Genomic DNA, 57,671 nt, shown 5'->3' with positions numbered 1-57,671 from the left:
ACATCGTAGACCGCGCATGGGAGGGGTTCTGCGACGTGATCCCCGCCGACCAAAGCGATACCTACGACGTACCCGGCGCGTTCGAGATGCCGCTCAGGGCGCAGCAACTGGCAAAGACAGGTAAATACGATGCCATTATCTGCGCCGCCTTCGTCGTGGACGGCGGCATCTACCGCCACGATTTTGTCGCGGCGACGGTCGTGGACGGCCTGATGCGCGTCGGGCTGGATACCGGCGTGCCGGTCCTGTCCGTCTCGCTCACGCCGCACCAGTATCAGGAAACGGACCATCATAACGCCATCTACCGCGCGCATTTCGTCGAGAAAGGCCGCGAGGCCGCGCGCGCAGCGCTGATGATCACGAAAGGCACCTAACCCAGATAGGCCTTCAGCTCCGGCGGCGGGTTGTCCATCAGGGCCGCCGCCGGTCGCGGCGCGGCGGCCCGACCGCCCTCAACAAAAATCACCTCGTCGGCGATGCGCCGCACGTCCTCGGGTGCGTGCGTGACCATCACCAAGGCGGCCCCCGTTTCAGCCACTAATGTCTGCACAAGGTCCAGCATCTCGCGCCGCAACGCCGGGCCCAGCGCCGCGAAAGGTTCGTCCAGCAACAGCAAGGGCCGCGCCTGTACCAGCACCCGCGCGAGCGCCACGCGGCTTTGCTGCCCTCCCGATAGATTGCCCGGGCGCGCATCGGCGAAACCCGACAAACCAACCCGCGCCAATGCCTCCGCGACCCGTGCGCGGTCTTTCGCGTCCAGCCGCAGACCGGGCCGGATGCCAAGGCCCACGTTCTGCCGTACGCTCAGATGCGGAAACAGATTGTTATCCTGAAACAGCATCGTCATCGGGCGCGCACCGGGGGCCGCATCGGTAATGTCGCGCCCCTCCCACACCAGCCGTCCGGCGCTGAGTGGGACAAAACCGCTCAGCGCGTTCAGCAGGGTCGACTTACCGGCCCCCGACGGACCGATGACAGCATATTTGCACCCCGGTTGCAGCGAGAAATCAGCTTTCAGCGTGAAGTCACCCAGCGCAATCACCGCGTCTTCAAATGTCAGCACGCCAGCGCCCTCCCTTGTCGCAAATCCAGAAGATGCCGAGGCTCAGCGCCAGCAGCAAAAGCGCCGCACCCGCCGCCGCCTCCATCCGGTAGGCGCCCATCAGGCGGTACATCTGCAACGGCAACGTCACTGCATCGGGGTCCGCAAACAGCGCGATCACCCCCAGATCGCCCATCGACAGCGCGCCGGTCAGACCGGCGGCAAACCCGATCTGCACGCGCAGCCGCGGCAGGATCAACAACCGCCACATCGGCCACCCGGTCAGACCCAGTGTGGCGCTCAACCGGCCATAGGTATCAAGCGTGTCGCGCATCCTTGGCACCAGAATGCGCAGCGCGAACGGCAGCGCCATCATCGCGTTGACCAGCACTGTCACGACCAGCGCAAAATCGAACGGATCAGCATAAGGGTTGATCAGAATGAACCAGCCGGTGCCGATCATCAAGGGAGAGGCCGACAAGCCAAGCAAGCCGACCGCTTCGACCCCGCCACCCTCGCGCCCCGCGATCCAACCCGCCATCGGCAACGCGAGGGCCAGCATCACGACAATGCTCGTCCCCGCCACAGCAACCGAGATGCCCGCCGCGTGATAGACGGATGCAGGCATCTGCGGCAGTCCCACGGCACCGCGCAAAACGACAGCCGTCAGCGGCAGCAGCAAAAACGCCGCCGCCACCACAATCGCCACCGCGTCGATGGCCCGTTGCGCGCCGCCGCGCGCGTCCCACCGGCGCAGTGGTCGGTCCAGACCGCCGCCCACCGCAATTGCGGGCACGAACTGCAAAGCGACAATCGCCATGCCCCCCGCCAGCACCAGCTGCAAGATCGACAGAAGCGCCGCGCGGCCCAGATCGAAATCAAAGCGGAAGGCCTGATAGATCGCCAGCTCAATGGTCGTGGCGCGTGGCCCGCCGCCCAGCGTCAGCGCCACGGCAAAGCTGGTCAGACAGATCACGAAAACCAGCGCCAATGCGCCCGGCACAACCTGCATCAGCATCGGCCACTCCACGGCCCGGAACATCGCGCGCGGGGTCAGGCGCAATTGCGCGGCCAAACGAAACCGCTCGGACGGGATGGATTGCCAGCCCTGCAACAACAGCCGCGTGGCAAGCGGCAGGTTGAAAAACACATGCGCCAGCACAACGCCGTGAAAGCCATAGATCGACATCAGCGGCAGCCCCGCCGTATCCAGCGCCAGATTGGCCCAGCCGCTGCGCCCGAATACGGTCAGTAAACCAAGCACGGCAACGATCACCGGAAGGATGAACGGCGCGCCCAACAGCGTCACAAGCGCCGCGCGCCCGACGAACCGCCGCCGCGCCAGCGCACGCGCGACCGGTACGGCCAGCACGACCGACAGCACCGCCGACCACAACGCCTGCACCACGGTAAACCGGATCGCCAGCCAATCGCTGCGCACCAGTCCGGCCCCTGCATCCGCACGGCTGAGCACCGCGCCCAGCGCGGCGAGGATCAGCACCAGCACCAGAAGGGTGGCACCAATCCCCGATTTGCGGCTTATCGCGACAGCGCGTCGAGCCATTCGGCCAATGCTGCGTCGCGGATCGCCGGCACCTCGTCACTGGGTGTCAGCAAAGCCTTTTCCGGAACTGTCAGTGTCTCGAACCCCTTGGGCAGGCCGTCCGCCGGTGTCACGGCGGGATACATCCAGTTGGTTGTGGGCAGGATCGTCTGCGCCGCATCCGATACCATGAACTGCATGAACCGGTCAGCGAGTGCAGGCTGGTCCGTCGCCGCCAGCTTGCCCAGCACTTCGATCTGCATGTAGTGGCCTTCGTCGAACGCCGCAGCCGCCTTGCTGTCATCTTCCTCCGCGATCAGATGGTAGGCGGGCGAGGTGGTATAGCTCAGCACCATGTCGGCCTCGCCTTCCAGAAACAGGCCGTAAGCTTCGGACCAGCCCTTGGTGACGGTTACGACATTATCGGACAGCCCCTGCCAGACTGCCGGGGCATCGTCACCGTAGGCGGCCTTGACCCACATCAGCAGCCCAAGTCCGGGCGTGGAAGATCGCGGATCCTGAATCACGATTTTCAGATCGCTTTCGGCCAGCGCCCGGAAATTCGCGGGCGGGGTCAGATCCGTGTCGTGCACGAATGCGAAATAGCCCCAGTCGTAGGGCGCGAACACCGTGTCGGTCCAGTCGATCGGCAGGGTATAGGCCGCGTCGACCTGCGTATCGGTGAACAGGTCGGTTTCCTTCGCCGCGGCGATCAGGCTTGTATCAAGCCCCATCACCACATCAGCATCCGTACGCGCGCCTTCCAGCTTGAGCCGGGCCAGCAATGCCGCGCCGTCGCCCATCCCCACGAGATCGAGATCGCAGGCGCAAATCTTCTCGAACGCCTTTTCAATCGCGGGGCCAGGCCCCCATTCGGACACGAAACTGTCGTAGGTATAGACGGTAAGCTCGGGCGTCTCCGCCAGTGCCGCCGTGGCAGCCAGTGTTGCAGTCGCAAACGTGAGATACTTCATAGCATCCTCCAAATTGCGGCGTCGAGAGGCGTTTGGATGGATGTCCAGACCTTCCCTCCGCCGGTGTTAACCGGTTCAGGTTCAACGGGTCCGTACTGTCGTACATCTCAGCCAAAGGCCCCCCGAGGTGCCTCAACAGGTAGGACGCGCGCACGCCCTTGGCAAGGCAAAACCCCTTGAGGCGCGCCACCGCCCCCGATATGGCAGTGAGTAAAGGAGTGCCGCCCGATGTCGATCAACAGCTTTGGCCATCTTTTCCGCGTGACCACCTGGGGCGAAAGCCACGGTCCGGCTCTTGGTGCGACGGTCGACGGATGCCCTCCGGGCGTCGCCATCGACGAAAGCATGATTCAGCACTGGCTCGACAAGCGCAAACCCGGCCAGAACAAATACACCACCCAACGGCGCGAGGCAGACGCGGTGCGCATTCTGTCGGGCACCTTCGAAGGGGTCACGACCGGCACGCCGATCCAGCTGATGATCGAGAACACCGATCAACGCTCAAAGGACTACGGCGACATCAAGGACAAGTTCCGCCCCGGCCATGCCGACATCACCTATTTCCAGAAATACGGCGTGCGCGACTATCGCGGCGGCGGACGGTCCTCGGCGCGCGAAACGGCGGCACGGGTCGCGGCGGGTGGGCTGGCGCGCGAAGCGATCAAGGCCATCGCACCGGATCTGCAAATCACCGGCTACATGGTGCAGATGGGCCCGAACAAGATCGACCGCGACGCCTTCGACTGGGACCAGATCGGGGAGAATCCGTTCTGGGTGCCCGACGCACAGGCCGCGACCGACTGGGCGGCCTATCTCGACGGTCTGCGCAAATCCGGCTCGTCGGTGGGCGCCATCATCGAAGTCACCGCGCGCGGTGTGCCGGCAGGCATCGGCGCGCCGGTCTATGGCAAGCTCGACACCGATCTGGCCGCCGCGATGATGAGCATCAACGCCGTCAAAGGCGTGGAGATCGGCGAAGGCATGTCGGCGGCGATGCTGACGGGCGAATTGAACGCGGATGAGATCTTCATGGGGCCGGACGGGCCGGAGTATTCATCGAACCACGCGGGCGGTATCCTTGGAGGGATCAGCACCGGGCAGGACATCGTGGTCCGCTTTGCGGTCAAGCCCACGTCGAGCATCCTGACCACCCGTCAGACCATCACCAAATCCGGCGAGGAAACCGAGATCATCACCAAGGGCCGCCACGACCCTTGTGTCGGCATCCGTGCGGTGCCGGTGGGCGAGGCGATGATGGCCTGCGTGATCCTTGACCATCTGCTGCTGCACCGGGGCCAGATCGGCACCAACCGCGGGATCATAGGACCGAACGCATGAGACGCTCATGAAGGTCGAGGATTTCTCCGCCCGGCCAGCGCTGGGCGTTGCGCTCAAGGTGATGGCGATTCTGCTCTTTACCTGCATGTCCGCGATCATCAAATCGACGGCCGACGAAGTACCGCCCGGGGAGGCGGTGTTCTTCCGCTCTTTCTTTGCGATCCCCGTGATCCTGATCTGGCTGGTTCAGCGCGGCCAACTTGGCGTCGGGCTGAAGGCGAAAAATCCGATGGGCCACGTCTGGCGCGGGCTGTTCGGCACCACGGCGATGGGATTGACTTTCGCCGGTCTGGGCCTTTTGCCGCTGCCCGAGGTGACGGCCATTGGCTTTGCCACACCGATCTTCACCGTTCTGCTTGCCGCCCTGATGTTGGGCGAACGTATTCGCGTGTTCCGCGTCAGTGCGGTTGCCATCGGGTTGATCGGGGTCATCATCATCCTTTGGCCCCGCTTTGGCGGCGCGCGGATGGACCAGATGGCGACGATCGGCGCGCTCATGATTCTGGGCGCCACCCTGGTGCGCAGCCTCGTGCAGATCCATCTGCGCCAGCTTGTGCAGAACGAACACACCGCCGCGATCGTGTTCTATTTTTCGGTCACGGCTTCAGTCCTGGCGCTGCTCACGGCACCCTTCGGATGGGTCATGCCCACCGCCGGAACGCTGGGGCTGCTGATCGCTGCCGGGCTGATCGGCGGCGTGGCGCAAATTCTGGTCACATCGTCCTACCGCTTCGGCGCGGTTTCGATGCTGGCACCGTATGACTACACCTCGATGCTTTTCGCGATCATCCTGGGCTATTTCATATTCGACGAACTGCCCACGGCGCTGATGCTGGCGGGATCGGGGCTTGTCATTGTTGCGGGAATTCTGGTGATCTGGCGTGAACGGCAGCTCGGCGTCGAACGCGGTAAGGTGCGTGCGGTAAGCGAGCCGAAATCGTAAACCGAAATCAGGGGCAAACGCCTCGGAAAGGGAGACTTCAGATGTCCGACAACGGCAAGACCCACAAGGAACAGATGCAAAAACTGCAGACCAGCCAGCGCGAAAAGGTCGCGGAGCTGCGTGACCCAGACAAGGGCCTCGTCCTTGTCCATACCGGAGCGGGCAAAGGCAAGTCATCGAGCGCCTTTGGTGTCATCATCCGTGCACTGGGCTGGAAACAGCGTGTTGGGGTCGTGCAGTTCATCAAGGGCAACTGGATCACCGGCGAACGGCAGTTCTTTGACCGTCTGGGCGGGGTGATATGGCACACGATGGGCGAAGGTTTTACTTGGGACACTCAGGATAAAGAACGCGATATCGCTGCGGCGCAGGCGGCTTTCGCCAAAGCCCGTGACATGATGGAAAGCGGTGAATTCGATCTGGTCGTGCTGGACGAGATCAACATCGCAATGCGCTATGACTATCTGTCCGCCGCCGAAGTGATCGCGGGACTGGACGCGCGCGACACCCGAACCGGCGTTATCCTGACCGGGCGTGATGCCAAACCGGAGCTTTGCGCCTACGCCGATCTCGTCACCGAGATGACAGAGGTAAAACATCCGTTTCACACCGGCATCAAGGCCCAGCGCGGCGTCGATTTCTGAAGGCAAAACCATTATGGACCAAAAAGTTGCTTTGATCACCGGCGCGGCGCGCGGCATCGGCCTTGCCACGGCGCGACTGTTTCTCGACGAAGGCTGGCTTGTTGCGATGCTCGACCGCGACGGGCCCGAGTTGACGAAGGCGCAGGCGGCGCTGGGCCAGGGCACAAGCGCGTTTGAATTCGACGTATCGGATCCGGCGCAGGTGCAAGACTCCATCGAACAAGTGCTCGCCCACTTCGGTCGCATCGACGCCCTGGTCAACAATGCCGGTGTCGCGGATTTCGGTCCTATCGAGCAAACGGACTATGACCGCTGGCGCACTGTTATGGCGACGAACATCGACGGTGTTTTCCTCATGTCCCAGGCCGCAACGCCCGCGTTGAAGCAGACCAGGGGTGCGCTTGTGAACATCGCGTCCATCTCGGGGCTGCGCGCCTCGACGCTGCGCGTTGCCTACGGCACATCCAAGGCCGCAGTCATTCATCTGACCAAGCAACAAGCGGCGGAACTGGGCGAATTCGGCATCCGCGCCAACTGCGTCTGCCCCGGCCCCGTCCGTACGAAACTTGCCATGGCAGTCCACTCGCAGGACATCATCGACGCCTATCACGATGCGATCCCGCTCAATCGCTACGGCTCGGAACGCGAAATCGCCGAGGTGATCGTTTTCCTGTGCTCGGATCGGGCCAGCTATGTCACCGGACAGGTCATCGCATCCGACGGCGGCTTTGAAAGCACCGGCGTGGGCCTTCCCGCCCTGCGCGGCTAGAAACGGAAAAGCAGTCCTGAAGTTTTTCCGGCATCCACCGGAGGCGTGCTAGCCTGTCCTTCCTGACAGGGCGAATCGCCGCGAACAAGAGCGCCGCCCTCAACCCGTGGAGGAACCTCATGACACTCAAACATCTCTCAGTACTTTGCCTTAGCCTGGCACTTGGCGCGGGAGCGGCCAGCGCGCAGGACTGCGCACACTCCGAGCAATGGGGCGCGGACGACACGCTCGGCTCCGCCAACCTGGTGACGCCGGAGCGGACGCTGGAGGCGGTCAAGCTGATCAAACAAGGGAAATCCATGCCGCTGGGCATCGCCATCGGCCCCAACACGCCGGCCTTCCCGCCCCGGTCGCTCGACTTGCAGATCGTACAGCCGAACCAGCAAGGCGGCCAGAAACTCTCGGGCTTCGGCTACGAAGGCAACTACAACGACGATATCCTTCATACCTGGATCGGCATCGGCTCGCAGCTTGACGGGTTGGGCCACCTTGGCGAAAACGGCCACTATTACAATTGCCTCGACGAGAAGGAGATCAGCGCCATTGCCGGTCTGACCAAGCTGGGCACCCATGCCGTACCGCCGCTCGTCGGCCGTGCGGTGATCCTCGACATGGCGAAACACGCGGGCGTCGAGGTGATGGCCGCGGGACAGGGCTTTGGCTCGGAAGAGATCAAGGCGGCGGCGGAAGCGCAGGGCGTCACCATGGGCGAGGGCGATATCATCCTGTTCCACACCGGCTGGACCGAAGGCATGCTTGAGAGCGAGCCGATGGCCTGGGGCGGTACAGAGCCGGGCCTGAACAACGAAGGCGCGGAATATATCGCCTCGCTCAACCCGATGGCGGTGGGCGCCGACACCTGGGGTCTGGAGCCGATTCCCACCCCCGAAGGTGACAAGGTGTTTTATGGCCACGTCACGCTGTTGAAAAAGAACGGAATCTACATTCTGGAGACGATGAACGTCGGCCCGTTGCTGCGCGAGGGCGTGTCCGAGTTCATGTTCGTTCTGGGTCAGCCGCGCATCGTCGGTACCGTACAGGCGATGATCAATCCGGTCGCGCTGTACTGAACCAATGGCGGCGGGGCTGATCCCGCCGCCGACACATCAGGCGCGCACCAGCTTTTCGTAACTTTCCGCGATGTCGCGGGTCAGCGCACCGACCTCGAACTTGAAATCGCCGATCTGGCCCACCGGCGTCACTTCGGCGGCGGTGCCGGTCAGCCAGCACTGCTCGAATCCTTCAAGCTCTTCGGGCATGATATGGCGCTCGTGCACCGTGATACCACGTTCGCGCAACATACCGATGACCGTCTGCCGCGTGATCCCGTTGAGAAAGCAATCGGGATCGGGCGTGTGCACCTCGCCGTCTTTCACGAAGAATATGTTCGCGCCCGTCGCCTCGGCGACATAGCCGCGATAGTCATACATCATCGCGTCCGAACACCCCTTCTGCTCTGCCGCGTGTTTCGACATGGTACAGATCATGTAAAGGCCCGCCGCCTTGGCGTGGCTCGGAATCGTTTCGGGCGAGGGACGCTTCCACTTGGAAATGTCGAGTTTCGCGCCTTTCATCTTGGCGTCACCGTAATACGCGCCCCATTCCCACGCGGCGACGGCCATGCGCACCGGGTTGCGCGCCGACGCAACACCCATGTCCTCGCCCACACCGCGCCACGCGATCGCGCGGACATAGGCATCGTCCAGACCGGACGCCGCCAGCACTTCGTTCTTGGCGGCTTCAATCTCATCCACCGTGTAAGGCACCTGAAAATCAATCATCTCGGCGGAGCGGCGCAGGCGCTCCGAATGTTCACGGCTTTTGAAAATCTTGCCGTTGTAGGCACGCTCGCCCTCGAACACCGACGACGCATAATGCATCGCGTGCGTCATTACATGCACGTTCGCGTCCCGCCAGGGGATCATCTTGCCATCCATCCAGATGTGCCCGTCACGGTCATCGTATCCGCCCGCCATGCTGTATCCTTTCCAGATCATTCAATTGTTTACGATTGTTGCGTAATCCCTCCCGCCGGGAGACATAAAATTACACAAAAGCTGGTTTTGACTAGCCTTTCGGCCTTGGAGTGTCAACAACACTGACATAAAGTGATACCGCCCGACAGTGGGACCCGACAGACGCGCTCGATATAGCAGGAGAATACGATGGACAGGCGGACACCGGCACTCAAAAGCGGCGAAGCCCTGCTGTTTCTGACCGACGAGCAACTGCGCCAAGGCATAGAGGCGATGTTCTTTGCCTATCGCGGGTTTACCGCCGATCCTGACAGGATCCTGGCCGATCTCGCCTACGGTCGCGCGCACCACCGGGCGATCCATTTCATCAACCGCGCACCCGGCACGACCGTCAACAACCTGCTCAATCTGCTGGGCGTTACAAAGCAATCTCTCAACCGTGTCTTGCGCACGTTGGTCGCGGATGGTCTGGTACAAAGCACGGTAGGCCGCCAGGACAAGCGGGAGCGGCACCTCAACCTGACGCAGGCGGGACATGAATTGGAACAGACCCTCTCAGATGCCCAACGCGCGAGAATGCGCGCCGCCTACCGCGAAGCAGGACCCGAAGCCGTCGCCGGATTCCGCACCGTGCTGGAGGCCATGATGGATAATGAAATGCGTGCCAGCTACGCGCGGTTGAAAGACATCGGCCCATGACCCTGCCAGACACGCATCTCCTGGTCGTTGACGACGACGAGCGTATCCGCACCCTGCTGCAGAAATTCCTCATCCGGCACGGCTTTCTCGTCACGACCGCACGCGATGCCGCACACGCGCGGCGCATTCTGGAAGGGCTGGAGTTCGACCTGATCGTTCTGGATGTGATGATGCCGGGCGAAGATGGCCTCAGCCTCACCCGTCATTTGCGCGCCACCATCGAAACGCCGGTTCTGCTGCTTACCGCAAAGGGCGAGACGGACAACCGGATCGAAGGGCTGGAAGCGGGCGCCGATGATTACCTTGCAAAACCATTCGAGCCGAAAGAACTGCTGTTGCGGATCAACGCCATCTTGCGGCGGATTCCCGAGCAGGTCGTGGAAGACGCTGCTCCGAAGGTGCTCACGCTGGGGGCGATCCGCTATGACATAGAGCGCGGCGAGATGTGGCAGGGAGAAGAACTGGTGCGGCTGACGGCGACGGAAATCCAACTGATGAAGATTTTCGCCGCCCACGTGGGCGAGGCCTTGAGCCGCACAAAGTTGGTCGAAGAGCTGGGCCGCGACCGGGGACAGGCACAGGAACGCGCTGTCGATGTTCAGATCACGCGGCTGCGTCGCAAGATCGAGGACAATCCCAAACAGCCCAGCTATCTGCAAACGGTGCGCGGCGCTGGCTATATGCTTGCCCCCGACTGATTCCGGTTTGCTTCCGGACCGATTCCCGAAAACGCAACAATCCCGAAAACGCAACAATCAGACGGGCGGCACCACTGGTCGCCGCGAACGAAGGGCGTTAGTGTCGGCCTGTATCTGATTTGAGGGCCGTTTTATGACCGACACACCCGTAGACGACATGAGCTTTGAAGCGGCGATGGCCGAGTTGGAAAAAGTGCTGGGCCAGCTTGAACGCGGCGATGTGGCGCTCGAGGAAAGCATCGCCCTGTACGAACGCGGCGCCGCCCTGAAGGCGCGCTGCGAGGCCAAGCTGAAAGAGGCCGAGGAAAAGGTCGCGGCGATCACGCTGGACGCCGATGGCAATCCCCAGGGGCTGAAACCGGTCGAAGGACTGTAGGGTGGGCAACTTCGCGCGCGCGCTGGCAGATGCCCGCGTGATCGCATCCACGCAAATCGCGGAGGCGCTTGAAGGCACCCAAGGCCCCGTGCGCGAGGCAATGTTGTATGCAACCCGCGGCGGCAAAGGGCTGCGCGCCTTTCTGGTGTTGGAATCCGCGCGTTTGCACGGTGTCGAGACCGACGATGCCGCCCCTGCGGCGGGGGCGATCGAAGCATTGCACGCCTATTCGCTGGTCCATGACGATCTGCCCTGTATGGACGACGACGACACGCGGCGCGGCCAGCCCACGGTGCACCGTAAATGGGACGAGGCCACTGCCGTTCTGGCGGGTGACGCGCTCCAGACGCTGGCGTTCACGCTGGTTGCAGACGCCGGTGTGCCTGATGCCGCGCGGCTGACGCTGGTTCAAACGCTCGCCACCGCGGCGGGCGTACGCGGCATGGTCGGCGGTCAGGCGCTTGATATCGCGGCGGAAACAGCGGCGGCGCCTCTTACGCTCGACCAGATCACGCGGCTGCAGGCAGGCAAGACAGGTGCGCTTGTCGAATGGTCGGCGATGGCGGGGCCGCGCATGGCGCGCAACGACACGAATGCGCTGGGCCGATACGCACGCGCTCTTGGCCTCGCGTTCCAGATCGCCGACGACATTCTGGACATTGAGGGTTGCGCCGCGACCGTGGGCAAAGCCGTGGGCAAGGATGCAGATGCAGGCAAGGCGACTTTTGTGTCCCTTCTTGGGCTGTCGGGCGCAAAGACCCGCGCGCGCGCGCTGGTTGACGAGGCCTGCGATGCGCTATCTGTTTATGGCAGCGATGCCGAGACCTTGCGCGCAGCGGCCGAGTTTGTCATTGCGCGCAAGAACTAGGGACGAACGCATGACCGATACACCCGCCACCCCGCTTCTGGACCGCATCCAGCGCCCCGCCGATATGAAACGGCTCTCCGACCGCGAGCTTGTCCAGCTTGCCGGGGAAGTGCGCGCCGAAACGATCTCGGCGGTCTCCGTCACCGGCGGACATCTGGGCGCCGGTCTGGGTGTGGTCGAGCTGACGGTGGCCCTGCACGCAATTTTCGACACGCCAAAAGACAAGATCATCTGGGACGTGGGCCACCAATGCTATCCCCACAAGATCCTGACCGAACGCCGCGACCGGATTCGCACCCTGCGGATGAAAGACGGGCTGAGCGGATTTACCAAGCGCAGCGAGTCGCCCTATGACCCCTTCGGCGCGGCGCACAGTTCCACCTCGATCTCCGCAGCTTTGGGCTTTGCCGTGGCGCGCGATCTGGGCGGCGTGGTGCCCGAGGGGCTCGGCGACGCAATCGCGGTGATCGGTGACGGCTCCATGTCGGCGGGTATGGCCTATGAGGCGATGAACAACGCGGGCCACCTCAAGAAACGGATGATCGTCATCCTCAACGACAACGAAATGAGCATCGCCCCACCCGTCGGCGCAATGTCCGCCTACCTCAGTCGGCTGTACGCCGAAGAACCGTTTCAGGACCTGAAACTGGCGGCCAAGGGAGCGGTCAGTCTGCTGCCCTACCCGTTCCGCGAAGGGGCCAAACGCGCGAAGGACATGCTCAAGGGCATGGCCATCGGCGGAACGCTGTTTGAGCAGTTGGGATTTTCCTACCTCGGCCCGATAGACGGGCACGACATGGACCAGTTGCTGCCGGTTTTGCGCATGGTAAAGGCCCGCGCGACCGGACCGATCCTGGTCCATGTGCTCACCAAAAAGGGCAAGGGCTATGGCCCCGCCGAAAAGGCGCGCGACCGCGGACATGCCACCGCGAAATTCAACGTGATCACCGGCGAGCAAAAGAAAGCACCGTCGAACGCGCCGAGCTATACCCGCGTGTTCGCCGATGCGCTGCTGAGTGAGGCGGCGTCGGACGACAAGATCTGCGCTGTGACCGCCGCGATGCCCGACGGCACCGGCCTGAACCTTTTCGCCGAACGCTACCCCTCGCGGTGCTTCGACGTCGGCATCGCCGAACAGCACGGCGTAACCTTCTCCGCCGCCCTTGCCGCCGGCGGGATGAAACCGTTTTGCGCGATATATTCGACGTTTCTGCAACGCGGCTACGATCAGGTCGTGCATGACGTCGCGATCCAGCGGTTGCCGGTGCGTTTCGCCATCGACCGTGCAGGGCTGGTCGGCGCCGACGGCGCGACCCATGCGGGTGCCTTCGATATCGCCTATCTCGCCAATCTGCCCGGTTTCGTTGTGATGGCCGCCGCCGATGAGGCGGAGCTGAAACACATGGTCGCGACTGCCGCCGCGCATGATGCGGGCCCTATCGCCTTTCGCTTTCCACGCGGCGAGGGGCGCGGTGTCGAGATGCCGGAACGGGGCAAACCGCTGGACATCGGCAAGGGCCGCATGATCCGTACCGGTAGCCGCGTGGCGCTCTTGTCATTCGGCACCCGCCTTGATGAGGTTGAAAAAGCCGCCGAAGCTTTGGCCGCACGTGGAATCGACCCGACAATCGCCGACGCGCGGTTTGCCAAACCGCTGGACCGCGATATGATCCTCGGCCTCGCCCGCGACCACGAGGCGTTGATTACCGTCGAAGAAGGTGCGGTCGGCGGTTTCGGCAGCCACGTCGCACAGCTGTTGGCGGAAGAAGGCGTGTTCGACGCCGGGCTGAAATACCGCTCGATGGTGCTGCCCGATATCTTTATCGACCAAGCCAGCCCGGCGGACATGTATGCGGTCGCCGGCATGAACGCCGAACAGATCGAAGCCAAGGTGCTCGATACGCTAGGGATCGGGCAAATCGGCGCGCAAAGCGCCTAGTCCCTGCGCGCAGCGATCAACTGGTCCAGCTTTGCTTCGAGGGTCAGCAGCTTCTCTTGCATATCGGCGCGGTATGCGTCGGTCGACGCGACCGATTCCTCCTGATGCGCGTCCTGCATCGAGTTCACGATCAGACCAACCAGCAGGTTCACGACGGCGAACGTCGTAACCATGATGAACGGAACGAAGAACCCCCATGCGTGGGGGTACACCTCCATTACCGGACGCACGATCCCCATCGACCAGCTTTCCAGCGTCATGATCTGGAACAGCGAATACCCCGATCTGCCCAGCGTCCCGAACCAGTCGGGAAAGCTTGACCCGAACAATTTGGTCGCCATCACGGCACCGATGTAGAAGATCAGAGCCATCAGTAGAAATACGGACCCCATCCCCGGCAAGGCGGTCACGAACCCTTCGACCACGCGGCGCAGGCGCGGCGCGGCCGAGACAACGCGCAGCACCCGCAGGATCCGCAAGGCACGCAGGGCAGAAAACCCTTGCGCCGCAGGTACCAGCGACAGCCCGACGATGACGAAGTCGAACACGTTCCAGCCGTCGCGAAAGAACCGAAGCCGATAGGCGATCAGCTTTGCCACCAGCTCCGCCACGAAAATCGCGAGGCAAATTCTGTCGAGCGTAAGGATCAACTCGCCCGCGCGCGCCATCACGGCGTCGGATGTTTCCAGACCGAGGATAACGGCGTTGAACAGAATCACGTACAGAATGATGTTCCGAATGCGCGAAGATTCCAGAAATGTGCTTAGGGATGTCTGTGTGCTCACGCTGGTCTCCTTGGCCGGCAACTTCGCCCTATATGGCCGTATCGCCGCGCCGCAGCAAGGCGTCGGCAGCCGCCTTCAGATGAGAAAGAACAACCCGAGCGACAACGTGAGCGCGATCATCAGATAGCCTGCGATCACGAAGAGGCCGTCGCGGGTGAACAGCCCGAAAACCAGCAACGCGATCGTCCCCGCGCCCAGTGACGATACCAGCGGCAGAATCTCCAGCAGGGGCCAGCCCAACGGGATCACCACGCAGCACGCCAGCGTTCCGAACCGTATGATCCCACCGCTCAGCCACATGAGGCGGGGGCGGGTAAGCCGGTCAAAGAACGCGCAGGGCCGACGCAGCCACGCAACCATCGCGATCAACCGCGACGCCTTCAACGATCGCCGCAGCATAAATTCCGGGAGCCAGAGACGCCTGCGACCGCCAAGCGCCTGCGCCGACAGCAGAATAACGAGGGCTGCGGAAAATGACGGAACACCGGGAATGCCGGACAAGGGAGACACCAGAAGGATCGTCACCACCAATACGGCTGGCATGATCGAGTTGGTCCCGATCTGTCCCAGAACATCGCGTACCGATACCGGATCGCTTTCCCGCGCGGCGTTCTCGATACTGTCGAGCAGATCAGCCAAAATACGGTTTTTCGTTTTCGACATTCAACGTTCGGCGAGGGCCAGATTGGCGGCAAGGCCGCTCCTGTAATCGGGATGGATCAGCTTCCATCCCAACGTCCTTTTGGCATGATCGTTCCGGACCCGCTTGTTATCGTTATAAAAGCTGCGCGCCATGCCGGAAAGCGCCGCATCCTCGAACGGTTCTTCAGGCGGCACGGGAAGGCCCAGAAGGCTCGCGGCAAAAGCGATGACGTCCTGCGGTGGGGCCGGCACATCGTCGGTCAGATTAAAGATTGCCGGACCTGCGGGCGCTTCGAGCGACAGCTCCAGCGCCGCCGCGATATCGTCGACATGGATGCGGCCAAATAACTGCCCCGGCTTGATGATCCGCCGTGCAGTCCCGCGACGCAGCTTTTCGAACGGCCCCCGCCCCGGCCCATAGATGCCGGCCAGTCGAAAGATATGCAGCGGCAGATCCGAAAGCCCAAGCCAGTCGGCTTCGGCTCTGATGCGCGCGCGACTACGCTCCATTTGCGCGTTCAGCGGTGATCGTTCATCGACCCAGTTGCCCTGATGATCGCCGTACACACCGGTTGTCGACAAATAACCCACCCACCGCATCTTCGGCGCAGCGGCTTGGAACGCATCGCGCAACACATCAAGCACCGGATCGCGGCCCGCCTCCGGCGCGGCGGATATGAGGACGTTGGGGAACTCCTGCACCAGTGTGCGCGGATCGGTCCCTGGCCACAACAGCGGTTCGACGCCCGTTGCGGCGATCCGATCGAAATTCTGCGTGCTGCGGGTCGTGCCGACGATGTGCCACCCTTCGGGCACCAGACGCGCGGCAAGCGCGCGCGCGCTGTATCCATAACCAAAGCACAACAATCGTTTGTCCATCGGTCCTCCTGAGAGACGCGTATGTCAGTCAATACCCGGAAGATACGCACGAAAAAACGGCCTCCCCCGCCAGGGGAAGGCCGCTTGATCCAAGTCCGTGACTTGAATATTAGTCTTCTTCGCCGCCGGTTGTGCCGGTCGCGTCGTCGTCATCATCGTTGTTGTCGATGACTGCTGCCAGAACGGCTGCTGCTGCAACGGCACCAACAACAACTGGAAGGCCGATGCCGGAACCGACTTTCGGAACGAAAACACCTTCGTCAGCTGGCTCAGCTTCGTATGTCGCTGTGTTCAAGGAACCCGCAAAGGAAGAAGTTGCCAGAGCGGCAATCAAAGCGGAGGCGGAGAGTGTTTTCAACATTTTAGTCATCCTATGTTACTAATGATCGAGCCGAAACCCATGTTCATTCTTGTTTGGAACCTAGTGGAAAGTTATCGGCTTCACAACGGGCTAAAAATTTCTGTCGGAATTATTCTGCCCAATTTCAGCGTACTGTTGCGAAAAAGTCTAACTCTTGAGGAGGATCAATTCAAAATAGCCGGATTTCAGGCCAACCCACTGCCGGGACTTGCGTACCAGCCCTGTTGAATCCTCTACCCAGTACTCATTGTCGATCCGCAGATCACCTGTTGGCCCCCCAATACAGGCCTCTTGCATGCGGGTTGCATTAAACCGTTGATTCACGACGGTAACTGACCCTCTTTCGGCAACTGTCACGGTGCACCGAAACTGCATTCGGGTCGTCGTTACGTCACCGTCTGACAGAATATATTCCCGCACACCGCTTGCACTCGCGCGATTCGCGAGCGCCCGTACTGTCAATGCTGCATCTGCAGAAATAATATCGCCGCCGACGCCACGTGTGCCGACAACGACGCCATTTCTAAGGAAGACCAGCGCGTTATCCGATGATTTCCAGATTTCGACACGCCCCGGAACCGAATCATCGCGGGTCGCAACGCGCTGCAAGAAGTCGCTGCCACCCGCGATTTCAGGATTGACCTGAAGCGCCGCAACCTTGGTCTCCGCAAGCATCTTGGGCGTTACGACAACTTTGGCGGGCCGACCGGCACGGCGCGCGTCGACACCCTGCTTCAATGTCCCGCCGATTAACCCGGCCAAACTCTGCTGTGTTGAACTCTCGGATCCGCACCCGGCAAGAAGCGCCGCCGCGACGACGGCCAAACCAACACGCCTTGCGACACGCATCATTCCCAAACCCCTGACCAATTGCCTACAAGTGAGTTGCGGTGACCACTTCGCACCTGATCGTACAGTCGGTTTGGAACACTCAGCCGCGCGCCGCCGTCTCGCAGGACGGGGCGGATGGTGGTCCCGAATTTCCGCCGATCGGAACGCCCGACGAACCATTCCACCGGAATCGTAAGCGTGATCCCCTTGTCAAACGATCCCTCGCCAAAATCATCCGAAGACACATCGGTGAGCGTGAAGAACCCGCCGACCTTCCAACCGTTGTCGAACTCCCGTTCAAGGGTCACAGTCGCGCCGGTGTCGCCCGCGAGGTATCGGCCCACATCGAGCTGACCGATGAAACCATTGTCGAATTCATAATACGCCGAGGCGTGGCCCGTCGCGACGGTATAGTCCTGAAATCCGAAACGTTGATCAAAATCGCGCTGCTTGACGTAATTCGCTTCTACACCAAATGCGAGCCGGCTGGTGGCGGGCTTCCAAAGGACCTCTGCCGAAGCACCGCCGTACATTTTCTCAAGATAGCCCGCCGTCATGCGCGCGTAGTAATCCGGTGCCGGTTTCCATTGCCGGTTAACGTACAATCTCCGCAGCATCGTGTCCGACCCTCGTGCGTATAGCGGAGCGTTCGTTCTGACACGCGGAAGAACGGAATCGCTCTCGCGGTCGGTGTCGCCAACATTGCCGAACAGGCGGTGCCGGACCTCGCCCGCCACCGTCCATCCGGGGGCTGGTTGATAGGACAGGTTCAGGCGGATACCACCGTCAACACGCACTGGTTCATCCGGATCGAAATAGCTTTGCTCGATGAACGGGCCAAGCGACCAGTTGAACGCCGGGAACAGGTCCTCGTTGTGCGCGCCGCCCGGAAGGTTCGGGGCCGCGCTGTCGATGCCCGCAACCGCCAACAAGGCATCCGACGCGTTGGGATGTGTTTCCAGCGCCTCAAGATCCGAACGCCGCAACACAATGGCCGATTGCGCCAGGTTGTCCACGACAGGAACAATGCGGAAAGTTTCGACCGACGCCGGCAGAACCCGCGCCATCGCACGCGCCACCCGACCGACGGAAACCGTCGTCGCGCCGTATCGTTCGTTGGTATAGCGGACCTCCGTGGTGGACGCGGTCGTTTTCGTTTCGACCAGGACCAGGCCCTCGGCCTCCAGCAACGGAACCAGAGCATCGCGCACGGCTGTCGACGCACCGCTTTGCGACGCGGCCCAATCGCCGTTGTACGCCTGCGGATCTACGCGCCGCGCGGGCCGCACGTCATAGGGGCGCGGTGCCGCGATGCGCAAGGCCGACGCGGGCCGCTTGGGATTCAGCTGCATTGCCAGATTGACCCCGATCTCGGAGCCGTAGAGATAATATCCGCCCACGCGGATGGAATCCGATACCTGGTATTCCGCGCCGAAATTGAACCGTGAATCGCGGTCGAAAACGCCATCAGCCTGTTCGGCATCGTAGGCATCCGAACTGTACTCCGCCTTCAGCCCCCACTTGTCGTTGAGCTGCCATTCAAGGCCGGCGAACGGCGCCATCTGCCCGCGAAACCACTGATCGGTCGACAATTCGCCACCGCGCGTCGATGAATCAAAACTTGGACGGTCCTCGCCGAAGGGCGTGCCGATGCTGCCGGAGCTGCCAAACCGGCCCCAGCCAACACCCACCGTCGCCTTGAGGTTTCCGGGCAAACGCCCGCCCGAGAAATTCTTCGTCGCCGCCACGAATTCGCCTGCATAGATACCGGTACCGGCGAAATCCTGAAGCCCGACCGTCACCGAGGGCAGATATCGCCCCTCGCGGTTGACCAGAAAGCGGACATCGAAACTGCGGTCGCGGTAGGTGTCCCGTCCGTCGATGTCCAACCCATCGATGCCGGAATAGCGAAAGCTCGCCGAGATCCGTGGCATGGCCTGAAATGTCAATGTGGTCCGCGTCTGTCCACCAAAGCTGGATACGCCAACGGTGAACTGGCCATCTGGCATCGCCTCGCCCGACGGCATGTCGATCAGACCCGCCGCCCCGTAAAAGTTCAGCGAGGGCCGGTCCGGCGTGCGGAACACCGCATCCGCATCCTGGGCCGCCAGAAACGAGGGGGATGCAACCGTTGTGCCGATCGCTAGAATGCGTGTTGTTCTGTGTACTGCGCGTCGGATCATTTTCTGCTCTCTGCCCGGCATATGCTCGCCCTGCTTATGACACTTCACAAGGCCCGATGGCAACATGCACTCGGCATTCGGCGGCGCAGCGGTGAATGTCGTGACAAATCTGCGCTGTGCCTTCAGGATGCGCTGACCAGCGCCACGGTTTCGTGGAAGCCTTCGACCCACCGACGCACGACTTCGCGGGCCCTGTCTTCGTCACTGGCGACGAAGGCTTCGCGCAGACTGCGCAGCGCACTGGCGATTTCAATCTGCGACAACCCTTCCTCACGGGTCGAGAAGATCTTGGGGTAGACCGTCCCGATCACGTCATCTGACAGCGTCAGCTCTTCGGTCATCTTTTCGCCGGGACGCAGGCCCGTTATTTCGATCTCGATGTCACCATCCGGATTGTCCGCATCGCGCACTTCATACCCGGCGCTTTCGATCACCTGCCGGGCAAGTTGCAGGATCGGAACCGGCTTGCCCATATCCAGAACGAAAACCTCGCCGCCGCGGCTGATCGCCCCCGCCTGCAGCACCAGCTTGACCGCCTCCTGCACCGTCATGAAGTAGCGTTCCACCCCCTTGTCGGTCACGGTAAGCGGACCACCCCTGCTCAACTGCTCCTGAAACAGCGGTACGACGGACCCCGAAGACCCCAGGACGTTCCCGAACCGCACCATCGAAAAGACAGTGGTGCCCGTACTCCCGGCGCGTTGGGCAAGGTCCTGCACGACCATCTCGGCCAGCCGCTTTGACGCGCCCATCACGTTCGCAGGTCTGACCGCCTTGTCCGATGAAATCAGGATGAACCGCTCGACTCCCGCCTTCGCGGCCTGCTCTGCCAGTGTCTGCGTTCCGAAGACGTTGTTCACCAATCCCGTCAGCGGATTTGCTTCGACCAGTGGCACATGTTTGTACGCAGCCGCGTGCAGAACGACCTGCACGCCATGGACGGTCAGCAGCTTGCGCACCTGACGGCTGTCCGTAACCGTCCCGAGCACCGGCAGAATGTCCACCGCGATCTCCTCCTGCTCGGCGATGCTGCGCATCTCCATGTCGATCTGGTACAGGCCAAGCTCGCTCAACTCGAACAGGATTATCTTGGACGGCTTGCAGTCAAGCACCTGGCGACACAGCTCGGACCCGATAGACCCGCCCGCGCCCGAAATCAGCACGACCTTGCCCGCGTAGGTCATGCGCGCATCGCCCAGCGGGTGGTCCACTTCGGCACGCCCCAGAAAGCTCTGCGCTGAAACCGGGGTCAGCTTGTCGACAAGCGCCTTCTCACCGATCAGCTGCGAGAACGAGGGCAAAGTCTGCACTTCAAGCCCCATTTTCTCAAGTTTGCGCGCGATCTGCGCTTGTTTGGGCCGGCTCAGCGACGGAACCGCAAGCAACACGCGGTCGATCTGCTTTTCCTTGACCAGCTCTGAAATCCGCACCGGGGTGTAGACCGGCAAGCGGGCCACGCTCATACCCTGCAACCCCTTGTTATCGTCGACAAAGGCGACGGGTTCGATGGTTTCGTGGCCGCGCAACGCCGAGACCAGCTGCGCGCCGGTCGTACCCGCGCCGTAAATCAACACGCGGCACCGATCGGCGCTGTGGCGATAGACGGCCAGCACCAGCTGCAGCATCACGGCACGGCTGGCCACCGCCAGACAAAAGAAAACCACGCCGAACACCATGTGAAACCCGACCGGCAGGTTCAGGCCGGCAATATCGCTGAATATCAGCGATGCTCCGGTCAGCAAGGCTGCGTAGACAGCCGTCAAACCCACGGCAGAGGCCTCGAACGCGCTGACCTGGATGTCGCCGATCCCGATCCAGAACGATAGCCCGACAGCGGCGGCCAGCATATAAGGCAACACCGGCAGATAGCTGTACAGGTTGGAGCCAAGGCCCCCCGGAAGATCGAACACCGCAAACGCGAAGACCAGCGCAACCGGCACGATTGCCGCATCGAGCACCAGCATAATCCGGCGCTTCTGCGATTTGTTCAGTGACTTGATCCAGCTAAGCATAATTAGCAAACAACCGCCCTCGGCCTTGTAAAACGACGCACTCATAACGATCCCGGCCCCGAATCGCGCAAATGCACCGGGAGCGGTGGTACCGGAAATTTTGCGCTACACTACCGTATTTGCAGAAAAAAGTGCAACAATTGGTAAAGCCGGATCAAAGTGGCGGATAACGGCCAATGATCAATGCTTTCGCCCGCTGCGCCGGAACAGGTTCGCCGCGGTCTGTACGATCAGCTTCACATCGTAACAAAGGTTCTGATTGCGTTGATAGATGAGGTCAAGCCGTGCCTTGCGAGGCACGCAGATGCGGCTGTAGACGTCGTCGGTCTGCGCAACCGTCTTGCAATGCGCCAACAGCCGTTCCTCATGCTTGTGAAACCGGATCGAGGCAAGCCCCGTCACACCGGGGCGCGACCTGAGCACCGCGCCGTAAATCTCGGGAAACCGCTCGACATAGGCGCGCAGCGGCGGGCGCGGTCCGACAAATGACATATCCCCCTTCAGGATATTCCACAGCTGTGGAAATTCATCCAGCCGCTTCGCCCGCAGACGTGCCCCGACCGGCGTGATGCGTGCCGCATTATGCGCGCCCGACACATCCTGTCCCCGGTCGACGACCGTCATCGTCCGGAATTTCAACAGGCCGAAAGACTGATCCGGCGATTTCATCCGCTCAGCCACGTAAAACAGCGGCCTGCCCTGTTTCAGATAGACATACACAACCAGCGCCAGAATGATCGGGCCCAGCACGATGACCAACAGCCCGCCCAACAAAAGGTCGAACAGGCGCTTTTGCCATGTCATCGCTGCACCTCACAGCCAGAGGCGCGCGGAGCTATAAAGGCGCTGCAGCGAAAGCAGTGGCACAGCAGCGACGACAAGGCCGCGACCTGAATATCATCCATCGGCCGTCCCGCACCCTGCGCAATCGCGCCACCGACCGCCCGCGATACTTTGTGCCTGCATCGTGCCTCGTCGCATAAAATGTGGTCCGCCGCGCCGAAACCGCAACATGTGCGACCCTCGCACGACAAAACCGCACCAAACCCTGCCAATACTTGCCACCTTCGACCCCGAAATGATTGACCTCGCGTCTCTATGCAGTATCTTGCCCGGAAGCAATTTCCAAGCCTTGCCCCGCTGGTCACATGCATGGCAAACACACAAGAGAATTCCTGACAGAAGAGCGGTAGCGATAATGGGCACAGTCATCAAATACTCTCTTTGGATTGTGCTCAGCCTTGCGCTCGCGGCCTGCGGCACGCTTCCGCGTGGGGCCGCACTGAAATCCGAGATCATAAAGGGCTCGGACCAGCCCGAAGCGGACTTTGCCGTTTATCAGGTCACCAAGGCGTTTTTGCCCAGTATTGATCAATGGCCAGTGGTCGGCGACCGCCACTTCAGCTGGGTTTCCGGCAGCGCCGGATCAAACGCCCAGATCATCCGGGCCGGCGATACCGTCAATGTGATAATCTGGGACAGCGCCGAAAACTCTCTGATCACGACACCGGGTCAACGTACCGCAAACCTCGACGGGATGCGCGTTTCGGAAAGCGGATCTATCTTTCTTCCCTACGTCGGCAAGGTCCGGATCGCGGGGCGCACCCCTGACAGCGCACGACAGTTACTGCAAAGACAACTTGAAGCCGTGGTGCCCGGTTCTCAGGTCCAGTTGAACATGGCCGAAGGCCGCGTCAATTCCGTGGATCTCGTGGGCGGCGTAACCGCGCCAGGCATCATCCCGATGCCGGACCAGAACTTTACCGTGCTCGGCGCGATTTCCGCCGGCGGGGGCGTCCAGAACGGTTTGCAGAACCCGCAGGTCAAACTGGTGCGCGGCCAGAACATCTACCGCACGTCCGTATCGCGTTTGTACGAAGACCCGCAGTTGGACACCCGGCTGCAAGGCGGCGACAAGGTCATCATCGAACAGGATCGTCGTTATTTCCTGTCGCTTGGCGCATCGGGAGTCGAAAGCCAGTTTCCCTTCAACCGGGACCGCGTTTCCGCACTGGACGCGCTGTCGATCATCGGTGGCGTGAACGATGCCCGCGCCAATCCGCAGGGCATCCTGATCCTGCGCGAATATCCGGCGACCGCCCTCAGCGCAGGCAACCGGGGACCGCGACAGGAACGGGTGGTGTTCACCATCGACCTCACATCCTCCGACGGTCTGTTCTCGGCGCGCAATTTCTTTATCAATTCGGGCGATCTTGTGCTGGCAACCGAAAGCCCGGTCAGCAACACCCGCACGATCTTTAGCTTGATCGGCTCGGCATTCGGCCTCGTCACCGTCGCCACCAACTGATCCCCGGTGCCCGGTCAGCCGGGCATCGCGATCCGCTTTTCTCCGGGAACCAGCGCGTTGATCTGCGCAATGTGCTCGGGCAGGCATTTGGTCAGAAAATCGTATTTCTCGACCACATGCTTGCGCGCCGCCTTGCCCAACTGCGCAAAATCCTGCGGACGTTCCAACACCTCGACCACCTGCCGCGCAATTGCCTGCGGATTAAAGAAATCGACCAACAGGCCGGTTTCCCCGTGGGTCATCGCCTCACGCACCGGCGCGACATCAGAGGCCACGATTGTCGCTTCCATCGCCATCGATTCAAGCAACGACCAGGACAGCACGAACGGCATCGTCAAATAGATGTGGCAGCGGCTCAGCTGAATGATCTTCTGATATTCCGCATAAGGCACCTGCCCCAGAAAATGCACACGGCTCCAATCGACACGGTGCCCGATCTCGGCCTCCATCTCCCCGCGCAGGCCCGCGGGGTCCTTGCTCTTGCTGCCGTAGGACACGTCATTGCCGCCGACCACCAGCACCCGCGCATTCGGTCGCGCCTCCAGAATATCCGGCAGCGCCCGCATGAACTGGTGAAATCCGCGCATCCGCTCAAGGTTGCGCGCCATATAGGTCACGATCTCGTCGTCCCGCCCGATCGGCCTATCCACCCGCCCCAGTTTCAGTGTGGCTTTCGGGTCAGGGCGAAGCCTGTCGGTACGAATGCCATCATGACAGACATAGATCTTGTCGTGGAAGCCTTCGGGAAAACAATCGCGCTGCCATTGCGTCGGGCTGTGCCCGCGGTCGACCGTCTGGATGTTCGCCTGCGGCACCGCGTTGCGCGCCTGAAGCAGAAACGGCGTATGGGCGTTGGTCGGCTCTTCGGGATCGAAATTCACCGGCCCACCGTGAAGGCGGTAGTAATATTCAAAAAACCCGATAATCGGCACATCGGGCCAGACCTGCTTGAAAAACGTCAGCTCGCCCCAACCGATATGACCGATCACGATGTCGGGTTTAAAGTTCTCTTCGGCTTCCAGCTTGTGCGCCGCGACCGCCGCGCCGAAACCCATACCCGTCGCCTCTTCCCACACCTTGCTTAGCCCGTAGGCGTCCGGCTTCGGCTTGTGATGCGGCTTGTAGATCCGCGTCTCGACACCGGCGTACTTTGGCGGATTCAGCCGCTGTGTCAGGAAATAGATCTTGTGCTCACCGGTGGCCGCCAGCCACTCCAGCAACTCACGATACTGGCCCGGCATGTTCTGGTGGACAAAGAGAATATTCATTTGATCAGGACTTTTTGGTCTGGAAGGCGACAGTTCGACCCAGTCAGATAACCCTTCGGCCCGCGCAAATGCAAACGCCCTATTTCCCTTTCCAGACAGGATCACGCTTTTCCGCAAAGGCACGCGCGCCCTCAAGCTGGTCTTCCGATGCATAAAGCGTATCGACGCTGCGCAGCTGGCGGCGGGTGATCCGGTTCATCGTGTCCTGAAACTTCGCATCTTCCGCGTCGCGCACGATCTCCTTGATCGCCCCATAGACAAGCGGCGGCCCCGAGGCCAGCAGCCGCGCAAGCTCCCACGCGCGGTCCATCAACGCCGCACCGGGCATGATTTCATTGATCAGGCCCCAGCCCTTGCCTTCCTCGGCATCGAACCACCGTCCCGTCAGCAAAAGCTCCATCGCGATGTGATAGGGGATCCGCTTGGGCAGCTTCACGCTGGCCGCATCCGCCACCGTGCCGGACCGGATTTCCGGCAGCGCAAACGTCGCGTGATCCGCCGCAAGGATCATATCCGCGCTCAGCGCCAGCTCAAGCCCGCCACCGCAGCAAATGCCGTTCACAGCAGCGATAACAGGCTTGTTCAGCCCCGGCAATTCCTGCAAGCCGCCAAAGCCGCCGACACCGTAGTCGCCGTCGACCGCATCGCCCTCCGCGGCCGCCTTCAGGTCCCAGCCGGGGCAGAAAAACTTGTCGCCCCCGCCCGTGATGATCGCCACGCGCAGATCGGGATCATCACGGAAATCCGTGAATACTTCACCCATGATGCGCGATGTCACCAGATCAATGGCATTGGCCTTGGGTCGGTCCAGCGTGACTTCGAGTATGCCACCTTCGCGGCGGGTCTTGATCGGCTCCATTGGGCTCTCCTCAGGCTTCGCGCAACAGCGCATCTACGGCAATCGCCGCATCCGGCTTACACATCAACGGGTTTATCTCAACTTCTCCGACGCAGTCCGCGTTGGCAACCACATAGGCCTGAACCGCCATGACCGCATCGAGTATCGCCGCCAGATCCGCGCCCGACGCGCCCCGGTATCCTTCGATCAGGGGCCAAATGCGCAATTGGCGCAGCGTCTTTTCGATTTGCGGTCGCGTGGCGGGCAGCAGGAACGATGTCGTATCCTGCCACAACTCCGCGCGCACCCCGCCCGCACCAAGCGTCATGACGAACCCGTGCGCAGGGTCGCGCAGAACGCCGATCAACAGCTCGACCACCGCCCCCTGCACCATTTCCTCGATCAAATAGCTACCGGAAGGCATTCCCCGCGCCGCGTCCGTCAGAGCATCCGCCGCCAGTCCGACCCGAACCGCGCCCGCTTCGGATTTATGGGCAAGCCCGGTGACCTTGAGCACCAACGGCGCGGCAACCCCGGCGGCAGCAGCGCGAAGATCGCCAGCGCTGTCAACGCAGACCCCACGGGGCACCGCCAGTCCAAAAGCCGCCAACCGTCGCTTCGCCCGCGCCTCATCGACCAGCGACACGGTGCGGTCCGGCCCCGGCGGCATGGGCGGCACCGGATCGGGGCCAGCAAGTGTGGCGGCAACCTCGGCTGCCGCGATTGCGTCGGTCAGCCCATGCATCGGCACCACACCCCCTGCGATCAGCTGCGCGGCAATATCCGCCGGCATCAGCTCCGGCAATGTCGCCACGACAGCCACAGGCCGCCCGCTGCGCGCACGCACCCGCAACGCCGCCTCGGTCGCACAGATCCAATCGCTTGCGTCAGTATGCGGATAATCTACGATCAATAAGGTAAGTCCGATATGGGGCGCGGCCATCGGCGCCCAGGCGGCGGCCATTCGCTCGGCATCTCGCCAGATGTACGTGTGATAATCCAGCGGATTGCCCAGCGCCACGTGCGGGCCCAGCGCCTCTCTAAGCGCAAGATGCTGCGTGTCGGTCAAGGCCGGAAAACGCACGCGCCGATCCGCCGCCGCATCGGCCGCCAGGCTCGCTTCTCCTCCCGAACAGCTGACCGAAGACAAATTGGGCGCATCGAGCGGACCGACCATATGCAAGAGCTTGAGCGTTTCGATGAGCGTCGGCAGATCCGAAACCCGACCTATGCCGAGCCGTCGCAGAAGGGCATCGGCTCCAACATCGCTGCCTGCCAGAGAAGCGGTATGCGAAAGTGCCGCCGCCTGTGCCTGCTCAGATTTCCCGACCTTGAGCGCAACCAAAGGAACCCTTCGTTCAGCCGCCTTGACCGCCACCCGGTGCCAATCCTCCAGATCCGCAAAACCTTCGATGTGCAGCCCGATCACGCTCACGCGCGGATCATCTAGCAATGCATTCGTCATTTCCGCCTGCGTCGTTTGCGCCATGTTCCCGCAGGTTACCATGTAGGCGATCGGCAAACCGCGCTGCTGCATGGTAAGGTTGATTGCAATATTCGACGATTGCGTCAGGATCGCAACGCCACGATCCACGGGTTCGCAGCCATGCTGATCCGGCCAGAGCAACGCCCCGTCCAGCGCGTTGATGAAACCATAGCAGTTCGGCCCCAATATCGGCATATCACCCGCCGCCGCTGTCAGGATCCCTTGCAAAGACCTTCCGTCACTGTCTTCACCCATCGCCTCAGAGAACCCCGACGCGAAGCATACTGCTCCCCCTGCACCCATCCGTGCAAGTTCAGCTACCACTTCAATCGTGGCTGACCGGTTCACACCGATGAAAACCGCATCTGGTGGTTCTTGCAAATCACCCAAAGATCTGACGGCGACGACGCCCTCGACGACCCCGCGGTCTGGATGGACCAGTTCAATCGTGCCCGTGAAGCCAAATGCTCGAGATTGCCTAATGATCTGCGCCCCCCATGCTCCCCCGCCCACTACAGCGATTCTTCCGGGTCGCAGCAACCTTTGCAGATCACGCACCATTCGAAGCGGTCTCCCAAAAAAGATTCTTGCCTTCGGCGAGGATATTTCCGGCCAAAGAAAATAACCAAATGTTAACCATGCGCGGAGTAACCTGAGAAAGCAGAACAGGCGGGGACGCCGATGACTGCGCCAAGGGAAATAGCTGTGCTGTTTTTCAAGTGGGAGGCTCCTGTTGGGGTCTCCCTATTTCTTTTGGCTACAAATATCCCGGGGGAAATCGGCCTTGGCCGATTGGGGGCTGGCCCCCTTTGTACACCGCCCAGTGCACGAACCGCAGTTTTCGTCATGCCCCTAAGGCCCTGAGCAATTCACGACTGATAATATGTCGCTGTATCTCCGACGTCCCATCCCAGATGCGCTCCACACGGGCGTCGCGCCAGAACCTTTCGAGCGGATAATCATCCATGAGCCCCATCCCCCCGTGCAATTGAATAGCGGCGTCCGTGACCCGCGACAGCATTTCCGAAGCGTAGAGCTTTGCGGATGCTATTTCGCGGTTCGCGGGCACGCCTTTATCCAACCTGTCGGCGGCCGCCAGGGTCAATAGATCGGCGGCATCGATTTCGGTGATCATATCGGCGAGCTGGAACGAGACGCCCTGAAATTTGCCGATCTTCTGCCCGAACTGTTGCCGCTCCGCCGCGTAATTCAGCGCGTAATCGAATACCCGCCTAGCGCGTCCCACGCTCATCGTGGCCACGGTGATACGGGTTGCATAAAGCCATGTGTTCATCACGTCGAACCCGCAATCGACCGCCCCCAGAACCTGCGCTTGGGGCAAACGGCAGTCGTCGAACTCTAGGATCATGTTCTTGTAGCCGCGATGACTTACCGATTTGTAGCCGTCGCGGATCGTGAACCCCGGCGTGCCGCGGTCTACCAGGAATGCCGTGATGCGCTTCTTCGGGCCTTTCGGCGTCTGGTCCTCGCCTGTCGCGACGAACACGATGACAAAGTCGGCGTGATCCGCCCCCGAAATGAAATGCTTGGTCCCATTCACGACCCAATCCGTGCCATCGCGCACCGCGGCGCATTTCATGCCGCGCACGTCCGAGCCGGCGCCCGGTTCCGTCATCGCGAGCGCGTCCATCCGCTCGCCCCGCACAGCGGGCATCAGATAGCGTTCCACCTGTTCGCCTTCGCACGCCATTAGGATATTCTGAGGCCGCCCGAAGAAATGGTTCAATGCCATGGAGCCGCGTCCCAATTCCCGCTCTACCAGCGCGAATTCGAGATGGTTGAGGCCTGCACACCCCACACTTGTCGGAAAATTGCAGGCGTAAAAGCCAAGATCAATCGTCTTGCGCTTGATTTCAGTGCCGATTTCCGCGGGCACTTCGCCGGTCCGCTCCACCAGAGCCTCATGCGGATAGATTTCCTTTTCCACGAATGATCGCACCGTGTCCGCGATCATCTGGTTCTCATCTGTAAGCCCGTACATCATGGTCTTTTCCTGTTTTTCAGTCGTTCGCGCATCTGTGCCTTGCCTGCATCTGTTCCATCGTGGAACGAGCCGAACAGCTTGTCCCACGGAACGTCAAGATTGCCGTAATTCACCTCGAAATAGCGGTGGTGGATCTGGTGGTGGAACATGCCCAGATGCACGCGCTTGGCATTGCGAAACCACAGCCCTTCGAAACCGGTATGCGTCACGATGGCCAGAAGCGCGTAGAACATCAGGTGAAAGATCACGTGGACCGGCGAGGTCGGTAGGATCAGATGGATGACCACCGTTCCGAAATAAAGCAGGTGTTCCACCGGGTGCATCGACAAGCCGGACCACGGCCCGACGTCCGTGTTGCGGTGGTGCAGCGCGTGAAACCGATAGAACACCCGCGTATGCAGCAGTCGGTGGATCCAGTAGAAATAGAAGCTCTCCCAGACCGGAATGAGGAAGAAGAACGCGATGAACCAGACGGGCGTTTGCGCGAATGTGGTGCGTGGCATCAGACCGTTTGCCAATCCCCACCATGCCGCCGCCTCAAGGGCGCTCCACACCGTCACCCCTGAGACAAGCGTCCAGAACATGTTGTCTTTCAACTGGTCCGAAAAACTAAAGACGCGACCGCGCCGCGGAAAGGGGCGCGGATCGTATTTCATCCGCGTTCCCTGCAAGGCATAGGCGTGAAACCACAGGTGCAGGCCCCCTGCGACGGCCACCGTAATCACGGCATTGCGCGCCCAGATGCCCAGAACCCACGGGCCGAACCCCTGCGCAGTGTCCAGAGTCGGGCTCAGGTAGACCCAGCTCAGGAACGCGAGGGCCAGGATCGACAGGTTGATGCTGAGCGGGAACCACCCGTCCGCGTACCATTTCAGCACCTTGACCGGGCGCAGCGGCCACTGCCACAGCGGCGATACTGCGATGGCACCTTCGGGCGCGTGGTTCCACTCTGCGCGGCTCATCCGGCGTAGTCCGAGCCTTCCGCATCCAGAATCGCCTTCAGCTCCGCCAGGTGACGCGCATCCTGTTCGGGATATTCCTCCAGTTGCCGTGCAGTTTTCTCCGCGATGTCGTCGGGGATGCTGCGCAGCGGCAGGCCGGTCTGCAGCGCCCGGATATATGTTTCCGCCGCGCGCTCGAAATAATACAGCCGGTTGAACGTCTCGGCCACGGTATCGCCGATCACCATCACACCGTGGCTGCCCATGACCATCACCTTCTGGCGCGGGTCGGTCAAAAGCGCCGCACAGCGCGCGCCTTCATCCTCGAACGCGAGCCCGCCGTAGTCCTCGTCGATGACCACGCGGTCGTAGAAGGTACAGCAGTTCTGGTCAATCGGCGGCAGGCGGCTGTCTTGCAAACAGGCCAGCACGGTGGCGAATATCGAATGTACATGCATCACACAGCGCGCATGGCCACACGCCCGGTGCACCCCGCCGTGCAGACCCCATGCAGTCGGGTCCGGTGCGTTCGGACCTTCCAGCGTTTGGGGGTCGTTCGCATCGATCAGCAACAGGTCCGATGCCTTGATCCGGGAAAAATGCACCTGATTGGGGTTCATCAGAAATTGCGTGCCCGCATCGTTCACCGCCAGAGAAAAATGATTGGCCACGCCTTCGTGCATGTCCAGACGCGCGGTCCAGCGAAAGGCGGCGGCCAGATCGACACGTTCCTGCCAATGGTCCATGTTCGGTTTCATCTGCGTAACGCTCATCTTTGGCTCCTTCGGCTGGGTGCGACAGGACCATTCTCCGAATGGCCCGTACGACCTGTCTGCGCCATCAATCCGACCCTGTCAAAGGGCAGCTTGGCACCCACGCATATCCGTCGCGGCACAGAATGTACGCCTCGCGCAGGCCGTGCGGCTTGTCCGCCGCTGCGTGCAGGATCGTACCGCCTGCGGCCTGCGCCCGGATGCAGGCCGCGTCGGGATCGCTGTCGTACAGCCGCAGCTCGACCCCGCCGCCGCGCGGCGGCGTTTCCGGCACCAGACCCAGCAGCGGGTGGGAGTGATAGGTGCCGTCGCTGTGGATCTGGAACACCTGTTCGCCATAGCGCAGAATCGCGAAATCCCGCGTCGGCTGATGCACCGTCATGCGAAACACCACTCGGAGAAATGCGGCCTGTGCGGCCACGTCGCGCACCAGCAGATTGATTCCAAGGCCGCGCAGCGATGCGCCGAAATCAGGCGCCGATACACTATCGTAGTCCATCGCGTCTCCTCCCGCTTGAACCCATCCAGACCCTGTGCCACCTTGCGCCATGACACAAGGAAATTCCCCTGCGCCGCTTTCTTCATGGGCCGATGTAGCCGCCGATCTGGTCAACGTCGCCGCAGGGCGCAGCCCGGCCGATCTGGTCATCACCGGCGGGATCTGGGTGAACGTGCACACCCGCGAGGCGCTGCCGGATCACGCCATTGCAATCGTACGCGGCCGCATCGCCTTTGTCGGGCCGGATGCGGCCCATTGCACGGGCCCCGAGACCCGGATCATCGAAGCGCAGGGCCGCTACATGATCCCCGGTTTGTGCGACGGTCACATGCATATCGAAAGCGGGATGCTCACGCCCGCCGAATTTGCCCGCGCCGTGATTCCGCACGGCACCACGTCGATGTTCACCGACCCGCACGAGATCGCCAATGTGCTGGGCCTCGAAGGCGTGCGGATGATGCACGACGAGGCGTTGATGCAGCCGGTCAATATCTTCACGCAAATGCCCTCCTGCGCGCCCAGCGCGCCGGGGATGGAAACCACCGGATTCGAGATCACAGCACAGGATGTGGCCGAGGCGATGGCATGGCCCGGCATCGTCGGTCTGGGCGAGATGATGAACTTTCCCGGTGTCTCGAACGCCGACCCGCAGATGCTCGCCGAAATCGCGGCGACGCAAAACGCCGGCAAGACAGTAGGCGGGCATTATGCCTCGCCCGATCTTGGTCCCGCCTTCGCGGCCTATGTCGCGGGCGGTCCGGCGGACGATCACGAAGGCACCTGCGAGGCGGACGCGATTGCCCGGATGCGTCAGGGAATGCGGTCGATGATCCGGCTCGGCTCCGCGTGGTACGATGTCGAATCCCAGATCACCGCGATCACCGAACGCGGACTGGACCCGCGCAACATGATCCTGTGCACCGACGATTGCCATTCCGGTACGCTGGTCAATGACGGCCATATGAACCGCGTCGTGCGCCACGCGATCAACTGCGGCTGCGATCCGCTGGTGGCGCTGCAAATGGCCACGATCAACACGGCGACCCACTTCGGGATGGAACGGGAAATCGGATCGCTCACCCCCGGACGACGCGCCGATGTGATCCTGTCGTCCGATCTGAAAACCCTGCCCATCGAGATGGTGATCGCGCGTGGACAGGTGGTGGCGCAGGACGGCGCATGTCTGGTCGACTGCCCGCACTACGACTGGCCGGCACATGCGCGCCGGACCGTCAACATGTCGCGCGATCTGTGCGGCGACGATTTCACCATCACCGCCCCCGCAGGCGCCAACGCCGTTACGGCCAACGTCATCGGTGTGATCGAAAATCAGGCCCCCACCAAGGCCCTGCAATTCGAACTGCCCGTGACCGAAGGCCGCGTGACAGCCCACGGCGACGTGTGCCAGATCGCATTGGTCGAACGGCACCGCGCCACGGGCGGCGTGGTCAATGCGCTGGTGTCGGGCTTTGGCTATACCGGGTGCATGGGCATGGCCTCGACCGTCGCGCACGACAGCCACCACATGATCGTCGTCGGCACCGACGCCGGGAACATGGCGCTGGCCGCCAACCATCTGCGCGCGATCGGTGGCGGCATCACCATATTCCGCGATGGTACCCCGCTAGCCACGATCGACCTGCCCATCGCGGGCCTCATGTCGGACTGCCCCGCCGCCCAAGTCGCCGCCAAGACAGATACCCTGATGCAGGCGATGCGCGATTGCGGCTGCACCCTCAACAACGCTTATATGCAGCACTCTCTGCTCGCGCTCGTCGTCATCCCCGAATTGCGGATTTCCGATCTCGGCCTCGTCGACGTGCGCAGTTTCGAATTCATCGACGTGATCTCCAGATGAGCGTTCAGACCCGCACGGATCCGTGAAAGAAATCCCATGAAGCAATACAAGATCCTCACCCCTAACGCCGACAAGCCGGAAGAGTTCAGCGACGCAACCGCCGCCGTCGACAGGTTGACCGCGCTCTACACGCAAGCGACCGACTTCCTGGGCGCGCATTTCCGATCCGCAATGGCGGACGCCCCGCCAGACGCACGCATCCGCGCCTTCTACCCTGAAATCCGCTTTACCACGTCAAGCTACGCCCACGTTGATACCCGGCTGAGCTTTGGTCACGTCTCGGCTCCCGGCACCTACTCCGCGACGATCACGCGCCCCGATCTGTTCCGCAACTACCTGATCCAGCAAATCGGCCTGTTGATCGAAAACCACGGCATGTCCGTCGTCATCGGCCCCTCGAACACGCCCATTCCGGTGCACTTCGCGGTGTCCAACGACGCCGCCCTGAACGTGCCCCGGGAAGGCGCGGCCGATTTCACCCTGCGCGATGTCTTCGACGTACCGGATCTGAGCACGACCAACGACGACATCGTCAACGGAACCTACGTGCCCGAAGGGGGCGTCGCGCCGCTGGCGCCCTTCACCGCACAGCGGGTGGACTATTCGCTCGCGCGGCTTGCCCACTATACCGCCACCGACCCGGACCATTTCCAGTGTCACGTCCTGTTCACCAACTACCAGTTCTATGTAACCGAATTCGAACAATTCGCCCGCGAGATGCTGCGCGACGAAAACAGCGGTTACACCTCTTTCGTCTCCACCGGCGACAGGGAAATCACCGAACCGGACGCGCCGATCGAGGACACCGGCAAGATACCGCAGATGCCGACCTATCACCTGAAACGTGAGAACGGCTCGGGCATCACGCTGGTCAACATCGGCGTCGGTCCGTCGAACGCCAAGACGGCGACCGATCACATCGCCGTGCTGCGCCCGCACGCGTGGATGATGGTTGGGCACTGCGCCGGCCTGCGCAATTCGCAGGCGCTGGGCGATTTCGTCCTTGCCCACGCGTACCTGCGCGAGGATCACGTGCTTGACGATGATCTGCCCGTCTGGGTGCCGATCCCCGCGCTCGCGGAAATCCAGATCGCGCTGGAAAAGGCCGTCGCCGAGGTGACGCAGCTGGAAGGGTATGAGCTCAAGCGGATCATGCGCACCGGCACCGTCGCCACCATCGACAACCGCAACTGGGAACTGCGCGACCAATCCGGCCCGGTGCAGCGGCTCAGCCAGTCGCGCGCCATCGCGCTCGACATGGAAAGCGCCACGATCGCGGCGAACGGCTACCGCTTCCGCGTGCCCTACGGGACGCTTTTGTGCGTCTCCGACAAACCGCTGCACGGCGAGCTGAAGCTGCCCGGCATGGCCTCCGACTTCTACAAAACGCAGGTTTCGCGGCATCTGCGCATCGGAATCCGCGCGATGGAGCGGTTGCGCAACATGCCTTTGGAGCGGATTCACAGCCGAAAACTGCGTTCTTTCGACGAAACGGCCTTCCTCTAGGGGCTGCACAGGCGGAAAAATGCAAAAAACACCATATTTTGCTGGAATAGATGCCACTATTCGTTGTGTTTGATTACTACATACCGTTACATTCCCGGCGTGAGGCCCAACATTCGGGCGGTCGAAGGAGACACATAAGATGGCAACCAAACCAATGACAAAGACGCAGCTCGTCGCCGCACTGGCCGAAGAGATGGACACAGACAAGAAATCCGCAGGCAACGCACTGGATGCGGTATGCGCGCTGATCACCCGCGAAGTCTCCGGCGGCGGCGCAGTGACCCTGCCCGGCGTCGGCAAGATCTATTGCCGCGAACGCCCCGAGCGGATGGTGCGTAACCCCGCGACCGGCGAACAGTTCAAGAAGGACGCGGACAAGGTCGTCAAGATGACCATCGCGAAGGCCCTGAAAGACAGTGTCAACGAATAAGTCCCCGCGGGGCACGTTCGCAAAGGGGTCGCCGGTTATAGCGACCCCTTTTTCGTATTCGACCGACGGCCACCGCCTCTGCCTGCCGCACGGCGATGGCGACATCAACAAGACAACTGACCAAAGTGACCCCATGCGCGCACCGCAACATCCCAAGAATACAAAAAGACTTGCCACTCTCGCGCAGTTCGAGGTTCTCGACACCGCCCCCGAGGCCGATTTCGACGATCTGGTCGACTGGGTCGCAGAGTTTCTGGACGTGCCTGTCGTCCTGATCTCGCTTGTCGACGAACACCGCCAATGGTTCAAGGCGCGCAAGGGTCTGGACCTTGCGCAGACGCCGATCACTGAATCCGTCTGCGCGCACGCGATTCTCGGCGACGGCATTCTCGAAGTCGAAGACACCCGCATCGATGCCCGCACCAAGCACAACCCGCTGCTTCACGAAGGAACGCCGCTGCGCTTCTACGCCGGTGCGCCCCTGACCGCACCCAACGGGCTGCCGCTGGGAACGCTGTGTGTACTGGATCACGCCCCGCGCAAGCTGACCCCGTTCCAGCGTCGGACGCTGGTGATCATGGCGACACAAATCGTCAAACAGCTCGAACTCAAACGCGCGCTGCGCAACGAGGAAACCATGCGCGCCGAGATGGACCACCGCGTCAAGAATTCCCTGCAAGCCACCGCATCGCTCGTGCGGCTGTACGGACGGGGGGTCGGCGACGAGGCCGCGCGCGAAGCACTCGAAGCCGTCCAGCGACGGCTCGACGGGATGTCGGCGCTCCACGAACAGCTTCAGTCCAACAGCATTGACGGAACGGTGCAGGTTGCGGACTACCTTTCCGAACTCATCGACAACCTTCGCAAGACCGTGCCGGAAAACATCCGCCTGACCTTACGCGCAGAAGATGTCCTGATGCCCTCGACCGCCGCAAGCGATCTGGGCGTGATCGTGTCGGAATTCGTCGCCAACGCGCTCAAACACGGGTTTCCGGGCAATGCCGAGGGTGCCGTCGATATCTCACTGGCCCACACGGACGCGGGAAAGCTCGCACTGCACGCGTCCGATACCGGCACAGGGTCGCAGCACGCACCCGCAGCCCCGTCGCGCGCACGCGGCATCGGCAGCAGCATCGTGGCCGCCGCCGCATCCAGCCTCGGCGGTGCGGTGACGACCGATCTGACGCCGCAGGGCGCACGCATGACGCTGGTCTTTCCCGCGCCCTAGCAAAGGTTGCACTTTGCCCCGGTCTGGCAGATGGTCGCGCGACGCAGGAACGCAGGTACATATCATGGATTTACGCGCGATCGGCATGGGCCTGGCCTTTGCTTTGATGTGGTCCTCGGCATTTACATCCGCCCGGATCATCGTGGAATACGCCTCGCCGATGTTCGCCCTGTCGCTGCGCTACCTCGTGTCAGGCATCATCGGCATCGCGCTGGCCCGCGCGCTTGGCCAGTCCTGGTATCTCACGCGGGCACAATGGCGCGCGACAATCGTTTTCGGCATTTTGCAGAACGCCGTGTACCTTGGCCTGTTCTTCATTGCGATGCAGACCATCGAAGCCTCCTTTGCCGCCATCATCGCATCCACCATGCCGCTGATGGTCGCCTTCGCCGCTTGGGCATTCATGGGCGAACGGTTGGGAAAGACCGGCATCATCGGGCTTCTCGCCGGTCTGGGCGGTGTCCTGTTGATCATGGGCGCGCGTATCGACCAGGGCGTCGACATCACCGGCGTCGTCCTGTGCGTGATCGGTGTGCTTGCCCTGACCATCGCCACGCTGACCGTGCGCGGCGCTTCGTCGGGTGGCAACCTGCTGATGGTGGTCGGCTTGCAGATGCTCGTGGGCTGCGCCGCACTGACCGTCGCTACACTGGCGTTCGAGACACCGCGTGTCGACCCAAGCTGGCCGCTGGCGATCGCCTTCGTCTACACCTGCCTTGTGCCCGGCCTTGCCGCGACATTCGTATGGTTTCTGCTGGTCGGGCGGATCGGTGCTACCCGCGCCGCGACGTTCCACTTCCTCAATCCATTCTTCGGCGTCGCCATTGCCGCGGTGCTGCTGGGCGAAAAACTGGGGCCGCGCGATGTGGTGGGTGTCGCAATCATCGCGGCGGGCATCCTTGCCGTCCAGCTGTCGCGGCAGAAAAAGGCCTGAGTGCGCAGCGCGGGCATTTCCGCCCGCGTCGGATCCCTCAGCGCCCGCTGTTCAATACCTTCTCGATCTCGCCCCTGATCGTCTTTGACTGCGGCCGCGTGACAGACCCCCATGTTCCGACGACCTGACCATCGCCACCGATCAGGACCTTGTTGAAATTCCAGCCGGGCACAAATCCCGTCTCCGCCGCGACTGCCTTATAAAACGGATGCGCCTGCGGCCCCCTGACATGCTGCATGTCCGTCATAGGCAGGGTCAGTCCAAAGTTGATTTCGCAAAATTCCTTGACCTCGGCGGCACTCTCAAGCTCCTGGTTAAAATCGTCGGACGGCACGGCAAGCACCACAAGACCTTGATCACGATAGGTCTCCCAAAGCGCCTGCAGGCCCTCGTATTGCGGTGTGAACCCACACTGCGACGCGGTATTCACCACCAAGACGGGCTGCCCCCTGTAGTCGCTCAGCGCAATCGTCCCCCCGTCGATGGATGGAAAACTTGTCTCCAGCGGCGAGGCGGCGGCCATTCCGGCCCAGAGAGCCGCCATCAGTCCGATAATCCAGCGCATTCCAATCCTCCTGTCGAACGTCCTGTCCTTACCTCACGTAGCAGACATGCGCAGAGTTTCATCACCGCTGCGCGATCCCCCTTTGATTTTTCCCGAAAAGCCCCATCTAGTAGGCCAGGAACCGCGCAAGGAGAGACCCATGCCACAGTACACCAAAGACCCCGACACCATCGCCAGACTGTCCCCAGAGGAGTTCCACGTAACGCAGCAAAGCGGCACCGAACGCCCCGGAACCGGCAAGCTCTTGTCCAACAAGGAGCCGGGCATCTACGTCGATATCGTATCCGGCGAGCCGCTTTTCGCATCCGCCGACAAATACGAAAGCGGCTGCGGCTGGCCCAGCTTTACCAAGGCGATCGAACCCGCCCATGTCGAGGAGATTCAGGACCGCTCGCTGGGAATGGTGCGCACCGAAGTACGCAGCGCCCACGGCGACAGCCACCTCGGCCACGTCTTCCCGGACGGCCCACAGGATCGCGGCGGCCTGCGCTATTGCATCAACTCGGCCTCCCTCCGCTTCATCCACCGCGACGATATGGAGGCAGAAGGCTACGGCGATTACCTGAACCAAGTGGAGGACGCGGCATGAGTGAACGTGCAGTACTGGCAGGCGGATGTTTCTGGGGCATGCAGGACCTGATCCGCAAACGCAAAGGCGTGCTATCGACCCGCGTCGGCTATTCCGGCGGCGATGTGCCCAATGCCACCTATCGCAATCACGGCACCCACGCCGAAGCGATCGAGGTGATCTTCGATCCCGATGTGCTGAGCTATCGTGCACTTCTGGAGCTGTTCTTCCAGATTCACGACCCCACCACGCTCAACCAGCAGGGCAATGACCGTGGCATGAGCTACCGCTCGGCGATCTATTACGAGAATGACGACCAGAAGGCGACAGCTCTTGACACGATTGCAGACATCGAAGCCTCCGGTATATGGCCCGGCAAAGTGGTAACAGAGGTTGAACCGGTTGGCGATTTCTGGGAAGCGGAGCCCGAACATCAGGATTATCTGCAACGGATTCCCAACGGATACACCTGCCATTTCCCGCGTGCCGACTGGGTCCTACCCAAGCGCGCGGCGGCTGAATAATCACCCTGTCCGCCCGGCCTTCGACGGGCCGGGCGACTTAACCGTGCGCGACGCGCGGACGGCCTGTCGCCTCGACTGTTACTTGCGCTTCGACGAACACATCCCGCGCCTCCACTCCGGCGGTGCGCACATCCCGGTTCACGCTGACGTGTACATCCTGCGCGCCCGCCGCATCCGCCGCAGCAATGGCATCGCGGCGCAAGATGCCCTCAAGATGGGTCATCGCCTCTTCCGACCGGGAAAAATCAATCGGGCCGTCAACCAGATGCACCCGGAATTTCCCCTCGCCCGGTGATGTGATCGTGCCGATTTTGCGCATGGTCACACGTCCGACGACAGCCCCGATGGCGTTCGCGACGCCGGCATGTTCAGGCAGGATCATCCGCGTCCCCAACCGTTCGCCCACCGCCGGGTAATAGGTGCTGGCCGAGGCACCCAGACCAACCACCGGCACACCAAGGCCGGTTTCGATCCGCACCAGACCCCGATGGCCGCCCAACCCGCGCTGAATCAGAACGTGTCGCGCCAGAGTTTCGGGCGCGCTGCCAAAGTCCGCATCTTCTTCTGCGAACGCCGCTTCCAGCAAAGCCAGGGCGGTTTGGTCATGCACCTGCGCGACGATCAGCTTTGCCATCTCTTGCGGCGTCTGCGCCAACCGGTCACCGGAACCGGTCCGCCGCCGCGCGAACAGCGCCAGCGCCTTTTCCGCCGCCTCCGCATCCCACGCGTCCGCCCATCCCAACACATGCGCGGCATCCGACGGGGTCGCGCCGCTCACCTGCACCAGCCCCCGCGCCACCAACCGCGCCAACGCCCCCGTCTCGATCCGGCTGCGCAGCACATCGCCCAATGGATGCACACCATCGCCGATCCGCCCAAGCAACCCTTCCTCGCGCCCGGCCAGCCCTTCCACCGTCTGCCCCGCGACCGCCCGCACAAACCGTCCGTCATGCTCCCCCGGCAGAGCATTGCGCAGCTGTGCGTCCAGCACGCGGTGCACCATCTCCGGCGCGTCCATTGCCACCAGTGACACGGGCACCACACGGCCCGGACCCAATGTGACACCCCCCGCCAACCCTTCGGTCAGGAAATGCACCTCGCTGTCTCCGCCAAGACCGGTCGTGCGCATCGCCACAGCCTCGACCATGGTGCGGTACGGCCCCACCCGCGCGCCTGACGGGTCAATCGCGGGCCGCCCCCCGCGCAAAAGCGCCACATCCGTCGTTGTCCCCCCTATGTCGGAGACAAGCGCATCGGTCGCCCCGGTCAGCCACCGTGCCCCGACAATCGACGCGGCAGGCCCGCTCAGGATCGTCTCGATCGGACGCTCACGGGCCTGCGCGGCGGAAATCAGGGCGCCGTCCCCCCGCACCACCATCAACGGCGCATGGATACCGAGATCAATCAGCGTATCCTCCGCCCGTCCGATCAGCCGGTCGATCATCCCGATCAGGCGCGCATTCAACACCGCCGTCATCGCGCGTTTGGGTCCGTTGAGCTTGGCCGACAACTGGTGCGAGGCCGATACCGGACGCCCCGTCATCTCCGCGACCAGCGCCATCGCCCGCACCTCATGCGCAGGGTTGCGCGTTGCGAATTGCGCCGCCACGGCGAAACCTCCGACACCAGCGCCATGCGCTGTCAGAAAGTCGCGCAAGCCCTCCTCATCCAAAGGCGCAGCCTCCGCGCCAGCGTGATTATGACCGCCTTCCAGCACGATAGACGGATCCCCCTTCAGCGCCGCCGCAAGCCCGTGTGCCTCCAGATCCCGCTTCCGGAAACCGATATAGATCAGAGCGACGCGCCCGCCCTGCCCCTCGACCAGCGCATTGGTCGCCAACGTAGTGGACAGTGACGCCAGCCCGATATCGCCCGCAGCGACCCCCGATTGCGCCAGTACCGCGCGCACCGCTGCGCCGACGCCAATCGCCAGATCGTGCCGCGTTGTCAGGGCCTTTGCGCTCGCGATCACCTCCACTTCGTCGCGCAGGATCACGGCGTCCGTATAGGTGCCGCCCGTATCCACACCCAAAAGCAGCGCCATCGCCGTCTCCCTCAAATATCGCGAGCCCGCGACAACCGCTGGACCGCCCACCGGGCCGCATCCGCAATGGTCGCATCTGCATCGTCGCACATATCCCGTGCCACCTCTGCCAACGTCACATTCCCCGAATTTCCGATGGCGTAAAGCACATTGCGCACGAACCGGTCGCGCCCGATGCGTTTGATCGGTGATCCGGAAAACCGCGCGCGGAACGCGGCATCGTCAAGCATCGCGAGTTCCGCAAGAGATCCTCCAGCCCCGCCATGATACCGCATGTCGCTCGCCGCCACGGCGAACTTGTTCCACGGACAGATCGCCAGACAATCGTCGCACCCGTAAATCCGGTTGCCCAGCGCCGCGCGCAGATCCACGTCCACCGGCCCCTTGTGCTCGATCGTGAGGTACGAGATGCAGCGCCGCGCATCGAGCCTGTAGGGCGCGGGAAACGCATTGGTCGGGCAAACGTCCTGACACGCGGTGCAACTGCCGCAATGGTCCACTTCGGGCGCGTCGGGTTCAAGGTCAAGCGTGGTGAAAACAGAGCCTAAAAAGGCCCAATTCCCCCAATCCCGGCTCAGCACATTGGTGTGCTTGCCCTGCCACCCCAGCCCGGCCGCCTGTGCCAACGCCTTTTCCGGTACCGGTGCCGTGTCCACGAACACCTTCACGGCGCACGGTTCCTGGTCGATCAGCCAGCGCGCCAGCCGTTTGAGCCGTTTCTTGACGATATCGTGGTAATCGCGCCCCTGCGCATAGACCGAAACCGCACCCAGATCGGGGCTGTCCAGCACCGCCAGCGGATCATGCTCGGGCGCATAGCTCTCGGCCAGCATGATCACCGACCGCGCCTCGGGCCACAGCGCCGACGGATCGCCCCGCCAACTGCGCCGCTCTTCCATCCATCCCATTTGTCCGTGATATCCGGCCTCCAGAAAGGCATCCAGCCGCGCCGGGACTTCCGGCACGGCATCGGGCCGGCACACGCGGCACGCCACGAATCCCTCGTCCAAAGCTTGCCGTATCAGCCGCGCCTTAAGATCCATGTTTCATCCAAGTCTCGATCCAGCGTCAGCGCGGGTATCAAAAATCCAGATCGTTGTACTGTTTGGGCGGCGGAAATCCGGGCACCTGATCGGCAAGGATCGACCGGAACGCGGGCCGCGATTTGATCTTGGCATACCAATCCTTCACCTCGGGGCAGCTTTTCCAATCCACGTCCGAGATATAATCGAGCGAGGAAAGATGCGCCGCCGCCGCGAAATCCGCGAGCGTCATCACATCCCCCGCCAGCCAGCGCCGATGATCCAGAAGCCACGTCATATAGCCCAGATGATACTTGATCGCACGGGCACCCGCCTTGACGTTCTTGCTGTCGGGATAGCCCTGTTTCATCATCTTCTTGTTGACCCGCTCATACAGCAGTTTCGACGTCACTTCATGGTGAAACTTGTCATCGAACCAGCTGACCATCCGGCGCACCTCCAACCGCTGCGCCGGATCACTCGGCAGCAGGCTCGGCTCCGGCCGCGTCTCCTCGATGTATTCACAAATCGCGGCACTTTCCGACATCATGATCCCGTCAAGACGCAGCACCGGCACCTTGCCCGCCGGATTGCGGCGCAGGAAATCGGGATCCTGCTCCCAATACCGTTCCTCGACCAGCTCCACCTCGATCTTCTTTTCCGCAAGGCTCAGCCGGATCTTGCGGCAAAAGGGAGAAAGGGGAACGTGGAACAGGCGGGCCATGGTCAATCCGTTACAACTGGGAATGGTCCCTAGATGCCTTTAACGCGGGGATTATTCAACTCTCGAAACAGTCGGCACGCCCGTCGCCCTGTATTGTCGCAGCCCCTGCGCGGATTTGCGCCGCGCGTTTCTTGAGGTACGGGGTGGGCCGTGACGCACTGCGCGTTTTCGGCGACGGAAGGATGGCCGCCAGCTGTGCCGCCTGCTGCGCGCTCAGGACGTCGGGTGCGACACCGAAATAGTGCCGCGCCGCAGCCGCCACACCAAAGACGCCTTCGTCGAATTCCGCAACGTTCAGATACACTTCAAGTATCCGTCGTTTCGGCCAGAGGGCTTCGAGAATCGGGGTGATGCCGGCCTCCATGGCCTTGCGCACCCAGGTTCGGCCATGCCAGAGATAGACGTTCTTGACCGTTTGCTGGCTGAGCGTCGAAGCCCCCCGGTTGGACCCTTCGGCAATCGCCGCCTTGATCGCGTTCAGATCGAAACCCCAGTGCTCGCAGAAATTCGCGTCCTCTGCCGCGACAACGGCACGCGCCATAACCGGCGCAATCCGGTCCATTTGGACCCATTGATGGTCAACACCGCCCAACCGGCGGCTTTCGCTGAACATATAGGCGGTCGTCGGCGGGTTCGCGACCCGGCCCAGCAGAACCGCCGCCACCACCACCAGAAACGCGAGTGCCACACCCCCCCACACCACGCGCCGTACCCTGCGCCGCAGGGAAAGCTTTGGTTTGGGATCGGGTTTCTTTTTTGCCTTCGATGCGCGGGTCGTGCTTTTTGCCATGCGAGAGCTATAGATCGCTTCAACGGTTTTTGGAACGCGCCTCGACACTCGCAATCACTTCGGCCAGCGCCGTGCCCAGAATGGCACTGCTTTCAGGCGACGGATGGGTATTGTCACTGGCGAAAAGGCTGGAATCCTTGGGGTCAATGAACCTACGTGCGTCAACGAAATATCCGTCCGGCACCCGGTCGAGATACAACATCACCCGCCGCTCCAGTTCGAGCAGATCATCGCCGCACGCTTTGAAGGTGGTGCCGGGCGACGCATAATACCCCATCCATAGAATATGCGCAGCTGACGGCTGCAACCGATCAAGAAAAGCGGGAATTTCGCCCCGCCGCCCGTCATCCGAGATCAGCCTTTGAACCACCACACTGCAATCGCCACAGTTGCAGTCATCGAACCCCAGATCGTTCGCCCCGCCGTTCAGCACGATCCAGTTCCACCGCCCGCCGTGATATTGCGTCTGAATGTCGAATCCCACCGCCGACATCAAGGCAGAGCTGTTGTCGAACTTCGCCCCGGCAACCGCGCGGGAATGCACTTCACGGCCCAGCGCATTCGCGATCTCGTCCGGTATCGCCTGCCTGCTGCTCTGGTTCCATGCCATGATCGAATCGCCGATCACCAGAATATCCCCATCCTGCGGGATGGAAACGGCGGAACAGGCACCGAGCGAAAGAACGGCGACCAAAACGGCAAAGAAGCGTCGGAGGGGAAATATAGTGCGCATCACGAGCAAATTAAGCCAGGGTTTCAGCACGTAAAGAGTGCTCCGATGTCACGTTGCGTCACAACGGGCCACGCTCGCCCCACCATATGCAGCGCAGTCGGGCGCTGGAACTCACCGATGCCCCTGCAAAACGCCTCATCGGAATGGATACTGTCGCCCGCAGCATGACGGTCAGACGAACATTCAGGCCCTTCGCGCCACTTCGGGATCACTGCGCGCGCAGCGGGTGGACCGACGGAGAAGACGCTCGCCCCCTCCGCCATCCGCAGAACACCGAAACGGGTCCTGCCGCCCGACGGCGATCATTCCGCCGGAACGGCTTCCGGCTCGATCCCCAATGGCGCAGGGATACGGCTGAGCATCTCTTTCGGGCAGACCTGCAGAAAGCTCTCCTTCTCCATGTCCCAGTTTTGCAGGATCGTCGCCGCCTTGCGGCTGCCTGTTTCCTCCATATGCCGCTCGACCAGAGTGCGTAGCTGTTCTTCCCAATGGTCTTGCGTCACGGCACAGGTGACAAGCGTCTCAAGGTTCATCCGGTTCAGCGCACGGCCTTCGGGATCGTAGATATACGCCATCCCGCCGGTCATGCCCGCGCCGAAGTTCGCGCCAATATCGCCAAGGATCACGGCCACGCCCCCCGTCATGTACTCGCACCCGTTCGACCCGCATCCCTCGATCACGACCCGCGCACCCGAGTTGCGCACCGCAAACCGCTCCCCCGCACGCCCGGCGGCAAAGAGATAGCCGTCGGTCGCACCGTACAGCACAGTGTTGCCGATGATGGTGTTCTCCGACGCGACCACGGTGCTTGACATCGGAGGGCGCACCACGACGGTCCCGCCCGACAATCCCTTGCCGACGTAATCGTTGGCATCACCTGCCACCACCAGCTTGAGCCCCGGTGCCGCGAAGGCACCCAGCGACTGCCCGGCAGACCCGGCCAGATTGACCGTCAGGTGATCGGGCTGCAAGTCGTTGCGCATCCCGAACCGTTTGACGATATGGCTTGATGTCCGCGTGCCGACCGTGCGGTGCGTGTTCTGCACAGCATAGGAAAGCTGCATCTTCTCACCATCCTCAAGGAACCGCGCCGCATCGTTCACGATCTGCGCGTCCAGCGTATCCAGAACCGCGTTGCGCGGTTTGTTGCGGTCATAGACCACGTCGCGCTCCACATCGACCGAGATCAGCAGCGGGTTAAGATCCAGATCGTCCAGATGCGCCGATCCGCGGCTCACCTGCGCCAACAGATCCGCACGACCGACCACCTCGTCGAGGCTGCGCGCCCCGATGGAGGCGAGGATTTCGCGCACTTCGGTCGCATAGAACGTGATCAGGTTGACGACCTTGTCTGCCGTGCCGGTGAACTTGGCGCGCAGATCTTCGTCCTGCGTACACACACCCACGGGGCAGGTGTTCGACTGGCACTGGCGCACCATGATACAGCCCATCGCGATCAGGGCTGCGGTGCCGATGCCGTATTCCTCGGCCCCCAGCATCGCGGCCATCACGATATCGCGGCCGGTGCGCAACCCGCCATCGGTGCGCAAGGTTACGCGGCCGCGCAGATTGTTCATGCTCAGAACCTGATGCGCCTCGGTCAGGCCCATCTCCCACGGCAAACCGGCGTATTTGATCGACGTCGCGGGCGACGCGCCGGTGCCACCGTTATGCCCCGAGATCAGGATGATGTCCGCCTTGGCCTTGGCCACCCCGGCGGCAATCGTGCCGACGCCGCTGGATGCGACCAGCTTGACCGTCACTTTGCAGCGCGGGTTGATCTGCTTGAGATCATAGATCAGCTGCGCCAGATCCTCGATGGAATAGATGTCATGGTGCGGCGGCGGCGAGATCAGCGTGACACCCGGCGTCGAATGTCGCAGCCGTGCGATCAGCTCCGTCACCTTCATGCCGGGCAGCTGGCCGCCCTCGCCGGGCTTGGCACCCTGCGCCACCTTGATCTCCAGCTCTTCGCACTGGTTGAGGTATTCCGCCGTCACGCCGAAACGCCCCGACGCCACCTGCTTGATCTTTGCAGACGGGTTGTCGCCGTTGGATTCGGGAAGGAAATGCGCCGGATCCTCGCCGCCCTCGCCACTGTCGGATTTCGCGCCGATCCGGTTCATCGCCACGTTCAGCGTCTTGTGCGCCTCCGGGCTCAGCGCCCCAAGGCTCATCCCCGGCGTCACGAACCGCTTGCGGATCGACGTGATGCTCTCGACCTCCTCGATCGGCACCGGCTTGCCCAGCGCCTTGAAGTTCATCAGATCGCGCAAATGGATCGGCGGATTGCTCTGCATCTTCGCCGAATACTGCTTCCACATCTCATAGGAGGCCCGGTTGCACGCCGCCTGCATCATGTGCATCGACGTCGCCTCCCATGCGTGGGTCTCTCCGCTGGCGCGCGATTTGTAGAAACCACCGATGGGCATCACCGTATCTGTCCCGGCCCAGCCCTTTGCATGGACCTCTTCGGTTTTGTGTTGAATGCCGCTGACGCCGATCCCGCTGATCCGGCTGGTCATGCCGGGGAAGAATTCGGCGACCATTGCACGGCTCAGACCCACCGCCTCAAAGTTCAGGCCACCGCGATAGGAGGAAATCACCGAAATCCCCATCTTCGCCATGATCTTGAGCAGCCCCTGATCAATCGCCTCGCGGTAGCGCGCGATCACGCTCGTCAGATCACCGTCCATCAATCCGCGCCCGATCCGGTCGGCCAGCGAATCTTCGGCCAGATAGGCATTCACCACCGTCGCACCGCACCCGATAAGCACAGCGAAATAATGCGGGTCGATACATTCGGCGGACCGCACGTTGAGAGAGGTAAAGGTGCGCAGCCCCTTGCGGATCAGATGCGAATGCACCGCACTGGTCGCCAGGATCATCGGCATCGCCACACGGCCCTCGCCACTGTTCTGGTCGGTCAGAACGATGTGACCCGCACCCGAGCGCACGGCATCTTCGGCTTCATCCCGAATGCGGAACAATTCCGCGTTCAGGTTCCCGCGTCCCGGCGCAAACGTACAGTCGATTGTCACCAGATCGGCGTTGAAATTGCGCAGCAACGCGTCGAATTGCGCGTTGCCGACGAACGGGCTGTCCAGCACCAGGATCTCGGTCTGGCTGCTGCTCTCCTCCAGCACGTTCTTGAGGTTCCCGAACCGCGTCTTCAGGCTCATCACACGAAATTCGCGCAGGCTGTCGATCGGCGGGTTGGTCACCTGGCTAAAGTTCTGGCGGAAGAAATGGCTCAGCGGACGGTATTTCGTCGACAGCACCGCCGACGGCGTATCATCCCCCATCGAGGCCAGCGTTTCCTTGCCGTCCTCGGCCATCGGCGCAAGGATCTGCTCCAGCTCTTCGATGGTGTACCCGGCGGCAATCTGCCGACGGCGCAGCTCGTTGCCCTCAAACAACGGCTTTTCGGTGACACCGGCCAGCGCATCGTCCAGCTCGTTGATCTTGCCGACCCATTCACCGAACGGGCGCGCGTTGGCCAGCCGGTCCTTGATCTCGGTATCGTCGTACAGCGTACCGTCTTCCATATCCACGGCCAGCAACTGCCCCGGCCCCAGCGCGCCCTTGCGCACCACCCGCGCCTCGTCCAGCGGCACCATCCCGGCCTCGGATCCCGCGATCAGCATGCCATCGGATGTCACGACAAAACGCATCGGGCGCAGCCCGTTGCGGTCAAGCCCCGCACAGACCCAGCGCCCATCGGTCATTGCCAGCGCCGCAGGACCGTCCCACGGCTCCATCACCGAGTTGCAGTAGGAGTACATGTCACGCCACGGTTGCGGCAGTTCCACCGCCTGCTTGGACCAGGATTCCGGCACCAGCATGGTTTTCGCCATCGGCGCGGACCGGCCTGCGCGCACCAGAACCTCGAACACCGAATCGAGTGCGGCGGAATCCGACGATCCGGCGGCTACGATCGGCTTGATATCCTCGGCCATGTCGCCAAATGTGGCGGACGCCATCCGGATCTCGTGGCTTTTCATCCAGTTCAGGTTGCCTTTGAGCGTGTTGATCTCGCCGTTGTGCGCCAGCATCCGGAACGGCTGCGCCAGCCACCACTGCGGGAAGGTGTTCGTGGAATAGCGCTGGTGATAGATCGCAAATGCGGACTCGAACCGCGCATCCATCAGATCGGGATAGAACTCGGCCACGTCCTGCGCCAGCATCATGCCCTTGTAGATGATCGACCGGCACGACATCGACGCGATGTACAGAGTCGGTACCTGCGCAGCCAGCGCCGCCTTCTCGATGCGCCGCCGGATCACGTACAACTCACGCTCGAATGTTTCCTCGTCCGCGCCCTTGGCGTTCGAAATCAGGATCTGCTCGATCTCGGGGCGCGTCGCGTTCGCCTTTTCGCCCAGACAATCGACGTTCACCGGCACATGCCGCCAGCCATAGATGTAATAGCCCATGCGCAGCACTTCGGCTTCGACGATGGTCCGGCAGGTTTCCTGTGCGCCGAAATTCGTGCGCGGCAGAAACACCTGGCCGACCGCGATCAACTCGTCCTTGCGTGGAGTGTGGCCCGTTCGTTTGACCTGATCATAGAAGAAATTCACCGGAATCTGCACATGGATGCCCGCCCCGTCGCCGGTCTTGCCATCCGCGTCCACGGCACCGCGATGCCAGATCGCCTTGAGCGCCTTGATCCCGTTTTCGACCACTTCGCGCGACCGCGACCCGTCGATGTTGACCACAAGGCCCACCCCGCACGAGGAATGCTCTTCTTCGGGGGAATAAAGACCCTTTTCGGCCATCATCGCGCGCTTTGCTTCCTCGCGGGCCACCCATGCGTCATCATAAACGGTCATTTGGCATCTCCTTCATCCGGCGCAAAAAGCGCGATTGTCTCTGTCGTGGTCAGTTTTTGATGGTTACCGGCCAGCGCGTACCCTTGCGGGCAACTGTCGGCGAAAAATTCGATATCCAGCGTGGCGCCGCCTGCGTCTTCGAACAGGCCGGCGGAAAAATTTCGGTGCTTGTCATGTAGGGTTGCGTACCACAGCGTCGAACCGCAGGTGGAACAGAACGCCCGCTCGGCCCAAGGGGACGAGCCGAAGACCTGCACCGGCCCCGTCACCTCGGCTGAATCGCCCACCGTCTCGACCGAAAAGAACGGCCCCGAACAGTGGCGGCGGCACATCTCGCAATGGCACGCGCGCAGCCGCGCACCCAGCATTGCATTAACGGTCACCGCACCGCACAAGCAGCGCCCCTGGCTGCGCGCGCCCATCACCGTTCTCCCCGCACAACGTCACGACGCACATCGCTGTGCACCGGCGCGAATCCTCTGGGGCTGTGTCCCAGATCACGCTTGGCAGGTGCAGCGTCAAACACCATGTCGCGGTTGATCCGGTCGATCATGTCCGGCGTCCAATGGGTGTTCCCCTTCAACCGGCGCCCGGCGCGGATCGCCGCGCGCGCCGACCACACCGGCAACCGCAACAGCCGCGCGCGGCCCGTCGCGGCGATGCACGCCCGCCGCGCCATTTCCGCATAGCTCAGCGTTTCACCACCCGGAATGTCATAGCTGTGGCCCGACGCCGTATCGCTGTGCAATGCGCCCGCACAGGCCGCCGCCACATCGGCAGTATGGATCGGTTGGCGCAACCCGCGCCCGCCCCCCGGCATCGGCAGAAAGCCGAGCCGCCGCGCGACCCGCGCGATGTCCGAGATGTTCTTGTCACTGCCACCGCCCCAGATCAGCGTCGGGCGCAACACGGTCCAGCCGACGCCCTGCGCCTGTGCCCAGTCGCGCAGCGCGGTTTCTCCCTGCGTCAACCGCGCCACGGTCCGGCGTTCCGCGTCGGTCGAGCTGTCTGTCTTGGTCGTGACGCTGGTCGACGACACAGCCACGACCCTGTGCGCCCCGCCCGCCTTCATCCGGTCGAACCAGTCCGGAACGATCCAGATCGGCGCGATAAAGATCCACGCCCGCGTTTGCGGGAACGCCTGCGCCGCGACGTCGCGCCGGTACCAATCGATCCCCGCCACACCGACACCTTGCGGCGGGCGCGAGGAGATCGCGCGGACTTGCCATCCGGCATCGCGCAGCATCGGCAGCAGGTGCTGCCCGATCTCGCTGCGCGCGCCCACGACGGCAACGGTCCGGTCATTTGCATGTGGCACGCTCACGGCAGCGACCCGTCACCGGCATCGCGCACCGGCGTCGCGGTGTATGCCGCTTCTGTGTACGTTCTGTGTACGCGCTGCCGCCTCATGATCTCGGTGTTACTCCGCCGCGACGGCAGCCGCGCCGTTCAACTGTTCCAGGATCGCTTCGGCACAATCGCGCCCGTCCTTGATCGCCCAGACAACAAGCGACGCACCGCGCACGATGTCGCCTACCGCATACACCCCCTCGGCCGAGGTCCGGCCCGTGATATAATCCGCTTTCACAGTGCCCCAGCGGTTCACCGGCAGATCGTCACAGCCCCAGAGCTTCGGCAGGTTTTCCGGCTCGAACCCCAGCGCCATGATCACCAGATCCGCTTCTTCGACATAGTCGGATCCCTCGATGATCTCAGGCGCCTGACGGCCCGTTGCGTCGGGTTGACCCAAGCGCATCTTCTGCACCATCACGCCGTTGACGGGATCACCGGTAAAGCCCTTCGGCGCGCAAAGCCATTCGAAAACAACGCCTTCCTCTTCGGCATTTGCCACCTCGCGCTGGCTGCCCGGCATGTTGGCACGGTCGCGACGATAGAGACATTTCACGCTGGTCGCACCCTGCCGGATCGACGTGCGGACACAATCCATCGCCGTATCGCCACCGCCGATGACAACCACCTTCTTGCCCTGCGCGTTCAGGCTGCCGTCGTTGAATTCGGCCACCTCGTCGCCAAAGCTTTTCTTGTTCGCCACGGTCAGGAAATCAATGGCCCGCACCAGACCGGGGACACCGACACCCGGCGCCTGCAAATCACGGCTTTTGTAAACGCCGGTCGCGATGATCACCGCGTCATGGGTGCTGCGGATCTCGTCAAAGGTGATATCTTCACCCACGTTGCAATTCAGCTTGAACGTCACGCCGCCTTCTTCAAGCTGCGCATTGCGCCGCATAACCACGTCCTTTTCCAGCTTGAAACCGGGAATGCCGTAGGTCAGCAACCCGCCCGCGCGGTCGTAACGATCATAGACCGTAACCTGCACGCCCTGCCGTCGCAACGCATCCGCCGCGGCCAGCCCACCCGGGCCCGCGCCGATGATACCAACGCTCTCCGCGCGCTCCTGAGCGGGCGAAATGGGCTTGACCCAGCCCTTTTCCCACGCGGTATCGGTGATGTACTTCTCGACCGCCCCAATGGTCACGGTGCCATGGCCCGATTGCTCGATCACGCAGTTGCCTTCACACAGACGGTCTTGCGGACAGATGCGTCCACAGATTTCGGGGAAGGTGTTCGTGGCCTGTGAAACTTCATACGCTTCGTGCAACCGTCCTTCGGCCGTCAGTCGCAGCCAGTCAGGGATGTTGTTTTGCAGCGGACAGTGGGTCTGACAATAGGGTACGCCACATTGACTGCACCGGCTCGACTGCTCCTTCGCCTTCGCATCGGCGTATTCCGCATAAATCTCGTTGAAATCCTCGCGGCGCAGATTGGGAGGCCGCTTCTCCGGCATATCCCGTTCGACACTCGTGAATTTCAACATCGGTTGCTTGGCCATGGCGCACAGTTCCTAAGATTCCCGTCAGGCTCACCGCATATCGGATCGTTGACTGGAATAAAAGGCAGCAATGCTGACCTATATTAAAGATTTTTTCGCTTTTGCTGTAGTCCGCATCAATTTTCGCGTCCGAATTAGGTCCGATCAATCCCTTTTGGGTCAGAACCCGCTGAAAAGAAAAATCAAAGCAGCAGATCCCACCACAATACGCCACCAGCCAAACAAAGCGTATCCATTCCGGCTTACATAGCCAAGCAGCCATTTCACGACAAATACCGCACTGATAAACGCCATGACGAAGCCGACGGCGATCTCTCCCATCGCGGAAATATCAAGAACTTCGCGATTCTTGTAGAGATCGTAGGCGAAGGCACCTGCCATCGTAGGCATCGACAAGAAGAAAGAGAATTCTGCCGCCGCCCGCTTGCTCGCACCCAGCATCAGGGCGCCGACAATGGTCGCCCCCGACCGCGAAACGCCCGGGATCATGGCCAGACACTGAATAAATCCGATCTTGATCGCCATCGGAATCGGCAGTTCCATCGCATCCTCATGCACCGGCTCAGGTGCAATCCGGTCCACGAAAATTAGTACAATCCCGCCGAGGATGAGCATGATCGCGATCAGCTTGGGCGTCTCGAACAGCACCGTCTTGATAAAGTCATGCGCGAGAACGCCGATGAAAACGGCGGGCAGAAACGCCACCAGCACGGACAGGATAAAGCGCCGCGCCTTCGGATCATGGGGCGCCGCCGCGAAAATGGAAACCAGGCGTGTCGCGTATATCGTCAGGATCGCCAGCACCGCACCAAGCTGGATAACGACCTCAAAGGTCTTGCCCGCGCTGTCGAACCCCAGAAAATGGCCGGCCAAAAGAATATGACCCGTCGAAGAAACGGGAATGAACTCGGTCAGCCCCTCCAACAGCCCGAGAAAGGCCGCGACGAGCGTCGTACTCTCCATCAGCTGGAGCGCAGGTTGCGGGCCGATTCCTTGATCGCGTCATACTGACCCGATGGCCGGAAACGCCATAAATACTCCGGCAAGACCAGAATCATTTCGGTCGGTTCGATGCCAAACGCCTCGAACCCTGTCGCATTCTGCGCCACAACATTGTCGTTCCGCAGATTCTTGACCTGATCGCGCGTGATCATGCCATTACGCACAATGCCCCCAGTCATTGTCTGCACCATATCGAACACGAAGGCCATCGCGGAGGCCACGAAGAACGGGATATTCATGACAGCACGGCGACGCCGGATTACCTGAAGCATCATCTTCATCAGATCACGAAACGCCATTTTCTGCGGACCGCCAAGTTCATAGACCCCGCCCCCGACATTGCCCAATACACCCTCGACCGCCGCCCGCGCGACATCATCTACATAGACCGGCTGGAACATGGTTTTCGCACCGACAACAGGAAGGACCGGGCCGAAGCGCGCCATATTCGCAAAGCGGTTAAAAAACGCGTCTTCGGGCCCGAAGACGATCGACGGGCGCAGGATCACCGCGTCTGGCTGGTGCTTGAGCACGCCAGCCTCGCCTTCCGCCTTGGTGCGCGCATAATCGCTATCGCTTTGCATATCGGCCCCGATCGCGGAGATATGAACCATGCGCCCGATACCAGTCTCGGCTGCGATCCGTGCAATCCGCTCCGGTCCGGTCGACTGTACCGCATCGAAGGTATTGCGCCCGTTTTCGGCAAGAACACCGACGCAGTTCACAACAGCATCCGCGCCGCGCATCACGGTGGCGACAGAAGCGTCATCCCGAATGTTGCACAGTACAGGCTCAACCTGTCCGACGACACCGTAGGTACGGACAAAGATCGCCTCGTTCGGACGGCGCACGGCCACGCGGACGCGCCAACCTTCCTTGGCCATCCGCCGGGCAACATAACGCCCGACAAAGCCGGAGCCGCCATAAATAGTCACGAGTTTCGACATGCCATGTCCTTCCGCCGCTTTTCAGGCCCTGATGTACCGTTCCATGGCCCTCCAAACAAGGCGCAAAAAGGTGCTGCCCGTTTCGCTGGCCAGAACTTTGCGATCCTGCTGTGAAATCCCGTTGACACCACCGTATTCCCGCCGTAGACGCACCCCACACGATATGTGCCCAGGTGGCGGAATGGTAGACGCGCTAGCTTCAGGTGCTAGTACTGGCAACGGTGTGGAGGTTCGAGTCCTCTCCTGGGCACCACTCGCCAACCCTTGAAGTCGAGTATACTCGATTTTGAAGGTTTTCGACGAATTTTCCGTGAAGTTGCCCCGCATTGCCTGTGACGTTCACATCTTACAGCCTAATTGGAAGATGTCTTGGAACCGAGCTTCATACTATCTGTGTCAGCACCAGATCATTGCACATATGGAAACCGCAGTTTTCGAAGCCTCCGGCTTGTACGAGACGAATTGGAACAGTTGGACGAGATGACACGGTTGAAGCGGGAATTTGCAAGAGTTACCTCAGAGCCCACAATCTGAATAAAGGCGAGCGAGTACTTCGAGGGGTAGCCTTGGTGGGGTACGCAGTTATTGAGGCGCATCTTGCGCAGTTTTTCCGTGCGGTCATTGTGTCGTGTGCTGGCTGAGCGTTTCCGTGAGCTCATGCATGGCTTAAAGAACCGTTGCGTCAGCACGTGCAGGAAGACGCGCGTCAAATGGGCCTGATTCACCGGGCATGAACAGTTAGGCGCAAGGTTTACGGGTATCGCAAGCTGCGCGACGACCTTCTGGATCAAGGTGAGACCTGTTCTGGAAACCGAGTTGCGCGTCTGGCCAGCTTAGCGGGCATCTCGGCCCGAATTGGCTACATACGCCACTTTGATTGATATGGCGGGAAGCCAGATTGTCGCTGAGCACGTTGGATCGGCGACAGCTCGAGGCGATCATCTGATCAGCTGTGAGTGACAGGCATCACATGGGCGGGATCACCGGGGCGACTGGATCGTTTCCCTGCGGTCAGAAAGATCCGGTCAGCGCGGCGAGACCTAAGTCGCGGCCTCTGTTTGTTTATTGTTCTCCTTCCAAACCAGCATGATCAGGATTGCGGAAGCGATGCCGCCGACCAGCGTCGTGATGAGTCCCGGAAAGCTGAAGGCAAAGCCAGCCACAGCGAGCGGCAGCCGCAGCAGGGGTTTTACCCTACCTACACCTAGCAAATACCCCTCCAATCCGCCGGACAGCAGGATGATGCCGACGATGATTGACGGCAGGACATAGATCAGCGGCGTCAGATCCCCTTGCAGCACCAATGCGGGCTGGAACATGAAGAACAGCGGTATGAAATAGATCACCACGCCAAGGCGCATCGCTGTAAAGGAAGTTTTCATCGGTCTGGCTCCTGCAATTGTTGCCGCAAGGAATGCGGCCGCCCCTACCGGTGGCGTGATGACCGACAGCATGGCGTAGTAGACGATAAAGAAGTGGACGGCGACCGTATTGAGCCCACCGATTTCGATGATCGCGGGTGCAAGCGTCACAGCAAGAAAGATGTACGCGACGATCGCCAGGCCAGCCATACCCATGATGAAACATGCCAGTACACCCAGCGCGATGATCAGAAAGACGTTGTCGCCACCCAGCGCGACGAGACCCGATGTCATCGACCCGGTCACACCGGTGATCGTCAGCGCGCTGACCACGAAGGCGATGGGCATGATGATGGCTGCGGTCTGCGTAACGAGGATACCGACCTGGCGCAGTGTCTCGAACAACCGTTTCGGGGTCATCATTGTCTCGCGCTGCAGGAAACTCAGCGCGATCATGAGGCCGCTTGCGTACCAGGGCGCGTAATACTCCCACCGCATCCACAGCAGCCCCCAGACAAGAAACACCATGACGATGAGAAACGGCCAGCCGCGCTTCATCACATTGCGCGCGGACGGCAGGTTTTCCGGTGCGATGCCAACCAGACCCTTGCGCGCCGCATACCCGTCAACTTGCAGCAACAGGCCGAAATAGAACAGGAACGACGGCAGGATCGCAGCAACCATGATCGTGGCGTAATCAACGCCGATCGTGATCGCCATGACAAAGGCGATGGCACCCATCACCGGCGGCATCACGACGCCGCCCGTGGAGGCGCACGCCTCGATAGCGCCCGCGTAATGGGGCGGGTAGCCGGCCTTTTTCATAGTCGGAATGGTGATGGAGCCTGTGCCCGCGATATTCGAAAAAATCGACCCCGAAAGGGAGCCGAAAAATGCGCTTGCCACGACCGAGACCTTGGCCGACCCGCCGCGGTATTTGCCGAAACCCGCGTTTGCGATATCGATAAAGAACTGCCCCGCCCCCGTCGCGATCAGAACCCCCGCAAAAACCAGAAAGCCGAGTACGATTTCCGCCACGATCTTGGTTGTGATGCCCATCAAACCTTCGGTGCGGAACACATGGGCTTCGATCATACGTTCGAAACTATAGGGGATCCCCATGAGCAGACCCGGAAAGTAATCCGCGAAAAGCGGATACAATCCGAGAATGAAAACCACGAGCAGGAAGGGAAACCCGCCAGAGCGCCGTGCAATTTCCAGCATCAGCACCCAAAGCACGACACCGGCGTAGAAATTGGTCCATCCGGCCTGGACGATCTCCCACGCATGGGCCGAAAACCACATGCAGATTCCGAAAGACACCAGCGCCGCGATGACGTCATAGATCGGAACGGAAGTCTGCGCGCGCCGACCTGGCAGCGCGATGAAGGACGCTGCAAGAAATATGCCGATGAAGACCCAGTAATACTGACCTTCGATCAGACGCTGGCCCGCGATCGGAACACCGAACGCATAGGCGAGACCAAGGCCGATTCCGCCGGTACACAGAACAGTAAATGCAATGCTGGTCCAGGAAAACAGCCCCCCGAGACGCGACATTTCCCCGCTTTCATCCTGATCCGGCTGCGTGGCGGCATTGGTCTGCGTTTCTGACATGTGCTGGTCCCCGATATGAAAGCCTGTCGGCATGCGTTGCGAAAGAGGACGGAGCGGCATCACCGCTCCGTCCGAAAGTTATAAGAACGCGCTTACAGGCGTGAGCGGAAAGTCTTCAGGCCTTCGGTGTGGTCGGCCATGATGTTCAGAAACTCTTCGTTTTCGAAGTTGATTTCGACACCCTGCTCCATCGCGGCTTTCATTCCGGCCTGACGCGCCGCAACCCAAGCATCCATCTTCTCGATGGCCTCCTGATTCCACGCATCATCCTCATCGCTCCATTCACCGATCTCGCGCAGGTACTTCACGGTTCCTTCGTGGATCGGAATGGGATTGGCATTCAGGAAATCGCGGAATTGCTTGATGGACATCCGAGAGGCAAGCGCGTGCGTTCCCTTGTAGGCATCATGCGACTGATGCAGCCACTTCGCCATGTTGTACGTAAAATCCGCATCCGCCGTCACCGGAACGGCGTAGACAAAGTTGGATGTCATCGAATCCACGCCTTG

General features: G+C 61.7%; 52 protein-coding genes, 1 tRNA gene, 1 pseudogene and 1 riboswitch (2 of these 55 cut by a window edge). Of the genes and pseudogenes, 21 read left to right on the top strand and 33 right to left on the bottom strand.

The annotated features are described in order from the left end of the window. Positions 1-374, top strand: partial view of a 6,7-dimethyl-8-ribityllumazine synthase gene (locus tag Q1A06_RS13610; RefSeq protein WP_299564543.1) — the 3' portion only. It extends 52 nt beyond the left edge of the window; 374 of the gene's 426 nt are visible here — the last part of the coding sequence; its start codon lies off the left edge, out of view; the stop codon is at positions 372-374. Here Q1A06_RS13610 and Q1A06_RS13605 read toward each other — a convergent pair. Genes Q1A06_RS13605 through thiB form a run of 3 tightly spaced genes read right to left on the bottom strand, consistent with a single transcriptional unit; the run spans position 371 to position 3,559 of the window. Continuing rightward, positions 371-1,063: an ATP-binding cassette domain-containing protein gene (locus Q1A06_RS13605; RefSeq protein WP_299564540.1), complete on the bottom strand. Its 693-nt coding sequence runs from the start codon at positions 1,061-1,063 to the stop codon at positions 371-373. The genes Q1A06_RS13610 and Q1A06_RS13605 overlap by 4 nt on opposite strands. Continuing rightward, entirely contained in the window at positions 1,050-2,606 is a 1,557-nt protein-coding gene (locus Q1A06_RS13600; RefSeq protein ID WP_299564537.1) for a thiamine/thiamine pyrophosphate ABC transporter permease ThiP, read from the bottom strand. Before Q1A06_RS13600 ends, Q1A06_RS13605 begins: the two co-directional genes overlap by 14 nt. Next, positions 2,582-3,559 (bottom strand): thiamine ABC transporter substrate binding subunit, encoded by a 978-nt coding sequence (gene thiB, locus Q1A06_RS13595; RefSeq protein WP_299564534.1) that lies wholly within the window; start codon positions 3,557-3,559, stop codon positions 2,582-2,584. Before thiB ends, Q1A06_RS13600 begins: the two co-directional genes overlap by 25 nt. 35 nt (positions 3,560-3,594) lie before the next feature. After that, positions 3,595-3,694: riboswitch (TPP riboswitch) on the bottom strand. Positions 3,695-3,787: 93 nt separating this feature from the next. Here thiB and aroC point away from each other — a divergent pair. The 5 genes from aroC (at position 3,788) to Q1A06_RS13570 (ending at position 8,323) form a co-directional block, all read left to right on the top strand. After that, positions 3,788-4,897, top strand: a complete 1,110-nt coding sequence (gene aroC, locus Q1A06_RS13590; RefSeq protein ID WP_299564531.1) for a chorismate synthase — start codon at positions 3,788-3,790, stop codon at positions 4,895-4,897. A 7-nt stretch (positions 4,898-4,904) separates the two neighbouring features. Continuing rightward, entirely contained in the window at positions 4,905-5,840 is a 936-nt protein-coding gene (locus Q1A06_RS13585; RefSeq protein ID WP_299564528.1) for a DMT family transporter, read from the top strand. A gap of 41 nt (positions 5,841-5,881) precedes the next feature. Then, positions 5,882-6,484, top strand: a complete 603-nt coding sequence (gene cobO / locus Q1A06_RS13580; RefSeq protein WP_299564526.1) for a cob(I)yrinic acid a,c-diamide adenosyltransferase — start codon at positions 5,882-5,884, stop codon at positions 6,482-6,484. A gap of 13 nt (positions 6,485-6,497) precedes the next feature. Beyond that, complete coding sequence (locus Q1A06_RS13575; RefSeq protein WP_299564523.1) at positions 6,498-7,253, top strand: SDR family oxidoreductase; 756 nt, start codon at positions 6,498-6,500, stop codon at positions 7,251-7,253. Positions 7,254-7,372: 119 nt separating this feature from the next. After that, on the top strand, positions 7,373-8,323 hold the full coding sequence (locus Q1A06_RS13570; RefSeq protein WP_299564520.1) for a cyclase family protein: 951 nt from the start codon (positions 7,373-7,375) through the stop codon (positions 8,321-8,323). Between the two features lie 36 nt (positions 8,324-8,359). On the opposite strand, the gene Q1A06_RS13565 is transcribed toward Q1A06_RS13570, so the two are convergent. Further along, complete coding sequence (locus tag Q1A06_RS13565; RefSeq protein WP_299564994.1) at positions 8,360-9,229, bottom strand: branched-chain amino acid aminotransferase; 870 nt, start codon at positions 9,227-9,229, stop codon at positions 8,360-8,362. Between the two features lie 189 nt (positions 9,230-9,418). On the opposite strand from Q1A06_RS13565, the gene Q1A06_RS13560 reads away from it, so the two are divergent. The 5 genes from Q1A06_RS13560 (at position 9,419) to dxs (ending at position 13,809) form a co-directional block, all read left to right on the top strand. Continuing rightward, complete coding sequence (locus tag Q1A06_RS13560; protein WP_299564517.1) at positions 9,419-9,928, top strand: MarR family transcriptional regulator; 510 nt, start codon at positions 9,419-9,421, stop codon at positions 9,926-9,928. Further along, complete coding sequence (locus tag Q1A06_RS13555) at positions 9,925-10,626, top strand: response regulator (protein WP_299564514.1); 702 nt, start codon at positions 9,925-9,927, stop codon at positions 10,624-10,626. The genes Q1A06_RS13560 and Q1A06_RS13555 overlap by 4 nt, the downstream gene beginning before the upstream one ends. Positions 10,627-10,759: 133 nt before the next feature. Then, positions 10,760-11,002, top strand: a complete 243-nt coding sequence (locus tag Q1A06_RS13550) for an exodeoxyribonuclease VII small subunit (protein WP_299564511.1) — start codon at positions 10,760-10,762, stop codon at positions 11,000-11,002. A 37-nt stretch (positions 11,003-11,039) separates the two neighbouring features. Then, positions 11,040-11,870, top strand: coding sequence for a farnesyl diphosphate synthase (locus tag Q1A06_RS13545; RefSeq protein WP_299564992.1), 831 nt, complete (start codon positions 11,040-11,042; stop codon positions 11,868-11,870). 10 nt (positions 11,871-11,880) lie between these two features. Then, positions 11,881-13,809: a 1-deoxy-D-xylulose-5-phosphate synthase gene (dxs, locus tag Q1A06_RS13540; RefSeq protein ID WP_299564508.1), complete on the top strand. Its 1,929-nt coding sequence runs from the start codon at positions 11,881-11,883 to the stop codon at positions 13,807-13,809. Here the strand turns inward: dxs and Q1A06_RS13535 are convergent. From Q1A06_RS13535 to Q1A06_RS13500, 8 genes are all read right to left on the bottom strand, one after another. Further along, the gene (locus Q1A06_RS13535) at positions 13,806-14,534 is read right to left on the bottom strand and encodes an ion transporter (protein ID WP_299564990.1); all 729 of its coding nucleotides are present in this window, start codon (positions 14,532-14,534) and stop codon (positions 13,806-13,808) included. The genes dxs and Q1A06_RS13535 overlap by 4 nt on opposite strands. Before the next feature lie 135 nt (positions 14,535-14,669). Beyond that, entirely contained in the window at positions 14,670-15,257 is a 588-nt protein-coding gene (locus Q1A06_RS13530; protein ID WP_299564505.1) for an exopolysaccharide biosynthesis protein, read from the bottom strand. After that, positions 15,258-16,115: an SDR family oxidoreductase gene (locus Q1A06_RS13525; RefSeq protein ID WP_299564502.1), complete on the bottom strand. Its 858-nt coding sequence runs from the start codon at positions 16,113-16,115 to the stop codon at positions 15,258-15,260. It abuts the gene before it with no gap. Positions 16,116-16,224: 109 nt separating this feature from the next. Next, positions 16,225-16,476, bottom strand: coding sequence for a hypothetical protein (locus tag Q1A06_RS13520; protein WP_299564499.1), 252 nt, complete (start codon positions 16,474-16,476; stop codon positions 16,225-16,227). Positions 16,477-16,623: 147 nt separating this feature from the next. Then, on the bottom strand, positions 16,624-17,301 hold the full coding sequence (locus Q1A06_RS13515; RefSeq protein ID WP_299564496.1) for a YjbF family lipoprotein: 678 nt from the start codon (positions 17,299-17,301) through the stop codon (positions 16,624-16,626). Between the two features lie 23 nt (positions 17,302-17,324). After that, a complete protein-coding gene (locus Q1A06_RS13510) occupies positions 17,325-19,490 on the bottom strand; it encodes a YjbH domain-containing protein (RefSeq protein ID WP_299564493.1) in 2,166 nt (721 codons plus the stop codon). A 122-nt stretch (positions 19,491-19,612) separates the two neighbouring features. Beyond that, a complete protein-coding gene (locus tag Q1A06_RS13505) occupies positions 19,613-21,502 on the bottom strand; it encodes a nucleoside-diphosphate sugar epimerase/dehydratase (RefSeq protein ID WP_299564988.1) in 1,890 nt (629 codons plus the stop codon). Positions 21,503-21,682: 180 nt separating this feature from the next. Next, entirely contained in the window at positions 21,683-22,306 is a 624-nt protein-coding gene (locus Q1A06_RS13500) for a sugar transferase (protein WP_299564491.1), read from the bottom strand. A gap of 394 nt (positions 22,307-22,700) precedes the next feature. Here Q1A06_RS13500 and Q1A06_RS13495 point away from each other — a divergent pair, with 394 nt between their 5' ends. Beyond that, positions 22,701-23,810 carry a polysaccharide biosynthesis/export family protein gene (locus Q1A06_RS13495; RefSeq protein WP_299564488.1) on the top strand — a complete coding sequence of 370 codons (1,110 nt, stop codon included), beginning with the start codon at positions 22,701-22,703 and terminating at the stop codon, positions 23,808-23,810. Between the two features lie 14 nt (positions 23,811-23,824). Here the strand turns inward: Q1A06_RS13495 and Q1A06_RS13490 are convergent, their stop codons facing one another. The 7 genes from Q1A06_RS13490 to Q1A06_RS13460 form a co-directional block, all read right to left on the bottom strand. Beyond that, the gene (locus tag Q1A06_RS13490) at positions 23,825-25,078 is read right to left on the bottom strand and encodes a glycosyltransferase family 4 protein (protein ID WP_299564486.1); all 1,254 of its coding nucleotides are present in this window, start codon (positions 25,076-25,078) and stop codon (positions 23,825-23,827) included. A 79-nt stretch (positions 25,079-25,157) separates the two neighbouring features. Next, on the bottom strand, positions 25,158-25,937 hold the full coding sequence (locus Q1A06_RS13485) for a carnitinyl-CoA dehydratase (RefSeq protein WP_299564483.1): 780 nt from the start codon (positions 25,935-25,937) through the stop codon (positions 25,158-25,160). 10 nt (positions 25,938-25,947) lie between these two features. Further along, positions 25,948-27,963, bottom strand: a complete 2,016-nt coding sequence (locus tag Q1A06_RS13480) for an acetate--CoA ligase family protein (RefSeq protein WP_299564481.1) — start codon at positions 27,961-27,963, stop codon at positions 25,948-25,950. A 283-nt stretch (positions 27,964-28,246) separates the two neighbouring features. Next, on the bottom strand, positions 28,247-29,407 hold the full coding sequence (locus Q1A06_RS13475) for an acyl-CoA dehydrogenase family protein (protein ID WP_299564478.1): 1,161 nt from the start codon (positions 29,405-29,407) through the stop codon (positions 28,247-28,249). Beyond that, on the bottom strand, positions 29,404-30,369 hold the full coding sequence (locus Q1A06_RS13470; protein WP_299564475.1) for a sterol desaturase family protein: 966 nt from the start codon (positions 30,367-30,369) through the stop codon (positions 29,404-29,406). Before Q1A06_RS13470 ends, Q1A06_RS13475 begins: the two co-directional genes overlap by 4 nt. Further along, positions 30,366-31,121: a class II aldolase and adducin N-terminal domain-containing protein gene (locus tag Q1A06_RS13465; protein ID WP_299564472.1), complete on the bottom strand. Its 756-nt coding sequence runs from the start codon at positions 31,119-31,121 to the stop codon at positions 30,366-30,368. Before Q1A06_RS13465 ends, Q1A06_RS13470 begins: the two co-directional genes overlap by 4 nt. 67 nt (positions 31,122-31,188) lie before the next feature. Beyond that, positions 31,189-31,620 (bottom strand): glyoxalase, encoded by a 432-nt coding sequence (locus tag Q1A06_RS13460; RefSeq protein WP_299564470.1) that lies wholly within the window; start codon positions 31,618-31,620, stop codon positions 31,189-31,191. Positions 31,621-31,669: 49 nt separating this feature from the next. Between Q1A06_RS13460 and ade the strand changes: the two genes are divergently transcribed. The 5 genes from ade to Q1A06_RS13435 all read left to right on the top strand — a co-directional run bounded on the left by ade (position 31,670) and on the right by Q1A06_RS13435 (position 37,576). Continuing rightward, positions 31,670-33,478, top strand: coding sequence for an adenine deaminase (gene ade / locus Q1A06_RS13455; RefSeq protein ID WP_299564467.1), 1,809 nt, complete (start codon positions 31,670-31,672; stop codon positions 33,476-33,478). Between the two features lie 36 nt (positions 33,479-33,514). Continuing rightward, positions 33,515-34,984: an AMP nucleosidase gene (locus tag Q1A06_RS13450; protein ID WP_299564464.1), complete on the top strand. Its 1,470-nt coding sequence runs from the start codon at positions 33,515-33,517 to the stop codon at positions 34,982-34,984. Between the two features lie 139 nt (positions 34,985-35,123). Next, on the top strand, positions 35,124-35,414 hold the full coding sequence (locus Q1A06_RS13445) for an HU family DNA-binding protein (RefSeq protein WP_299564461.1): 291 nt from the start codon (positions 35,124-35,126) through the stop codon (positions 35,412-35,414). Positions 35,415-35,547: 133 nt separating this feature from the next. Further along, a complete protein-coding gene (locus tag Q1A06_RS13440; protein WP_299564458.1) occupies positions 35,548-36,642 on the top strand; it encodes a histidine kinase dimerization/phosphoacceptor domain -containing protein in 1,095 nt (364 codons plus the stop codon). A gap of 64 nt (positions 36,643-36,706) precedes the next feature. Continuing rightward, positions 36,707-37,576 carry a DMT family transporter gene (locus tag Q1A06_RS13435; protein WP_299564455.1) on the top strand — a complete coding sequence of 290 codons (870 nt, stop codon included), beginning with the start codon at positions 36,707-36,709 and terminating at the stop codon, positions 37,574-37,576. A 37-nt stretch (positions 37,577-37,613) separates the two neighbouring features. On the opposite strand, the gene Q1A06_RS13430 is transcribed toward Q1A06_RS13435, so the two are convergent. Further along, positions 37,614-38,141, bottom strand: coding sequence for a glutathione peroxidase (locus Q1A06_RS13430; protein ID WP_299564452.1), 528 nt, complete (start codon positions 38,139-38,141; stop codon positions 37,614-37,616). A 139-nt stretch (positions 38,142-38,280) separates the two neighbouring features. Here Q1A06_RS13430 and msrB point away from each other — a divergent pair, with 139 nt between their 5' ends. Together msrB and msrA are read left to right on the top strand one after the other, a co-directional pair. Then, positions 38,281-38,730, top strand: coding sequence for a peptide-methionine (R)-S-oxide reductase MsrB (gene msrB, locus Q1A06_RS13425; RefSeq protein WP_299564449.1), 450 nt, complete (start codon positions 38,281-38,283; stop codon positions 38,728-38,730). After that, positions 38,727-39,233, top strand: coding sequence for a peptide-methionine (S)-S-oxide reductase MsrA (gene msrA / locus Q1A06_RS13420; RefSeq protein WP_299564446.1), 507 nt, complete (start codon positions 38,727-38,729; stop codon positions 39,231-39,233). The genes msrB and msrA overlap by 4 nt, the downstream gene beginning before the upstream one ends. Positions 39,234-39,270: 37 nt before the next feature. Here the strand turns inward: msrA and Q1A06_RS13415 are convergent, their stop codons facing one another. From Q1A06_RS13415 to Q1A06_RS13365, 11 genes are all read right to left on the bottom strand, one after another. Then, entirely contained in the window at positions 39,271-41,277 is a 2,007-nt protein-coding gene (locus tag Q1A06_RS13415) for a hydantoinase/oxoprolinase family protein (protein WP_299564443.1), read from the bottom strand. Between the two features lie 11 nt (positions 41,278-41,288). Next, positions 41,289-42,320 carry a tRNA epoxyqueuosine(34) reductase QueG gene (gene queG / locus Q1A06_RS13410; RefSeq protein WP_299564440.1) on the bottom strand — a complete coding sequence of 344 codons (1,032 nt, stop codon included), beginning with the start codon at positions 42,318-42,320 and terminating at the stop codon, positions 41,289-41,291. Between the two features lie 37 nt (positions 42,321-42,357). Continuing rightward, positions 42,358-43,023 carry a glutathione S-transferase family protein gene (locus Q1A06_RS13405; RefSeq protein WP_299564437.1) on the bottom strand — a complete coding sequence of 222 codons (666 nt, stop codon included), beginning with the start codon at positions 43,021-43,023 and terminating at the stop codon, positions 42,358-42,360. A gap of 55 nt (positions 43,024-43,078) precedes the next feature. Continuing rightward, complete coding sequence (gene mtgA, locus Q1A06_RS13400) at positions 43,079-43,813, bottom strand: monofunctional biosynthetic peptidoglycan transglycosylase (RefSeq protein ID WP_299564434.1); 735 nt, start codon at positions 43,811-43,813, stop codon at positions 43,079-43,081. 19 nt (positions 43,814-43,832) lie between these two features. Continuing rightward, on the bottom strand, positions 43,833-44,546 hold the full coding sequence (locus Q1A06_RS13395) for an SGNH/GDSL hydrolase family protein (protein ID WP_299564431.1): 714 nt from the start codon (positions 44,544-44,546) through the stop codon (positions 43,833-43,835). Between the two features lie 302 nt (positions 44,547-44,848). After that, the gene (gltB, locus tag Q1A06_RS13390; protein ID WP_299564428.1) at positions 44,849-49,381 is read right to left on the bottom strand and encodes a glutamate synthase large subunit; all 4,533 of its coding nucleotides are present in this window, start codon (positions 49,379-49,381) and stop codon (positions 44,849-44,851) included. Beyond that, on the bottom strand, positions 49,378-49,803 hold the full coding sequence (locus Q1A06_RS13385) for a GFA family protein (RefSeq protein WP_299564425.1): 426 nt from the start codon (positions 49,801-49,803) through the stop codon (positions 49,378-49,380). The genes gltB and Q1A06_RS13385 overlap by 4 nt, the downstream gene beginning before the upstream one ends. Continuing rightward, on the bottom strand, positions 49,803-50,705 hold the full coding sequence (locus Q1A06_RS13380; RefSeq protein ID WP_299564422.1) for an NAD-dependent epimerase/dehydratase family protein: 903 nt from the start codon (positions 50,703-50,705) through the stop codon (positions 49,803-49,805). Before Q1A06_RS13380 ends, Q1A06_RS13385 begins: the two co-directional genes overlap by 1 nt. A 96-nt stretch (positions 50,706-50,801) precedes the next feature. Next, on the bottom strand, positions 50,802-52,235 hold the full coding sequence (locus Q1A06_RS13375; RefSeq protein ID WP_299564419.1) for an NAD(P)-dependent oxidoreductase: 1,434 nt from the start codon (positions 52,233-52,235) through the stop codon (positions 50,802-50,804). Positions 52,236-52,394: 159 nt separating this feature from the next. Continuing rightward, complete coding sequence (locus tag Q1A06_RS13370; protein WP_299564986.1) at positions 52,395-53,201, bottom strand: undecaprenyl-diphosphate phosphatase; 807 nt, start codon at positions 53,199-53,201, stop codon at positions 52,395-52,397. Then, positions 53,198-54,184, bottom strand: a complete 987-nt coding sequence (locus Q1A06_RS13365) for a complex I NDUFA9 subunit family protein (protein WP_299564416.1) — start codon at positions 54,182-54,184, stop codon at positions 53,198-53,200. Before Q1A06_RS13365 ends, Q1A06_RS13370 begins: the two co-directional genes overlap by 4 nt. Before the next feature lie 167 nt (positions 54,185-54,351). Between Q1A06_RS13365 and Q1A06_RS13360 the strand changes: the two genes are divergently transcribed. Both Q1A06_RS13360 and Q1A06_RS13355 read left to right on the top strand, forming a co-directional pair. Further along, positions 54,352-54,437, top strand: a tRNA-Leu gene (locus tag Q1A06_RS13360). Positions 54,438-54,933: 496 nt separating this feature from the next. After that, positions 54,934-55,047 (top strand): annotated as a pseudogene (locus Q1A06_RS13355) (IS3 family transposase); the annotation flags it as partial. Positions 55,048-55,224: 177 nt separating this feature from the next. Here the strand turns inward: Q1A06_RS13355 and Q1A06_RS13350 are convergent. After that, entirely contained in the window at positions 55,225-57,162 is a 1,938-nt protein-coding gene (locus Q1A06_RS13350) for a TRAP transporter fused permease subunit (protein ID WP_299564413.1), read from the bottom strand. Positions 57,163-57,254: 92 nt separating this feature from the next. Further along, positions 57,255-57,671, bottom strand: partial view of a TAXI family TRAP transporter solute-binding subunit gene (locus tag Q1A06_RS13345; protein ID WP_299564410.1) — the 3' end only. 753 nt of this gene lie beyond the right edge of the window; the window shows 417 of its 1,170 coding nt (coding positions 754-1,170); the start codon falls outside the window, past its right edge; the stop codon is at positions 57,255-57,257.

It is taken from the genome of uncultured Sulfitobacter sp. (assembly GCF_947497275.1).
Taxonomy (GTDB): Bacteria; Pseudomonadota; Alphaproteobacteria; order Rhodobacterales; family Rhodobacteraceae; genus Sulfitobacter.
The sequence above is the reverse complement of the archived record's forward strand: the minus strand, read 5'-3'. Positions and strand labels throughout refer to the sequence as shown.

Coding starts and splice junctions, on each gene's coding strand:
- queG (WP_299564440.1), bottom strand. CDS start 42,320: ATGGATCTTAAGGCGCGGCTGATACGGCAAGCTTTGGACGAGGGATTC.
- Q1A06_RS13565 (WP_299564994.1), bottom strand. CDS start 9,229: ATGGCGGGCGGATACGATGACCGTGACGGGCACATCTGGATGGATGGC.
- Q1A06_RS13470 (WP_299564475.1), bottom strand. CDS start 30,369: ATGAGCCGCGCAGAGTGGAACCACGCGCCCGAAGGTGCCATCGCAGTA.
- dxs (WP_299564508.1), top strand. CDS start 11,881: ATGACCGATACACCCGCCACCCCGCTTCTGGACCGCATCCAGCGCCCC.
- mtgA (WP_299564434.1), bottom strand. CDS start 43,813: ATGGCAAAAAGCACGACCCGCGCATCGAAGGCAAAAAAGAAACCCGAT.
- Q1A06_RS13495 (WP_299564488.1), top strand. CDS start 22,701: ATGGGCACAGTCATCAAATACTCTCTTTGGATTGTGCTCAGCCTTGCG.
- Q1A06_RS13485 (WP_299564483.1), bottom strand. CDS start 25,937: ATGGAGCCGATCAAGACCCGCCGCGAAGGTGGCATACTCGAAGTCACG.
- Q1A06_RS13430 (WP_299564452.1), bottom strand. CDS start 38,141: ATGCGCTGGATTATCGGACTGATGGCGGCTCTCTGGGCCGGAATGGCC.
- Q1A06_RS13445 (WP_299564461.1), top strand. CDS start 35,124: ATGGCAACCAAACCAATGACAAAGACGCAGCTCGTCGCCGCACTGGCC.
- gltB (WP_299564428.1), bottom strand. CDS start 49,381: ATGACCGTTTATGATGACGCATGGGTGGCCCGCGAGGAAGCAAAGCGC.
- Q1A06_RS13525 (WP_299564502.1), bottom strand. CDS start 16,115: ATGGACAAACGATTGTTGTGCTTTGGTTATGGATACAGCGCGCGCGCG.
- Q1A06_RS13415 (WP_299564443.1), bottom strand. CDS start 41,277: ATGGCGCTGCTTTTGGGTGTGGATACGGGCGGCACCTATACGGACGCC.
- ade (WP_299564467.1), top strand. CDS start 31,670: ATGACACAAGGAAATTCCCCTGCGCCGCTTTCTTCATGGGCCGATGTA.
- Q1A06_RS13480 (WP_299564481.1), bottom strand. CDS start 27,963: ATGGTGCGTGATCTGCAAAGGTTGCTGCGACCCGGAAGAATCGCTGTA.
- Q1A06_RS13505 (WP_299564988.1), bottom strand. CDS start 21,502: ATGCTTAGCTGGATCAAGTCACTGAACAAATCGCAGAAGCGCCGGATT.
- Q1A06_RS13350 (WP_299564413.1), bottom strand. CDS start 57,162: ATGTCAGAAACGCAGACCAATGCCGCCACGCAGCCGGATCAGGATGAA.
- Q1A06_RS13435 (WP_299564455.1), top strand. CDS start 36,707: ATGGATTTACGCGCGATCGGCATGGGCCTGGCCTTTGCTTTGATGTGG.
- Q1A06_RS13555 (WP_299564514.1), top strand. CDS start 9,925: ATGACCCTGCCAGACACGCATCTCCTGGTCGTTGACGACGACGAGCGT.
- Q1A06_RS13570 (WP_299564520.1), top strand. CDS start 7,373: ATGACACTCAAACATCTCTCAGTACTTTGCCTTAGCCTGGCACTTGGC.
- Q1A06_RS13465 (WP_299564472.1), bottom strand. CDS start 31,121: ATGAGCGTTACGCAGATGAAACCGAACATGGACCATTGGCAGGAACGT.
- Q1A06_RS13385 (WP_299564425.1), bottom strand. CDS start 49,803: ATGGGCGCGCGCAGCCAGGGGCGCTGCTTGTGCGGTGCGGTGACCGTT.
- Q1A06_RS13530 (WP_299564505.1), bottom strand. CDS start 15,257: ATGTCGAAAACGAAAAACCGTATTTTGGCTGATCTGCTCGACAGTATC.
- Q1A06_RS13490 (WP_299564486.1), bottom strand. CDS start 25,078: ATGAATATTCTCTTTGTCCACCAGAACATGCCGGGCCAGTATCGTGAG.
- Q1A06_RS13395 (WP_299564431.1), bottom strand. CDS start 44,546: ATGCGCACTATATTTCCCCTCCGACGCTTCTTTGCCGTTTTGGTCGCC.
- Q1A06_RS13475 (WP_299564478.1), bottom strand. CDS start 29,407: ATGATGTACGGGCTTACAGATGAGAACCAGATGATCGCGGACACGGTG.
- Q1A06_RS13560 (WP_299564517.1), top strand. CDS start 9,419: ATGGACAGGCGGACACCGGCACTCAAAAGCGGCGAAGCCCTGCTGTTT.
- Q1A06_RS13520 (WP_299564499.1), bottom strand. CDS start 16,476: ATGTTGAAAACACTCTCCGCCTCCGCTTTGATTGCCGCTCTGGCAACT.
- Q1A06_RS13500 (WP_299564491.1), bottom strand. CDS start 22,306: ATGACATGGCAAAAGCGCCTGTTCGACCTTTTGTTGGGCGGGCTGTTG.
- cobO (WP_299564526.1), top strand. CDS start 5,882: ATGTCCGACAACGGCAAGACCCACAAGGAACAGATGCAAAAACTGCAG.
- msrA (WP_299564446.1), top strand. CDS start 38,727: ATGAGTGAACGTGCAGTACTGGCAGGCGGATGTTTCTGGGGCATGCAG.
- Q1A06_RS13510 (WP_299564493.1), bottom strand. CDS start 19,490: ATGATCCGACGCGCAGTACACAGAACAACACGCATTCTAGCGATCGGC.
- Q1A06_RS13550 (WP_299564511.1), top strand. CDS start 10,760: ATGACCGACACACCCGTAGACGACATGAGCTTTGAAGCGGCGATGGCC.
- Q1A06_RS13440 (WP_299564458.1), top strand. CDS start 35,548: ATGCGCGCACCGCAACATCCCAAGAATACAAAAAGACTTGCCACTCTC.
- aroC (WP_299564531.1), top strand. CDS start 3,788: ATGTCGATCAACAGCTTTGGCCATCTTTTCCGCGTGACCACCTGGGGC.
- Q1A06_RS13375 (WP_299564419.1), bottom strand. CDS start 52,235: ATGGCCAAGCAACCGATGTTGAAATTCACGAGTGTCGAACGGGATATG.
- msrB (WP_299564449.1), top strand. CDS start 38,281: ATGCCACAGTACACCAAAGACCCCGACACCATCGCCAGACTGTCCCCA.
- Q1A06_RS13575 (WP_299564523.1), top strand. CDS start 6,498: ATGGACCAAAAAGTTGCTTTGATCACCGGCGCGGCGCGCGGCATCGGC.
- Q1A06_RS13365 (WP_299564416.1), bottom strand. CDS start 54,184: ATGTCGAAACTCGTGACTATTTATGGCGGCTCCGGCTTTGTCGGGCGT.
- Q1A06_RS13450 (WP_299564464.1), top strand. CDS start 33,515: ATGAAGCAATACAAGATCCTCACCCCTAACGCCGACAAGCCGGAAGAG.
- Q1A06_RS13460 (WP_299564470.1), bottom strand. CDS start 31,620: ATGGACTACGATAGTGTATCGGCGCCTGATTTCGGCGCATCGCTGCGC.
- Q1A06_RS13585 (WP_299564528.1), top strand. CDS start 4,905: ATGAAGGTCGAGGATTTCTCCGCCCGGCCAGCGCTGGGCGTTGCGCTC.
- Q1A06_RS13600 (WP_299564537.1), bottom strand. CDS start 2,606: ATGGCTCGACGCGCTGTCGCGATAAGCCGCAAATCGGGGATTGGTGCC.
- thiB (WP_299564534.1), bottom strand. CDS start 3,559: ATGAAGTATCTCACGTTTGCGACTGCAACACTGGCTGCCACGGCGGCA.
- Q1A06_RS13405 (WP_299564437.1), bottom strand. CDS start 43,023: ATGGCCCGCCTGTTCCACGTTCCCCTTTCTCCCTTTTGCCGCAAGATC.